General features: G+C 72.5%; 33 protein-coding genes, 2 tRNA genes, 1 pseudogene and 2 riboswitches. Of the genes and pseudogenes, 19 read left to right on the top strand and 17 right to left on the bottom strand.

Annotated elements, in window-relative coordinates:
• The 3 genes and pseudogenes from ACFVXE_RS05065 to ACFVXE_RS05055 form a co-directional block, all read left to right on the top strand.
• Positions 1-356 (top strand): annotated as a pseudogene (locus ACFVXE_RS05065) (RNA helicase); the annotation flags it as partial.
• A gap of 255 nt (positions 357-611) precedes the next feature.
• Positions 612-2132, top strand: a complete 1521-nt coding sequence (locus ACFVXE_RS05060) for an amino acid permease (protein ID WP_389669300.1) — start codon at positions 612-614, stop codon at positions 2130-2132.
• 91 nt (positions 2133-2223) lie between these two features.
• Positions 2224-2296: transfer RNA gene (locus tag ACFVXE_RS05055), tRNA-Lys, on the top strand.
• Between the two features lie 55 nt (positions 2297-2351).
• On the opposite strand, the gene ACFVXE_RS05050 is transcribed toward ACFVXE_RS05055, so the two are convergent.
• The 3 genes from ACFVXE_RS05050 to cobN form a co-directional block, all read right to left on the bottom strand.
• Positions 2352-2555 (bottom strand): hypothetical protein, encoded by a 204-nt coding sequence (locus tag ACFVXE_RS05050; RefSeq protein ID WP_389669298.1) that lies wholly within the window; start codon positions 2553-2555, stop codon positions 2352-2354.
• Between the two features lie 88 nt (positions 2556-2643).
• Positions 2644-4272, bottom strand: coding sequence for an adenosine deaminase (locus ACFVXE_RS05045; protein ID WP_389669297.1), 1629 nt, complete (start codon positions 4270-4272; stop codon positions 2644-2646).
• 166 nt (positions 4273-4438) lie between these two features.
• Complete coding sequence (gene cobN, locus ACFVXE_RS05040; RefSeq protein ID WP_389669296.1) at positions 4439-8038, bottom strand: cobaltochelatase subunit CobN; 3600 nt, start codon at positions 8036-8038, stop codon at positions 4439-4441.
• 92 nt (positions 8039-8130) lie between these two features.
• A riboswitch (cobalamin riboswitch) is annotated at positions 8131-8206 on the bottom strand.
• Between the two features lie 126 nt (positions 8207-8332).
• On the opposite strand from cobN, the gene ACFVXE_RS05035 reads away from it, so the two are divergent.
• Genes ACFVXE_RS05035 through ACFVXE_RS05025 form a run of 3 tightly spaced genes read left to right on the top strand, consistent with a single transcriptional unit; the run spans position 8333 to position 11849 of the window.
• Positions 8333-9649 (top strand): cobalamin biosynthesis protein CobG, encoded by a 1317-nt coding sequence (locus tag ACFVXE_RS05035; protein ID WP_389669294.1) that lies wholly within the window; start codon positions 8333-8335, stop codon positions 9647-9649.
• A 56-nt stretch (positions 9650-9705) separates the two neighbouring features.
• Entirely contained in the window at positions 9706-10332 is a 627-nt protein-coding gene (locus tag ACFVXE_RS05030) for a precorrin-8X methylmutase (protein WP_389669293.1), read from the top strand.
• Positions 10329-11849 (top strand): precorrin-2 C(20)-methyltransferase, encoded by a 1521-nt coding sequence (locus ACFVXE_RS05025; RefSeq protein ID WP_389669291.1) that lies wholly within the window; start codon positions 10329-10331, stop codon positions 11847-11849. Before ACFVXE_RS05030 ends, ACFVXE_RS05025 begins: the two co-directional genes overlap by 4 nt.
• Positions 11850-11916: 67 nt before the next feature.
• Here ACFVXE_RS05025 and ACFVXE_RS05020 read toward each other — a convergent pair whose 3' ends face one another.
• Positions 11917-12660: a cobalt-precorrin-6A reductase gene (locus tag ACFVXE_RS05020; RefSeq protein ID WP_389669289.1), complete on the bottom strand. Its 744-nt coding sequence runs from the start codon at positions 12658-12660 to the stop codon at positions 11917-11919.
• A 15-nt stretch (positions 12661-12675) separates the two neighbouring features.
• Between ACFVXE_RS05020 and ACFVXE_RS05015 the strand changes: the two genes are divergently transcribed.
• Positions 12676-13791 carry a cobalt-precorrin-5B (C(1))-methyltransferase gene (locus ACFVXE_RS05015; protein ID WP_389669287.1) on the top strand — a complete coding sequence of 372 codons (1116 nt, stop codon included), beginning with the start codon at positions 12676-12678 and terminating at the stop codon, positions 13789-13791.
• A gap of 18 nt (positions 13792-13809) precedes the next feature.
• On the opposite strand, the gene cobM is transcribed toward ACFVXE_RS05015, so the two are convergent.
• From cobM to ACFVXE_RS05000, 3 genes are all read right to left on the bottom strand, one after another.
• A complete protein-coding gene (cobM, locus tag ACFVXE_RS05010) occupies positions 13810-14559 on the bottom strand; it encodes a precorrin-4 C(11)-methyltransferase (protein WP_389669286.1) in 750 nt (249 codons plus the stop codon).
• Entirely contained in the window at positions 14556-15836 is a 1281-nt protein-coding gene (gene cbiE, locus ACFVXE_RS05005; RefSeq protein ID WP_389669284.1) for a precorrin-6y C5,15-methyltransferase (decarboxylating) subunit CbiE, read from the bottom strand. The genes cobM and cbiE overlap by 4 nt, the downstream gene beginning before the upstream one ends.
• Before the next feature lie 166 nt (positions 15837-16002).
• A complete protein-coding gene (locus tag ACFVXE_RS05000; protein WP_389669283.1) occupies positions 16003-16410 on the bottom strand; it encodes an SSI family serine proteinase inhibitor in 408 nt (135 codons plus the stop codon).
• 222 nt (positions 16411-16632) lie between these two features.
• On the opposite strand from ACFVXE_RS05000, the gene ACFVXE_RS04995 reads away from it, so the two are divergent.
• Complete coding sequence (locus tag ACFVXE_RS04995; protein ID WP_389669281.1) at positions 16633-17229, top strand: DUF5994 family protein; 597 nt, start codon at positions 16633-16635, stop codon at positions 17227-17229.
• 48 nt (positions 17230-17277) lie between these two features.
• A complete protein-coding gene (locus ACFVXE_RS04990) occupies positions 17278-17781 on the top strand; it encodes a DUF5994 family protein (RefSeq protein ID WP_389669279.1) in 504 nt (167 codons plus the stop codon).
• 125 nt (positions 17782-17906) lie between these two features.
• On the opposite strand, the gene ACFVXE_RS04985 is transcribed toward ACFVXE_RS04990, so the two are convergent.
• The 3 genes from ACFVXE_RS04985 to ACFVXE_RS04975 form a co-directional block, all read right to left on the bottom strand.
• A complete protein-coding gene (locus ACFVXE_RS04985; protein WP_389669277.1) occupies positions 17907-18155 on the bottom strand; it encodes a hypothetical protein in 249 nt (82 codons plus the stop codon).
• A gap of 81 nt (positions 18156-18236) precedes the next feature.
• Positions 18237-19622, bottom strand: coding sequence for an FAD-binding oxidoreductase (locus tag ACFVXE_RS04980; protein WP_389669275.1), 1386 nt, complete (start codon positions 19620-19622; stop codon positions 18237-18239).
• A gap of 119 nt (positions 19623-19741) precedes the next feature.
• The gene (locus tag ACFVXE_RS04975) at positions 19742-20152 is read right to left on the bottom strand and encodes an SHOCT domain-containing protein (protein WP_389669273.1); all 411 of its coding nucleotides are present in this window, start codon (positions 20150-20152) and stop codon (positions 19742-19744) included.
• A gap of 213 nt (positions 20153-20365) precedes the next feature.
• Between ACFVXE_RS04975 and ACFVXE_RS04970 the strand changes: the two genes are divergently transcribed.
• The 6 genes from ACFVXE_RS04970 to ACFVXE_RS04945 all read left to right on the top strand — a co-directional run bounded on the left by ACFVXE_RS04970 (position 20366) and on the right by ACFVXE_RS04945 (position 26173).
• A complete protein-coding gene (locus tag ACFVXE_RS04970; protein ID WP_389669271.1) occupies positions 20366-20587 on the top strand; it encodes a hypothetical protein in 222 nt (73 codons plus the stop codon).
• Positions 20588-20666: 79 nt separating this feature from the next.
• Positions 20667-21863, top strand: coding sequence for an SPFH domain-containing protein (locus ACFVXE_RS04965; RefSeq protein WP_389669270.1), 1197 nt, complete (start codon positions 20667-20669; stop codon positions 21861-21863).
• Between the two features lie 228 nt (positions 21864-22091).
• A tRNA-Met gene (locus tag ACFVXE_RS04960) sits at positions 22092-22165 on the top strand.
• Positions 22166-22336: 171 nt separating this feature from the next.
• Positions 22337-23485, top strand: coding sequence for a PP2C family protein-serine/threonine phosphatase (locus ACFVXE_RS04955; RefSeq protein WP_389669530.1), 1149 nt, complete (start codon positions 22337-22339; stop codon positions 23483-23485).
• A 266-nt stretch (positions 23486-23751) separates the two neighbouring features.
• Positions 23752-23904, top strand: a riboswitch (cyclic di-AMP (ydaO/yuaA leader).
• Positions 23905-23915: 11 nt separating this feature from the next.
• Positions 23916-25007, top strand: a complete 1092-nt coding sequence (locus ACFVXE_RS04950; RefSeq protein WP_389669268.1) for a M23 family metallopeptidase — start codon at positions 23916-23918, stop codon at positions 25005-25007.
• Between the two features lie 221 nt (positions 25008-25228).
• The gene (locus tag ACFVXE_RS04945) at positions 25229-26173 is read left to right on the top strand and encodes an aldo/keto reductase (RefSeq protein WP_389669267.1); all 945 of its coding nucleotides are present in this window, start codon (positions 25229-25231) and stop codon (positions 26171-26173) included.
• A gap of 163 nt (positions 26174-26336) precedes the next feature.
• On the opposite strand, the gene ACFVXE_RS04940 is transcribed toward ACFVXE_RS04945, so the two are convergent.
• The 4 genes from ACFVXE_RS04940 to ACFVXE_RS04925 all read right to left on the bottom strand — a co-directional run bounded on the left by ACFVXE_RS04940 (position 26337) and on the right by ACFVXE_RS04925 (position 31844).
• Entirely contained in the window at positions 26337-27878 is a 1542-nt protein-coding gene (locus ACFVXE_RS04940) for a PrsW family intramembrane metalloprotease (RefSeq protein WP_389669265.1), read from the bottom strand.
• A 195-nt stretch (positions 27879-28073) separates the two neighbouring features.
• Positions 28074-28883 (bottom strand): tRNA (guanosine(46)-N7)-methyltransferase TrmB, encoded by an 810-nt coding sequence (gene trmB / locus ACFVXE_RS04935; RefSeq protein WP_389669263.1) that lies wholly within the window; start codon positions 28881-28883, stop codon positions 28074-28076.
• On the bottom strand, positions 28876-30132 hold the full coding sequence (lhgO, locus tag ACFVXE_RS04930) for an L-2-hydroxyglutarate oxidase (protein ID WP_389669261.1): 1257 nt from the start codon (positions 30130-30132) through the stop codon (positions 28876-28878). The genes trmB and lhgO overlap by 8 nt, the downstream gene beginning before the upstream one ends.
• Before the next feature lie 188 nt (positions 30133-30320).
• On the bottom strand, positions 30321-31844 hold the full coding sequence (locus tag ACFVXE_RS04925; protein WP_389669259.1) for a sporulation protein: 1524 nt from the start codon (positions 31842-31844) through the stop codon (positions 30321-30323).
• A 1114-nt stretch (positions 31845-32958) separates the two neighbouring features.
• Here ACFVXE_RS04925 and ACFVXE_RS04920 point away from each other — a divergent pair.
• Positions 32959-35076 (top strand): asparagine synthase-related protein, encoded by a 2118-nt coding sequence (locus tag ACFVXE_RS04920; protein WP_389669257.1) that lies wholly within the window; start codon positions 32959-32961, stop codon positions 35074-35076.
• Between the two features lie 183 nt (positions 35077-35259).
• Here ACFVXE_RS04920 and ACFVXE_RS04915 read toward each other — a convergent pair whose 3' ends face one another.
• Both ACFVXE_RS04915 and ACFVXE_RS04910 read right to left on the bottom strand, forming a co-directional pair.
• On the bottom strand, positions 35260-37236 hold the full coding sequence (locus ACFVXE_RS04915) for a sigma-70 family RNA polymerase sigma factor (RefSeq protein ID WP_389669255.1): 1977 nt from the start codon (positions 37234-37236) through the stop codon (positions 35260-35262).
• A gap of 353 nt (positions 37237-37589) precedes the next feature.
• Complete coding sequence (locus ACFVXE_RS04910; protein ID WP_389669253.1) at positions 37590-38471, bottom strand: TetR/AcrR family transcriptional regulator; 882 nt, start codon at positions 38469-38471, stop codon at positions 37590-37592.
• A 340-nt stretch (positions 38472-38811) separates the two neighbouring features.
• Here ACFVXE_RS04910 and ACFVXE_RS04905 point away from each other — a divergent pair, with 340 nt between their 5' ends.
• On the top strand, positions 38812-40218 hold the full coding sequence (locus ACFVXE_RS04905) for an NAD(P)/FAD-dependent oxidoreductase (protein WP_389669251.1): 1407 nt from the start codon (positions 38812-38814) through the stop codon (positions 40216-40218).
• A 245-nt stretch (positions 40219-40463) separates the two neighbouring features.
• Positions 40464-42179: a SpoIIE family protein phosphatase gene (locus ACFVXE_RS04900; RefSeq protein WP_389669249.1), complete on the top strand. Its 1716-nt coding sequence runs from the start codon at positions 40464-40466 to the stop codon at positions 42177-42179.
• Here ACFVXE_RS04900 and ACFVXE_RS04895 read toward each other — a convergent pair.
• The gene (locus ACFVXE_RS04895; protein WP_389669528.1) at positions 42173-43465 is read right to left on the bottom strand and encodes an MFS transporter; all 1293 of its coding nucleotides are present in this window, start codon (positions 43463-43465) and stop codon (positions 42173-42175) included. The two genes, ACFVXE_RS04900 and ACFVXE_RS04895, sit on opposite strands and share 7 nt — an antisense overlap.
• Before the next feature lie 133 nt (positions 43466-43598).
• Here ACFVXE_RS04895 and ACFVXE_RS04890 point away from each other — a divergent pair, with 133 nt between their 5' ends.
• Complete coding sequence (locus tag ACFVXE_RS04890) at positions 43599-44156, top strand: MarR family winged helix-turn-helix transcriptional regulator (RefSeq protein ID WP_389669247.1); 558 nt, start codon at positions 43599-43601, stop codon at positions 44154-44156.
• Positions 44157-44541 lie beyond the last annotated feature (385 nt).

Here is a 44541-nt window from a genome sequence, read left to right as displayed (position 1 = left end):
GCCGTCGTGACGACCGCGGTGGTGACCGTGGTGGTTTCCAGCGTCGTGACGACCGTCCGTCGGGTGGCTTCCGCCGTGACAACGACCGTCCGTCGTTCAACCGCGACAACGACCGTCCGTCGTTCAACCGCGACCGTCGTGACGACCGCCCGTCCGGTGGCTTCCGCTCCGGCGGCAGCGACCGTCCGTTCAACCGCGACCGTCGTGACGACCGTCCGTCGGGCGGCTTCCGCTCCGGTGGCAGCGACCGTCCGACCGGCCGCCGCGACGACCACCGTGGTGGCACGGGCACCGGCACCAACACCGGTTCCTTCGGCCGTCGCGACGACAAGCCGCGCTGGAAGCGCAACGGCTGACACACGCACCGGCCGACGCCACGCGTAGGCCGCTGAACGGCAAGAGCGGGCCCACTCCTCACGAGTGGGCCCGCTTTTCCTTTCCCGGCCGCCCATGGACAACCGCTGCCGATGTCCGTCGACTTGGCACAGTGCGCGGCCGGAGGGTTGCCCGACCCGGGTGAGGACGGAAGTCCCCTGCGTCGTACGCCATGTTCTCCAGTCGTGACCGCGGCGGCGGCATGCGGGCCCCGGGGCCAGGGCATCGCTGGGGTCATGACAACAGGCATCAGTGAGGACAAACCGCCGCCGGGCACCTCCGACGAGGAGCGCCTGGCACAGCTCGGTTACACACAGACGCTCGCCCGGCGGATGTCCGCCTTCTCCAACTACGCCGTCTCGTTCACGATCATCTCGGTGCTCTCCGGCTGCCTGACGCTGTATCTGTTCGGCATGAACACCGGTGGCCCCGCCGTCATCACCTGGGGCTGGGTCGGCGTCGGTCTGATGACGCTGTTCGTGGGCCTGGCGATGGCCGAGATCTGTTCGGCCTACCCGACCTCCGCGGGCCTCTACTTCTGGGCGCACCGGCTTGCCCCGCCTCGCTCGGCTGCGGCCTGGGCATGGTTCACCGGGTGGTTCAACGTCCTCGGTCAGGTCGCGGTGACCGCCGGGATCGATTTCGGTGCGGCGTCCTTCCTGGGTGCCTACCTGAACCTTCAGTTCGACTTCGCGGTCACGCCCGGCCGCACGATCCTTCTGTTCGCCACGATCCTGCTGCTGCACGGACTCCTGAACACGTTCGGGGTCGGCATCGTCGCGATCCTGAACAGCGTGAGCGTGTGGTGGCACGTTCTCGGGGTGGCCGTCATCGTCGGCGCCCTCACCTTCGTACCGGACTCGCATCAGTCGGCGTCGTTCGTCCTCACCGAGTTCGTGAACAACACCGGCTGGGGCAGCGGCTTCTACGTCGTGATGATCGGCCTGCTGATGGCCCAGTACACCTTCACCGGATACGACGCCTCCGCCCACATGACGGAGGAGACCCACGACGCGGAGACGGCGGGTCCGCGCGGCATCGTCCGGTCGATCTGGACCTCCTGGATCGCCGGCTTCGTCCTTCTCCTCGGCTTCACCTTCGCCATCCAGTCGTACGACGGAGCCCTGGACTCCCCGACCGGCGCGCCGCCCGCCCAGATCCTCCTGGACGCTCTCGGTGCCACCACCGGCAAGCTCCTGCTGCTGGTCGTGATCGGCGCGCAGCTGTTCTGCGGGATGGCGTCGGTGACCGCCAACAGCCGCATGATCTACGCGTTCTCCAGGGACGGCGCCCTGCCGTTCTCCCGCGTCTGGCACACGGTCAGTCCCCGCACCCGTACACCCGTCGCCGCGGTCTGGCTCGCCGCCCTCGGCGCTCTGGCTCTCGGTCTCCCGTACCTGATCAACGTCACCGCGTACGCCGCGGTGACCTCGATCGCGGTGATCGGCCTCTACATCGCGTACGTCATCCCCACCCTGCTCCGTCTCCTGCGCGGCGACGACTTCGATCCTGGCCCCTGGCACCTGGGCCGCTGGTCCCGGCCCGTCGGGATCGTCGCCGTGGTGTGGGTGGCGGTCATCACGGTCCTCTTCATGCTTCCGCAACTGGCCCCGGTCACCTGGGAGACGTTCAACTACGCCCCGATCGCCGTCCTGGCGGTCCTGGGGTTCGCGGCGAGCTGGTGGATCGTCTCGGCCCGCCACTGGTTCCTCAAACCGGATCACAAGCGCACGGGCGTGGATATCTCGACCCGATGACCGGCGCTCGTCGGCGGCTCGACCGGCCCGGCAGCCGATACCCGATCGGCGGCCGGGCCTCGGCGGGCTATGCTCAGTGGTGATCCGCCGAGGGCCGTTAGCTCAATTGGCAGAGCAGCGGACTTTTAATCCGTTGGTTGTGGGTTCGAGTCCCACACGGCCTACGACTCAGCCCCGGCTCAGAGTGCATCCGAGCCGGGGCTGACGGCGTTTCCGGGGTCACCGGTCCCAGTGCCGGTCGTCCGCCTCGGACGGCAGCGCGGCGTGTCCTTCGGACCAGTGGTTCACCCAGCCGCACAATGGGCACGCATAGCGTCCGTCGATGCCGTGGACCTCGGTGCCGCACTGTCGGCAGTCCGTGCGCGTGATGTCGGTGCGCGTCACGGCGGCGGTCGTGGACTCAGGTGCGGGGCGCTGGGTCATGCTGCGACTGTACCGCCGTGGGCGCAGCCCCTGACCCGCGTCTCCGTGGCCTCCGGTCGACGGATTGAGAGGTGGCGGGCCGCGTCGGTCAGCGGGCCGCGCCGGCGGCGATCCGCCGTTCGAACGCGGCGAACGCGGCTTCCTGACGCCACTGGACCCGGGCCCTGGGGCTGGTGTCCAGAAGACGGCGGCACTGCGGCCGGGGGTTGCCGGTGCCGGGGGTCCCGGCGCGGCAGGGGCCGGCCAGCCGGTAGCCGTTCCGGGTCGGGTTGCCCTGCCAGAGACTGGTTCCCGGCAGGAAGGCGTACTGCAGGGAGGCGCGCGCGAGGTCCTTCAGGTCGCGGTAGCCGAGGTCGTACGTCCTGGCGGCGTACCGGTACTCGTGGCTGATGTCGATCCTGGAGACACCGGGGTCGTCGGTGGCCAGCACGACGGGCACGCCGTAGGCGCGATAGGTGGAGAAGGGGTGTTCGGCGCCCTTGACCCCGAGAATCTGCGCGTTGCTGCTGAACGGGACCTCGACGGCGATCTGCCGGGCGGCCATGGTGCGGGCGAGCTGCCGCCAGTCGTCCTCGTGGACCAGGTCGACGCCGTGGCCGATGCGCTCGGCGCGGGCGACGTTCACGGCCTCACCGATATGGAAGGCCAGATCCTCGGGCTTGACCAGTCCGGGCCACAACTCGCCCGCGTGCAGCGTGATGTGAGCCTTGGGGTACACGCCGTGCAGATAGTTCAGCATCCGCATCTGGAGGCTGTAGTTCCGCAGCGCACTCTCCCCGTCCTCCGGCTGCACCAGATTGACGGCGACGAACCGTCCGTCCCGTTCGGCGAGGCGCAGCCCCAGGGCCAGCTGGGTGAAGACCCGTTCGGGCGAACTGCCGCGCGACACCTGGGAGATCCAGCGCACCGCGAGCCGGCAGCCGGCCTTCGCACGGGAGGTCCCGCACCGTTCCGTCCTACGGAACTCCGCGTCGGACTCGTCCGTCTCCCGGCGGCCTTCGGCCACCAGCTCGTCGAGCCCGCCGCCGGCCAGCAGCCTGCGGTGCATCCGGGCCGGGTCCGCGTCCCAGCCGACCTTGTCGGCCAGCTTCTTCGCGCCGTCGGACGCGGGGGTGACCATCGTCTCCAGGTAGAACTGGTTCTGCTTCGCGACGGTGTCGGCGACGTCGGCCAGCAGCTTGCCCCGGTGCCGCGTGACCGCGCCGAACTTCCCGAAGGTGTCGAAGAAGTGGTCATGTCCGGACCGGTCCGGCGGGAAGTCCTGCATGGACCAGGCCCGCAGCAGCGCGCGGCGGAAGGCGGCGTCGGTCAGGGCGTCGGACGCCGGCCGCAGGCCGGGACCGCAGGGCGGCGGCACCGCGGTCATCGTCTTCTCGTCGATGCACAGACCGTCTTCCGCGGCGAGCGAGATCAGGTACTCGGTCGAGACGGCGCCGGACAGGTGGTTGTGCAGGTCCCCGCCCTTCGGCAGCGCCGTGAAGAAGGCTCGCAGCGCGGCCGGATCGTTCCGGATCGCGGCGAGCCGCCCGGAGGCCAGGCGCTCTCCGCGGGTGGGCGGGGGCATGGGCGCGGCAGCGGAGGGTCGAGGGGCGGTCACCGGCTGCGCGGCGGCGGGCAGCGAGCCCGGCAGCAGGGACAGGGCGGCGAGGGCTCCGATACAGATCGGGGCCAGGAGGTCACGCGGGCGCCGCGCGGCGCGGCGGTTCACGAAGATCACTTCGGCATGATCCCGACTCGCCCGGGCACCGGACGTGCGACGGGACGAGCACCGCCCCGTGATCACTCGGCCGAGTGATCACGTCCGGAGCGGGCGGGGCGCACCCGCCACATGACACGCGGGCGGATCCGGTGGCGCAGGCCCGTCCGCGTACCACCGCGGCCGCTCAGTCCTCGCCCTCCAGGTCCCCCTCCGTCTCCAGGAACACCTCCCGCAGCGCCTCCAGCACCGCCGGATCGGGCTTGGCCCACATGCCGCGGGACTCCGCCTCCAGGAGGCGTTCCGCGATGCCGTGCAGGGCCCAGGGGTTGGCCTGCTGGAGGAATTCGCGGTTCGTCGGGTCCAGGACGTACGTCTCGGTGAGCTTGTCGTACATCCAGTCGGCGACCACGCCCGTCGTCGCGTCGTAGCCGAAGAGGTAGTCGACCGTCGCGGCCAGTTCGAACGCGCCCTTGTAGCCGTGGCGGCGCATCGCCTCGATCCACTTCGGGTTGACCACCCGGGCCCGGAAGACGCGGGAGGTCTCCTCGACCAGGGTGCGGGTGCGGACCGTCTCCGGGCGGGTGGAGTCGCCGATGTACGCCTCGGGGGCCGTGCCGCGCAGCGCGCGGACGGTGGCCACCATGCCGCCGTGGTACTGGAAGTAGTCGTCCGAGTCCGCGATGTCGTGCTCGCGGGTGTCCGTGTTCTTGGCGGCCACGGCGATGCGCTTGTACGCCGTCTCCATCTCGTCGCGGGCCGGACGGCCGTCGAGTTCGCGGCCGTAGGCGTAGCCGCCCCAGACCGTGTAGACCTCGGCGAGGTCCGCGTCGGTGCGCCAGTCCCGGCTGTCGATGAGCTGGAGGAGGCCCGCTCCGTACGTGCCGGGGCGGGAGCCGAAGATACGGGTGGTGGCGCGGCGTTCGTCGCCGTGCTCGGCGAGGTCCGCCTGGGCGTGGGCGCGGATGTGGTTCTGCTCGGCCGGTTCGTCGAGGGACGCGGCGAGGCGTACCGCGTCGTCGAGCAGCCCGACGGTGTGCGGGAACGCGTCCCGGAAGAAGCCGGAGATGCGCAGGGTCACATCGATGCGCGGGCGGCCCAGCTCGGCGAGCGCGACCGGTTCCAGGCCGGTGACGCGGCGCGAGGCGTCGTCCCAGACCGGGCGGATGCCGAGCAGCGCCAGCGCTTCGGCGATGTCGTCGCCGGAGGTGCGCATCGCGCTGGTGCCCCAGAGGGAGAGACCGACCGAGGTGGGCCATGTGCCGTTGTCGGCGCGGTAGCGCTCCAGGAGCGAGTCGGCCAGGGCCTGGCCGGTCTCCCAGGCGAGGCGGGACGGGACCGCCTTCGGGTCGACGGAGTAGAAGTTGCGGCCGGTCGGCAGCACGTTGACCAGGCCGCGCAGCGGGGAGCCGGACGGGCCCGCCGGGACGAAGCCGCCGTTCAGGGCGTGGACGGTGTGGTCCAGTTCCGCCGTGGTGGCCGCCAGCCGGGGAACCACCTCGCGGGCCGCGAAGTCGAGGATGTCCATGACCGGTTGAGGGTGGGCCGCCGCCACGGTCGCGACCGCCGACGGGTCCCAGCCCGCGTCCTCCATCGCCTGGACCAGGGCGCGCGCCTGCTCCTCGGCCTCGTCCGCCGTGGTGCGGGTGGCGGCGGACTCGTCGAGGCCCAGTGCCTCGCGCAGCCCCGGCAGCGACGCCGTACCGCCCCAGATCTGGCGGGCGCGCAGGATCGCCAGGACCAGGTTGACCCGGTCCGGTCCGGCCGGGGCGCCGCCCAGGACGTGCAGGCCGTCGCGGATCTGGGCGTCCTTGATCTCGCAGAGCCAGCCGTCGAGATGCATGATGAATTCGTCGAAGCCCTCGTCGTCCGGGCGGTCGTCGAGGCCCAGGTCGTGGTCGAGCCTGGCGGCCTGGATCAGGGTCCAGATCTGGGCGCGGACGGCGGGCAGTTTCGCCGGGTCCATCGCGGCGATCTGGGCGTGCTCGTCGAGGAGTTGTTCCAGGCGCGCGATGTCGCCGTAGCTGTCGGCGCGGGCCATCGGTGGTACGAGGTGGTCGATCAGGGTCGCGTGGACGCGGCGCTTGGCCTGCGTGCCCTCGCCCGGGTCGTTCACCAGGAACGGGTAGACGAGCGGGAGATCGCCCAGGGCGGCGTCCGGACCGCAGGCGGCGGAGAGGCCCGCGTTCTTGCCGGGCAGCCACTCCAGATTGCCGTGCTTGCCGAGGTGGATCATCGCGTCGGCGCCGAAGCCGCCGTCGTCCTGCGCGGCCGCGATCCAGCGGTAGGCCGCCAAGTAGTGGTGCGAGGGCGGCAGATCGGGGTCGTGGTAGATCGCGATCGGGTTCTCGCCGAAGCCGCGCGGCGGCTGGATGAGGATCAGCAGATTGCCCCGGCGCAGGGCGGCGAGCACGATGTCACCCTCCGGGTTGCGGGACCGGTCCACGAACATCTCGCCGGGGGGCGGGCCCCAGTGCTGCTCGACGGCGTCGCGGAGTTCTTTCGGCAGTGTGGCGTACCAGCGCCGGTAGTCGGCGGCCGGGATCCGGACCGGGTTGCGGGCCAGTTGTTCCTCGGTCAGCCACTCCCGGTCGTGGCCGCCGGCCTCGATCAGGGCGTAGATCAGCTCGTCGCCCTCGCCGGAGACCAGCCCGGGGAGTTCTTCCGCCGGACCGAAGTCGTAGCCCTCGGCGCGCAGCCGGCGCAGCAGGGCGACGGCGCTGGCGGGGGTGTCGAGCCCGACGGCGTTGCCGATACGGGAGTGCTTGGTCGGGTACGCGGACAGCACCAGCGCCAGCCGCTTCCGGGCCGCCGGGATGTGGCGCAGCCGTGCGTGGCGGACGGCGATTCCGGCGACCCGGCCGGCGCGTTCGGGGTCGGCGACGTACGCGGGCAGACCGTCCTCGTCGATCTCCTTGAACGAGAACGGGACGGTGATCAGCCGGCCGTCGAACTCGGGGACCGCGATCTGGGTGGCGGCGTCGAGCGGCGACACGCCCTCGTCGTTCTCCTCCCAGGCGGCGCGCGGGCTGGTCAGGCAGAGCGCCTGCAGGACCGGTACGTCGAGGCCGGTGAGCGCGCCCGCGTCCCAGGACTCGTCGTCGCCGCCGGCCGATGCCTCGGCGGGCCGGGTGCCGCCCGCGGCGAGGACGGTGGTGACGATGGCGTCGGCGGCGCGCAGTTCGTCGATGAGCGCGGGTTCCGGGGTGCGCAGCGAGGCGACGTACAGGGGGAGGGCGCGGCCGCCCGCGTCCTCGACCGCCCGGCAGAGCGTGTCGACGAACGCGGTGTTCCCGCTCATGTGGTGGGCCCGGTAGTACAGCACCGCGATGGTCGGGCCGTCGGTGGCGCGGGCGGTGCGTTCCAGCGGACCCCAGGACGGTGCGGGGGCCGGGGGTTCGAAGCCGTGGCCGGTGAGCAGGACCGTGTCGGAGAGGAACCGGGCCAGCTGGTCGAGGTTGTCCGGTCCGCCGTGCGCCAGGTAGGCGTGCGCCTCGGCGGCGATTCCGATCGGGACGGTGGAGGCGGCCATCAGCTGGGCGTCGGGCGCCTGTTCGCCGGTGAGGACGACGACCGGCCTGCCGGTGGCGAGGACCTGGTCGAGCCCCTCCTGCCAGGCACGGACACCGCCGAGGAGGCGTACGACGACCAGTTCGGCGCCGTCGAGGAGACCGGGGAGGTCATCGAGCGGCAGGCGCGAGGGGTTGGCGTAGCGGTAGGTCACCGGACCGTCCGCGGCGCGGGCGCTCAGCAGGTCGGTGTCGGACGTCGACAGGAGCAGAATCATGCGGCGTCGGGCCTTCCTCGGGGTGTCCACGCCCCGGGCGGTGTCGGAATCTGGTCTCCCCGGCCCGAACGGTGTCGAGGGGCCGGGGAAGGGAGTTCCTGACTCGTCCGGCCGCGTGGGCCGGACTCACAGTGGCGGGACCGCGCCGGAATCGCACCGGGCTTCCTCCCCATTCGCCGTCGCCGGCGATGCCGGGCCGGGTGGCCCGCTGCTAGGAGACTACTGAAGTTCCTGGCCGGGGACAGTGGGGGCCGTACATCACATCGGTTCGTCCGGCTCCGGACGAGGGTCGGTATGCTCGCCGCCATGTCCGTTCCCGACACCCCGCCGTCGGCCTCGGGGGCGCCGCCCTCCCGGGACCGTGGCGATGCCTGCCCGGGGTCGCTGCGGCTGCACCGGGCGGACGACGGCGCGCTGGCGCGGGTCCGGATACCCGGCGGTGTGCTGAGCGACCGGCAGGCGGACGCTCTTCTGGAGGCCGCGCGGGAGTTGGGCGACGGTGAGCTGCATCTCACCTCGCGGGGCAATGTCCAGCTGCGCGGGCTCGGCGCGGAATGCGGCGGGGAGCTCGCGGAACTCCTGGGCGGGGCAGGGCTGCTGCCGTCCTGGAGCCATGAGCGGATACGCAACGTCGTGGCCTCCCCGCTCTCCGGGCTGGACGGACGGGGCCACCGCGATGTCCGGCCGTGGCTGACCGCGCTGGACGCGCTGTTGTGCGGAAGTGACAAAGCGGCCGGGTTGTCCGGCCGTTTTCTGTTCGCCCTCGACGACGGCCGCGGGGACGTGGACGCGCTGGGCGCGGACGTGTCGTTGCTGGCGGCGGCCGACGGCAGCGCGCTGCTGCGGATCGGGGCCGCGGAGACGGTGGTTCGGGTCGCCGGGGCGCAGGCGCCCCGTGCCGCGCTGATCGCCGCCGGGACGTTCCTGGACGCCGCTCGGCCGACGGGCGTCTGGCGGGTCGCCGAACTCCCCTTCCCCGCAGCCGAATTGCTGGAACGGGTACGGAAGGCCCTGGGCGCGGCAGGGGTCGAGGCGGCCGCCGGGGCGGAGCACGTACCCCTTGCGACCGCGGCGGAGGGACCCGGGTACGGACCCGTAGGCGTTCCCGGCGCAGCCTCGGTCTGCGTGGGCGTTCCGCTGGGACGGCTGACCGGTGCGCAGTGGGAGAGCCTGGCCCGCGCCGGCTCCGAACTGCGGCTGACCCCCTGGCGCAGCGTCGTCGTGACGGGCATGGCGCCCGGTGGAGCTGCGGCGCGGCTGCGCGAGTGGGGTGAGGCCGGGCTGGTCGCCGGGCCCGGCTCCGCGTGGACCGGGGTCGGCGCGTGCATCGGCCGGCCCGGCTGCGCGAAGTCCCTGGCGGATGTGCGGGGTGACGCCGAGGCCTTCGTACGGTCCGCCGGGGCGGTCGCCGGGCAGTTCCCCGTGTACTGGTCCGGCTGCGAACGCCGCTGCGGCCACCCCGGGGGCGACCGGGCCGACGTCGTCGCCGTGCCCGGCGGGTACCGAGTGACACAGGTCCGCGACGGTGTACGGGGCGCCCCCGTGACGGTCCAGGGCAGCCCGGCCGACCTCGCTGCCGCGGTGACCGCCGCCCGCCGTACCCGTAGCTGAACCACCGACCGAGGGCGCTGCCGCCCGACCACCGACCGCAGAGAGCGAAAACCACCGTGTTCCAGTACGAGAAGGACGGACCGGCGATCTACCGCCAGTCCTTCGCCACCATCCGCGCCGAGGCGGATCTCGCGGGGCTGCCCGCCGACGTCAGCCAGGTCGCGGTCCGCATGATCCACGCCTGCGGCATGGTCGACCTGGTACGCGACATCGGCTTCACCCCGGGTGTGGTGGCCGGCGCCCGCGCGGCACTGCGCTCCGGAGCGCCGATCCTGTGCGATGTCGCCATGGTCGCCAGCGGGGTCACCCGTAAGCGGCTGCCCGCCGGCAACGAGGTCGTCTGCACCCTGTCGGACCCCACGGTCCCCGATCTCGCCCGGAAGCTCGGTACGACCCGCAGCGCGGCCGCGATGGAGCTGTGGCGGGACCGCATGGAGGGAGCGGTGGTGGCCGTGGGCAACGCGCCCACCGCCCTGTTCCGGCTGCTGGAGATGATCGAGGAAGGCGCTCCGCGCCCGGCCGCCGTCATCGGAGTGCCGGTCGGCTTCGTCGGAGCGGCAGAGTCCAAGGACGCCCTGGCCGGCCATCCGTCCGGCCTGGAACACCTGGTCGTACGGGGCCGTCGCGGTGGCAGTGCCATAGCCGCGGCCGCGCTCAACGCGATCGCCAGCGAGGAAGAGTGAGCGTGAGCGAGCAGAACACGGGCCGGCTGTACGGGGTGGGGCTCGGACCCGGTGATCCGGCACTGATGACCGTACGTGCCGTGCAGACCATCGCCGAGGCCGATGTGATCGCGTATCACAGCGCCCGGCACGGACGGTCCATCGCGCGCTCCATCGCCGCCGCGCACATCCGGGCGGACCACATCGAGGAGAAGCTGGTCTACCCGGTCACGACGGAGACCACCGACCATCCCGGCGGCTACCGGGGGGCGATGGAGGAGTTCTACGGCGAGGCGGCGGCCCGGCTGGCGGAGCATCTGGACGCCGGGCGGACGGTGGCGGTGCTCGCCGAGGGCGACCCGATGTTCTACGGCTCGTACATGCACATGCACAAGCGGCTCGCCGACCGCTATCCCACCGAGGTGATCCCCGGGGTCACGTCGGTCAGCGCGGCCGCCGCCCGGCTCGGCACCCCGCTCGCCGAGGGCGAGGAGGTGCTGACGATCCTGCCCGGCACGCTGCCGGAGGAGGAACTGACGGCCCGTCTGGCCGCGACCGACGCCGCGGTGGTGATGAAGCTGGGCCGTACGTTCCCCGCCGTGCGCCGCGCCTTCGAGGCGTCCGGCCGGCTCGACGAGGCGCACTACGTGGAGCGCGCCACGATGGCCGGGGAACGGACCGGTGTTCTCGCGGACACCGACCCGGACTCCGTCCCGTACTTCGCCGTCGCGGTGCTGCCCAGCCGGATCGACGCGCCGCGCCCGGCACCGGGCGTGGACGCGGCCGGCACCGGGGAGGTCGTGGTCGTCGGGACCGGTCCCGCCGGGCCGCTCTGGCTGACCCCGGAGTCCCGCGGGGCGCTCGCGGCCGCCGACGACCTCGTCGGCTACACGACGTACCTGGACCGTGTCCCGGTCAGGCCCGGACAGGCCCGCCACGGCTCCGACAACAAGGTCGAGTCGGAGCGTGCCGAGTTCGCCCTCGACCTGGCCCGCCGCGGCCGCCGGGTGGCCGTGGTGTCGGGCGGCGACCCGGGGATCTTCGCCATGGCGACCGCCGTGCTGGAGGTCGCCTCGCAGGACGCGTACGCCAAGGTGCCCGTGCGGGTGCTGCCCGGGGTGACCGCCGCCAACGCCGCTGCCGCGCGCGCGGGCGCGCCGCTCGGCCACGACTACGCCACGATCTCCCTCTCCGACCGGCTCAAGCCCTGGGAGGTGATCGCCGCCCGGCTGCGCGCGGCCGCGTCGGCGGACCTGGTGCTCGCGCTGTACAACCCGGGCTCACGCACCCGTACCGAGCAGGTCGGCAAGGCCCGCGACCTGCTGCTGGAGCACCGCTCGCCGGACACGCCGGTGGTGCTGGGCCGGGACGTGGGCGGTCCGGCGGAGAGCGTACGCATCGTCACGCTGGCCGAGCTGGACCCGGCCGAGGTCGACATGCGGACGATCCTGCTGGTCGGCTCCTCGCAGACCAGGACCGTACGGCGGGGCGACGGCCGGCAGATCGTCTGGACACCGCGCCGTTACCCGGAGGCCTGACGGTCCTCCGCGCCGGGGCGCGGGCTCCCGGGGCACGGGTTCCCGGGGCACGGGGACGCCGCGGGCCTCAGCGCAGGCCGGCCAGCCAGTCCAGCGCGAGGTCCGGCGTACCGGCCACGGGTACGCCCTCCGGGACCGGCGGCCGGCGGACCACGACCACCGGGATGCCGGCCTCCCGGGCGGCGGTCAGCTTCGGGGCGGTGGCGTCTCCGCCGCTGTCCTTGGTGACGAGGACGTCGATGCGGTGGCGGCGGATCAGCTCGCGTTCGCCGTCGAGGGTGAACGGCCCCCGGTCCAGCAGGACCTCCATCCGTGCCGGGCACGGCCCGTCGGGGGCGTCCACCGACCGCATCAGGAACCACTGGGTGCCGAGGCCGGCGAAGGCGGCGAGCCCCATCCGGCCCGTGGTCAGGAAGACCCGCTGCCCGAGCCCGGGCAGCACGTCCGCCGCCTCCGCGAGCGAGCCGACCGGGTGCCAGCGGTCACCGTCGGAGGCCACCCAGCCGGGCCTGCGCAGGGCGAGCAGGGGAACATGGGCTGCGGCGGCGGCCGACGCCGCGTGGAAACTGATCGTTCCGGCGAAAGGATGGGTGGCATCGATGAGCGCGTCGACCCGGTGCGTACGCAGCCACTCGGCGAGCCCCTCGGCCCCGCCGAACCCGCCCACCCGCACCTCGCCGGGCGGCAGCCTCGGCGCGGCCACCCGGCCGGCCAGCGAGCTGGTGACCCGGGACCCGGCCGGGAGCGCCCCGTCCAGGCTCTCGGCGAGGCGGCGGGCCTCCGTCGTGCCGCCGAGGACGAGTACATGCATCGGATCGGTCCATCCATGAGTGAGGCGAAGGGCGGGCGCAGCGCCCAACTCAAACACACCGGCCTGCGCCCGGGCTGGACGACCGGTGCCTGCGCGACGGCGGCCACGACCGCCGCGTACGCGGCCCTGTTGACCGGCGAGTTCCCCGATCCGGTGACCATCACCCTGCCCAGGGGGCAGAGTCCGGCGTTCGCGTTGGCGGTGGAGGAGCTCGGTGCGGACCGGGCGACGGCGGGTGTGGTCAAGGACGCGGGCGACGACCCGGACGTGACGCACGGCGCGCTGGTGCGGGCCACCGTGCGCCGGCTGCCGCCGGGCTCCGGTGTCGTCTTCCGGGCCGGTGCCGGCGTGGGCACCGTGACCCTCCCCGGCCTGCCGCTGGACGTCGGCGAGCCCGCGATCAACCCGGTGCCCCGGCAGATGATCCGCGACCATGTCGCGCGGGTCGCGGCGGAGCACGGGGCCACCGGCGATGTCGAGGTCACCGTCTCGGTCGACGACGGCGAGGAGATCGCCCGCTCGACCTGGAACCCGCGCCTGGGCATCCTGGGCGGCCTGTCGATCCTCGGCACGACCGGGGTCGTCGTCCCGTACTCCTGCTCGGCGTGGATCGACTCGATCCGCCGCGGTGTCGACGTGGCCCGCGCGGCGGGGCACACCCATGTGGCGGGGTGCACGGGGTCGACGTCGGAGAAGACCGTGGTCGCCCAGTACGGGCTGCCGGAGATCGCCCTGCTCGACATGGGGGACTTCGCGGGCGCGGTGCTCAAGTACGTGCGCAGGCATCCGGTGGACCGGCTGACGGTCTGCGGCGGGTTCGCGAAACTGTCGAAACTCGCGGCGGGCCATCTGGACCTGCACTCGGCCCGTTCCCAGGTCGACAAGGGGTTCCTCGCCGGGCTCGCCCGGCGGGGCGGCGCGGATGCGGCCCTGGCCGCCGAGGTGGCGGTCGCCAACACGGGGCTGGCCGCCCTGCAGCTGTGCGCGGCGGCCGGGGTGCCGCTCGGCGACCTGGTCGCGGTGGCCGCCCGGGACCAGTCGCTGTCGGTGCTGCGCGGGGCGCCGGTGACCGTCGACGTCATCTGCATCGACCGTGCGGGCACGGTCGTGGGCCGCAGCGACCCGCGCTGACCCCGGCCGGACCGCGCGTCAGCAGACGTGCCGCTCGCGTTCCGCCGAGTACAGGTGACTGTCGCGGAACTGCTCGGCGCCCAGCGTCCGGCCGACCATGATGACCGCGGTACGGATCACGCCCGCGGCCTTCACCTGCCCGGCGATCCCGTCGAGCCGGCCGCGCAGGATCAGCTCGTCCGGGCGGGACGCCATCGCCACCACGGCGGCCGGGCAGTCGGCCCCGTAGTGCGGCAGCAGCTCCTCGACCACCCGGTCCACGTACCGGGCGGCCAGGTGCAGCACGATCAGCGCGCCGCTGCGGCCGAGCGTGGCCAGGTCCTCGCCGTCCGGCATGGCGGTGGCGCGGTGGGCGATACGGGTGAGGATGACGGTCTGGCCGACGGTCGGCACGGTCAGTTCCCGCTTCAGTGCCGCGGCGGCCGCCGCGAACGCCGGTACGCCGGGTACCACTTCGTACGGCACGCCCGCCGCGTCCAGCCGCCGCATCTGCTCGGCGACCGCGCTGAAGACGGACGGGTCACCGGAGTGCAGCCGGGCCACGTCGTGCCCGGCCTCGTGGGCGCGCACCGACTCGGCGGTGATCTCGTCGAGGTTGAGCTGCGCGGTGTCCACGAGCCTGGCGTCCGGCGGGCATTCGGCGAGCAGTTCGCGAGGGACCAGGCTGCCCGCGTACAGGCAGACCTGACAGGCCGCGAGCGTCCGGGCGCCGCGCACCGTGATCAGATCGGCGGCGCCGGGCCCGGCGCCGATGAAGTACACGGTCATCTGTTCTCTCCTGACGAGGGCGGAATCGAGGGGGTGCCGGCGGGCTTGCGCACGGACCACTGGGTGACCGGCATGGCCTGCCGCCAGCCGGTGAAGCCGCCGACCGGGACGGCGTGCGCCACCGCGAGCCGCACCAGTTCGCCGCCGTGGCGCCGGTACCGCTCGGCGAGCAGCGCCTCGGACTCCAGCGTGACGGTGTTGGCGACCAGCCGTCCGCCGGGGGGCAGCGCCTCCCAGCAGGCGTCCAGCAGTCCGGGCACGGTCAGACCGCCGCCGATGAACACGGCGTCCGGCACGGGCAGCGCGGCCAGTGCCTCCGGGGCCCGGCCGGTGACCACGCGCAGCGCCGGGACACCGAGCCGGTCCGCGTTACGGGTGATGCGCCCGGCCCGCACCGGGTCGCGTTCGACGGTGACGGCGCGACAGGAGGGGTGGGTACGCATCCACTCGACGGCGATCGAACCCGAACCGCCGCCGACGTCCCAGAGCAGCTCGCCGGGGGCCGGGGCCAGCGCCCCGAGCGTGGCGGCGCGTACATGCCGTTTGGTGAGCTGCCCGTCGTGCTCGTACGCGTCGTCCGGCAGCCCGGGTACGGCGCCGAGCCGCAGCGAGGCCGGATCCCGGCGGCATTCGACCGCGATGACGTTCAACGGGTCACCGGGCGGTCGCGCCCACCCCTCGGCCGTGCCCGTGACGCACTCCTCGGCGGCGCCGCCGAGCTGTTCCAGCACCCGCATCCCGCTGGGTCCGAAGCCGTGCTCGCGCAGCAGCGCCGCCACGTCGCCGGGGGTCCCGGCGCCCGCGCTCAGCACCAGCAGCCGCCGGCCGTCGTGCAGAGCGGCGGCGAGCCGGGCGGCGGGTCTGCCCACCAGCGTGACGACTTCGGTGTCCTCCAGCGGCCAGCCGAGCCGGGCGCAGGCGTAGGAGACGGAGGAGGGATGCGGCAGGACGCGGAGGTTCTCGGGACCCAGTTCCTCGCAGAGCGCTCGCCCGATGCCGTAGAACATGGGGTCGCCACTGGCCAGTACGGCGACACGGAGCCCCTGGTGCGCGGTCAGCAGACCGGCCACGGCGGGGCGCAGCGGCGAGGGCCAGGGCACCCGCCGTCCCGCGCACCGGTCGGGCAGCAGGGCCAACTGCCGTGCGCCACCGATCACCACGTCCGCCCGGAGCAGCGCCGCGCGCGAGCTCTCCGGCAGCCCGTCCCACCCGTCGGCGCCGATCCCGACGACGGTCGGCGACGGGGGCGCGGGTATGGGGGGCTCTGCGGGGATCACGGCCGGCACCTCGGTGTTCGGGGGGTTTGGCAGCCGAAACTCTACTGTTCGCGCCTGCCGACGGGCCGCCCCGGCCTGGTGAGCATCGCCATACGCACTCCGGAACACCCTTGCCCGGGCGGGTGGTCCGGCCGGCGGCCCGGTGGCGGCGCGGACCGCGAGCGGATCAGAACCGGAAGACGGGTCCGGTGTCCGCCTCCAGCACGCAGGAGTTGGGGTACGTCCGCCGCCACTCGACCGGGTGGCCGTCGTAGGAGCCCTCGGCGGTGACCGTGACGGGGTCGAGGATCAGCGGGCACGGGTGCCGGTCGCCCCGCAGCCCGTCCAGGTCGCCCCCGGCCTCCTCCAGCGCGGCGCAGGCCTCCGCCGCCCGGGGGTGGTGGCTCTCCGCGATGGGCGGGCACTGGAGGGCGAGCCCGCGGATCCAGGTGTTCCCGCTGCCGGAGACGGTCAGGAAGAGGCTGCCTCCCCGGGCGTCGGCATGCGCGGCGGGCGGGGAGAGCAGGGGCGTGGCCAGGGCGACGGCGGTCAGTGCGGCTGCCGCGAGAGCCCGGCCGGCGGAAGTGATGATCATGGTCTGGGTAACGAACCCCGGGTCGGGAGGGCACGAGCGTTCCGGGCGGGGCGGGGGCTTCCGGCGTGCGGTGCCGCAGGGCTGCCGCACCCCGCCGAGTGCCCCACCGGCGTATTCTGGACCTACCGAGGACATTCCGTACATGAGCTTCAGAGCCCGTGTCGTGCTCGGCGATTCACAACGCCGGGCCGGTGTGCACCGGCCCGGGGCAGGGTCCGCGTCATGACTGCGACCAATGTGTACCCACCTGCGGCGGAAGACCGGACCTTCTCCTCCTCCTTCCCGCGCCTCTCGCTGGCCCCGGCCGGCACCGATCCCGCTCTCCTGGACGGCGCCTGGTGGCCGCGTTCTCGCGATCTGGCGGCTGAACTTCCCGAGCTGACAGCGGCGCTGGACCCGCTGTGGGGGCGGATCACCCGCGTGACGGTGAATCCCACCTTCTGGCCCGTGATCCCGCGGAAGGTGCCCGTCCAGGGCCATGTGATCCACGTCGGCTGGTTCGAGCCCGAACAGGACCCGCACAAGCTCCTGCTCTTCTCCTACACCACCGGCCGCTGGGACCTGCTGGTGATCCCGCCGCAGACGGACCCGTCCACCGCCGCCTGGCTGATGGCCGAGGCCGCCGACCCGGCGCGGAGCCTCACCGCGAGCGGGCTGATGCAGGGGGCCGAGCTCTTCCGGGCCGCGGCCGAGGCCGACTGGGACCTGGTCCGGGAGACGGTCTGGGACTCCGAAGGCGGCCACAGCGCCCGTCCGCGGCCGCCCCGCCGCGTCGGATCACTCGTCACGCAGACGCAGCGCCCGACCGAAGGGATGTGAGGGCATGGCGGAATTCGTCGGCGTGCGGGTGCGCAGGAGTGGCTCGCCATGACGTCCGGTGTGCCCGCCCGTGACCGCGGCGACGACCGGGCGCCGCTTCTGCTGCTCTCCGATACGAGCAGTCGACCGATCACTCCGGGCGTTGCGGTGCTGCGGATGGAGACCACCTCCAGCCGCGAGGGGACCTTCGACGGGGCGTGGTGGCCGCGTTCCCGTGACGTCGCGTCCCAACTGCCGCTGCTGATCGATGCCTTGGTCGATCGCCTCGGACCCGTGGCGCGGGTCGGCCTGGACGCGAGCGCCTGGGACGACGCGCCGCGGCACCTCATTGTCGGCGGCCGGACCGTCCGGATCGACTGGTCCGCCGTCGGTGACGGCACAATGATCGTCACGCGTGGACATCACGACCACTTCTCGTTCCTGGTGATCCCGACACTGGCCACGCCTGCCGCCGCGCATGCCGCCATGACCATGGCCGTCCAGGACGGCAACTACGCATCCGCGGAGCAGATCCTCAGGGACACCGGCATCGCCCCCGCTCCGCCTGTGTGACGCGGGCATGGAAGCGGCCCCGGTGGTCTCGCCACCGAAGCCGGCCCTTCCAGGGCGCAACACGTGAGAGTGTGCGACCTTGTCCTATATTGTACACCTGCATATGGGGATAAGGGCAATACGGACTATTCCGCATTGCCGTGCCACTGGCCCTCTACGCGGAACCACAGGCCCGGCGCATAGACCGCGTGAACGACGGGGGCGTCCCCCTTCGCCGTCTGCAGGACCATCAACGCGCCGCTGGGAAGAAGATCGTACTCGTAGAGCACCTCGGAATCGCCCTCCGTGGCGTCCTCGTAGGCGATGTCCGACACGCCCCGCTCCGCGTATTCCTTGGGGGGACGGTTCTCCACCAACTTGATGAAAACACCCATGCTTCGACGGTAGGGTCACCCCGGCTGCCCCGCACGTCGGCCGAGACCCGGTGACCGCGGAACCGGAAGCCTGAAGGCGGGTCAGGCCAGGGCGACCGGCTCGATGTTCTGGTTGGTGTGGAAGAGGTTGGCCGGGTCGTACGCCCGTTTCACGGCCGCGAGCCGGTCGTAGTGGTCGCGGTAGGTGGCCCGCACCCGGTCCTGGGGCTCGTCCGCGCCGATGAAGTTCACGTACGTCCCGCCCATCGAGTGCGGGTGCAGTTCCTCCCAGTAGTCCACGCACCACTCCCTGATCGCCCCCGCCCTGTCCGGGTCCGGGTCGATGCCCGCGATCACGCCGGACCAGACGGCGTCCCGGTACGCCCACGCCGTGTCGTCCGGGCCGGCCCGGTGGGCGGCCCCGTCGACCGGGTAGAGGTGCATCGTCGAAAGATCGGTCGGCAGGCTCTCGGTGTACTTGGCGTGCACGCCGATGGCGTCGTCCGTGATCCGGTCGAAGAAGTTGCCGCGCCAGTACCACTGCAGCCCGGCCGGGAGCAGGGCGTCGAACATGGTCTGCAGCGCCGGGTAGGGCATCGGTGTGGCGAAGCGGAAGGCGGGCGGGCCCGGTTCGGCCGCGGCCGCGACGGCGGATTCCAGCGCGTCGGGAGCGCCGGTCCAGCACCAGATGACTCCGCACATCTTGTGACCGTGGATCTCCTCGGGGAACGGCGGCCCCGGCGGCACGGTGAGCGCCGCGAAGAAACCGTTCAGGTCCTCGGGTGCCTGCGGAAGGAAGTCCCGGTACCACGTCAGGACTTCGGGGACCCGGTCGACCGGCCAGAGGGTGATCGCGACCCCCACGGTGTCCACCGGGTGCATCCGAAAACTGAACGAGGTGACGATGCCGAAGTTGCCGCCACCGCCGCGCAGCGCCCAGAACAGATCGGCGTTCTCGGTCTCGTCGGCGGTGACGGAGCTGCCGTCGGCCAGCACGACGTCCGCTGCGATGAGGTTGTCCACCGTGAGGCCGTACCTGCGGGTGAGATGGCCGTGTCCGCCGCCGAGGGTGAGGCCGCCGACGCCCGTCGTCGACAGGATCCCGGACGGCGTGGCCAGCCCGAACGGGTGGGCGGCGTGATCGAGATCGCCGAGCGTGGTGCCGCCGCCGACCCGGGCCGTCCTTGCGGCGGGGTCGACGTGGACCCAGCGCATCGGGGACAGGTCGAGAGTGACGCCGTCGTCCACCAGACACAGCCCGGCGGCGCTGTGCCCACCGCCCCGGACTGCGAGTTCGAGCCCCTCGCCGCGGACGAAGTCGACCGCGGCCATGACGTCCGCCGCGTCCGAGCAGCGCACCACGGCGGCCGGCCACCTGTCGATCATGGCGTTGTAGACCGTGCGGGCCTTCCGGTACTCCGGGTCCTGCGGGCTGATGACGGGACCGCGCAACGAGGCCCGCATCGCTTCGAGCGTGGTGGAGTCCATGACCGTCTCCTTGGAGCGGGTGCACACCGCTGCTCCCTCCACGCTCCCGCCGCTCGGGGGGCCGTGCAACGGCCCAGCCTGCCGCGGAGAGCGACATGCGGTGCGGGCGGCGGGGCGCTTCAGACGAGGAGCTTCGTCTTCGCCCGCTGGTACTCCTCCTCCGTGAGCGCGCCCCGCTCCTTCAGATCGGCGAGTTTCGCCAGCTCGTCGATGCTTCCGCCGCTCTTCGCGGCTCCGGCCGTGTCACCGGCGGCGGCTTCCCGTACGTACGCCTTGAAGGCGGCCTCCCGCTCCTTGGCCTCCTTGGCGTCGCGCTTCCCCATGGATTTGCCGCGCGCGATCACGTAGATGAGTACGCCGAGGTACGGCAGCACCAGGACCAGGATCAGCCAGCCCGCCTTGGCCCAGCCGCCGAGGTCGTCGCTGCGGAAGATGTCCACGATGACCTTGAAGAGGAGGAACAGCCACATGATCCAGAGGAAGAACCAGAGCATGGTCCAGAAGAGGTTGAGCAGGGGGTAGTCGTCCACGTTCCGCTCCCAGGTCGTCGGGTTCCTCACGCCGTACGGACCGTCGCTCCGTGGCGTCGGCACAGCCCCCGAACGGCTGAATGGTAAATCAGTCATACCACCAGATTTCGGCCCCTGCCCGTCGTCGTCGGGAGCCGCGCACCGGCCGTCGGGCGCCGTGCGCGGGGGAGGGCGCGGAAGTACCGTGGAAGCAGCGAGAGGGGCGTGTGGCGTATGGGCGCCGCGGATGGGTCCGCCCGCAGCCCGATCGGGGCGATCGGCCGCGTCACGGTGCCGATTCCGCCGAACGGCCCGGGCGAAGTACTGGTGGCCGTACGGGGTGGGTCGGAGGCCTACACCGCATGGTCGGTGACGTCGATCGACAGGGACGTACGTGTCGTTGTCGTCGACTCGGTCTCGGCACGCGGCGTGATCGTCGAGCGCCTGCCGTCCTGAACCGGGGGGCACGCGGGGGGACGGCGCCGGGACGGCGCCGGGACGTCACGTCGGGTAATGGCGCACGGCAGGAGTCCTCATGTTGTTCTGGCACGTTCCCGCCCCCAACGAGGCGATGCTCATCTCCGGATCGAAGCGGCAGACGCAGGACACCCAGTTCCGGATCGTCACCGGGCACGGCAGCTTCGTCGTGCCGGTGAAACAGAAGGCGCGCATGCTCTCCCTGGCACTGCGGGAGGCGGAGATCACCGAGGACTGCGTCACGCAGCAGGGCATTCGGCTCAACGTCCGCGCCGTCGCCGTCTTCAAGGTCGGTGACGACGCCGTCTCCATCGCCAACGCCGCCCGCCGTTTCCTGTCCGAACAGGACCAGATGGAGGAACTCGCCGGCCGCATCTTCGCCGGACACCTGCGTTCCATCATCGGCGGACTGACCGTCGAGCAGATCATCCGCGAGCGCAACCGCGTCTCCCAGGAGGTCATCGCCGGCAGCCACGGGGAGATGGAGAAGCTCGGCATCGTCGTGGACGCCCTCCAGATCCAGGAGATCGAGGACGCCACCGGCTACATCGACAACCTCGCCGCCCCGCACGCGGCCGCCGTCGCCAGCCAGGCCCGGATCGCCCAGGCCAGGGCCGACCAGGAAGCGGCCGAGCGCGAGCAGCAGGCCGCGGCGCTCAAGGCCGAGTACGAGCGGGACACCGCGATCAAGCGGGCCGGCTTCCTCGCCGAGACCGAGCAGTACAACGCCCGCGCCGCGCAGGCCGGGCCGCTCGCCCAGGCCAAGGCCTCGCACCAGGTCATCGAGGAGCAGACCGCGCTGGCCGAGCGGCAGGCGGCGCTGGCCGCGCAACGGCTCGAAGCGGAGGTCGGGCGCCCGGCGGACGCCGAGGCGTACCGGCAGCGCACGCTCGCCGAGGCCGCCCGCGACCAGGCGAAGTTCCAGGCCGACGGCAGCGCGTACGCCGAACGGGCCCTTGCCCAGGCGCAGGCGGACGCCAACACGGCCCGGGCCGCCTCGCTGCGGGACGGCAACCAGGAGCTGATCGCGGCCAACCGCATCGTGGAGAACCTGCCGGCCCTGGCCGACGCCGCCGCCCGTGGGATGTCCGGCGCCGACCTCACCGTGCTCAACGGCACCAACGGGGTCAACGAGATGGCGGCGGGCGTGGTCAGCCAGGGGCTGGCCATCCTCCACTCGCTCCAGCGCGGCGCGACGACGGCGCCGCCGTCGGTGGACGGCAAGCCGACGCCGCGCATCACCGACTCGAACTGAGACCGGCCGGGTCACTTCTCCGCCGCGGCCCCCTGCGGGGCTGCGGCTTCCGGCGCGGGTGCCTCCGTCGCCGGGGCGGTGCCCGCAGATGCCTTGCGGCAGACCGTTCTCCGCCGGTAAGTGGCTCTCGAATTGCGCGACTTGCGGGGCGGCGGGCATGGCCGGCCACCGGGCGTTCCCTGATTGGTAAACGGTCCGTCCCGGATGGCGTAGAGTTGTGTTTACCGACGCGGGGTGGAGCAGCTCGGTAGCTCGCTGGGCTCATAACCCAGAGGTCGCAGGTTCAAATCCTGTCCCCGCTACTGAAGAATCAGGCCCGGCATGCATTGAGCGTGCCGGGCCTGATTCGTGTTTTCCGTCCCTCCTTCGGCCGATGCGGAGTCGCCGTGGTGCGCCGATCCGGCAAGCCTGGGAGGTGGGACGCGGCGCCGTCCGCAGCCAGGCGCGTACCGGGCAGGAGACCACAGGTGGGGATGGCGGAGAAGCTGCGCGGAGGCTGGGGATGGGGCGGCTCCCGTTCCCGGTGGCTGGTCCGTGCGCTGCCCACGACGATGCTCGTCGTCGGATTCGTGTTCGACTTCTTCACTCCGGCGCCGTTCACCGCCGTGCCGCTGTTCGTGGCGGCCCCGCTGATCGCGGCACCGTTCTTCACGCTGAAGAGCACCATCCGTATCGGCGCCGCCTCGCTGATCGCGATCCTCGCCCTGCGACTGCACAACGGCACGCTGCCGCATGTCGTGCCGTCCATCGAGGTCGTCACCGTGCTCACCGTCGCGGTCCTCGCCGTCTTCATCAACGGAGTCGTACGGCGCAGCAACGAGCAGCTGGCTTCGGCGCGGGTCATCGCGGAGACCGCCATGCGGGCCGTGCTGCCCGCGCCGGCCGCCCGGATCGGTGGACTACAGGTCGCGGCGCGGTACGAGGCGGCGCAGGCGGACGAATTCGTCGGCGGCGACCTGTTCGCCGTCACGGACACCCCGCACGGGGTGCGGCTGGTGGTCGGGGACGTCCGGGGCAAGGGTCTCGAAGCGGTCGCGGCGGTCGCAGTCATCATCGGCGCGTTCCGGGAGGCCGCCGAGCAGGAGGGAACGCTGGAGTGCGTGGCGCAGCGGCTGGAGCGGGCGCTGGCGCGGGAGGCGGAGCGGCGTGGCGGGATGGACCCCGTCGAGGGGTTCGTCACCGCCGTGCTGGCCGAGATCGCGACCGATGCGAAGCAGGTGCGGATCGTCAACCGCGGGCACCCCGAGCCGCTGCTGCTCCATGCCGACGGGCAGCTGGAGGTGCTGGCGCCGAGCGTGCCCGCGCTGCCGCTCGGCATGGGCCTGGGCACCTGGCCGGACGTGACCGACGTCTGGACTCTGACCGACGGGACGACGCTGCTCCTGTACACCGACGGCCTCTCCGAGGCGCGGAACGCGCAGGGGGTCTTCTACGATCCGGCCGCCCGGCTGCGCGGCCGGCTCTTCCCCGGGCCCGAGGAGCTGCTGTCCGCGATCTCCGACGACGTACGGCTGCACACCGGCGGCCGTTCCACCGATGACGTGGCGCTGCTCGCGGTCGTCCGGCCCGTGCAGGGCCAGCCGGAACGGCGCAGGACCGTGAAGATCGTGGGTCGTGGATAGGCGTCGCACGCGCCGGTGGTGAGGGCGTGGGGGTGATGCCACCGTGCGTAGTCGAAGGGCGCCGCTCCGCATAACATTTGACGCAACGTCAGGAAACCGGTATTGGCCGAGGCTCGATCAACTCGCCCGATTCCGCCCGGTTGTGCCCCGTAAAGTCCAGGCCAAGGTTGTGAACGATCAGTGGGAACGGCTTGGAATCCAGCCCCTGTGTCTATTAACGTTCGATAACGCAGTGCGGTTGTCCCAGCCGTCGTCAGTGGCGGCGCCGCGTGCGAGCGCCGAATTCCGCAAGGGAACCGGGGAACCACCTACATGGGGTGAATCGGACACCTGTGTCTCGTGAGAGGCGGAGGTATCCGTAGGAGACCTTCCTGCTCCGAACCCGTCAGCTAACCCGGTAGGCGAGAAGGAAGGAAAGGAGTGCGCCCCCGTGGCGTCCAACAAGCCTGCCCCCGAAGCCCCCTCCCGGTTCGGCTCCGACTTCACCACCGAGTACAGAACCGAGACGGTCGCCGACTTCGGCACCGAAGGTTTCGGCGAGACCGACCGGGCCTGGGAGGAATGGAATCCCACCGAGGACTCCGTCCGCCCCGTACGCGGCAGGCACCGCGTCGCCAAGCAGCGCAACGGGCTCGCCCGCAGCTCCACGGTGCTCGGAGTCGGCGTCATCGCGGCCGTCGGCGCAGGTGGCATGGCCACCGCGCAGAGCAAGCCGCCGGTCTCCATATCTCTGCCCGATTCCATCGCGGACAACCTTCCCGACGCCAAGTCCCTGCCCGGAGTGAGCGCGTTCTTCTCCGAGGAGTCCGCCGACCAGGCCGATGCCAGGGCGGCAGTCGCCCCGCTCACCAGCGCCGGCATCACCACCGCCGAGGCCGAGCAGGGCGCCACCGACGCCGGCGAGGCGCTCCGCGCCCGCATCCTGCAGCAGGCCGAACAGCAGCAGAACGCCGCCGACTCGGAGGCCAAGGAGGCCGAGGAGAAGGCCGCCGCGGAGCAGGCCGCCGCCGAGGCGAAGAAGAAGCAGGACGCCGCCGAGGCCAAGGTCGCCGCCGAGAAGAAGAAGGCTGAGGAAGAGGCCAAGGCGAAGGCGGAGGCGGCGCGGCTCGCCAAGCTCGCCGCGAGCTACGCCATTCCCACCTCCTCGTACACGATCACCTCGACCTTCGGCGAAGCCGGTTCGATGTGGTCCTCCGGCTACCACACCGGCCTCGACTTCGCGGCGCCGACCGGCACCCCGATCAAGGCGATCCACACCGGCACCATCAAGTCGGCGGGCTGGTCCGGCTCGTACGGCTACCGGACGGTCCTGGAGCTCGAAGACGGTACGGAGCTGTGGTTCTGCCACCAGTCGTCGATCGACGTCACCGTCGGCCAGAAGGTCACCACCGGCGAGACCATCGGACGTGTCGGCGCCACCGGCAATGTGACGGGCCCTCACCTCCATCTGGAGGTCCACACCCCGGACGGCACGGGCATCGACCCGATGACCTGGCTGCGCGACAAGGGCCTCACGGTCTGACCCCGACGGGTCCGGCCTGCCGCCCGCACCAGGCCGGTCCCTCCGCCGGCCCCGCGCGAGCCGGTTCCTCCGGCCGCCCCCGAACCCCGGCAGCCCTGACGCTCCCCCCCGACGTCAGGGCTGCCGGCCTGCTTCACGGGTGAGGCGCAAAGTGCCCGCACCGGGCTTGCGCGTGTGTCATGCACGGAATACCGGACCGGGCGGAATGCGTTCTTCCACACATGACTTCTCTTCGTAAGCTCGGCTCTTCCGACCTTCAGGTCTTCCCGCTCGCTCTCGGGGGCAATGTCTTCGGCTGGACTGCCGACGAGGCGCAGTCGTTCGCCGTCCTCGACGCGTATTCAGCTGCGGGCGGCAACTTCGTCGACACCGCCGACGCGTACTCCGCCTGGGTCCCGGGCAACGAGGGCGGCGAGTCGGAGACCGTCATCGGCAAGTGGCTCGCCGCGCGCTCCAACCGCTCCGACATCGTCGTGGCCACCAAGGTCGGCGCCCACCCCGCGTACAAGGGTCTCTCCGCCGCCACCATCAAGTCGGCCGCCGAGGAGTCGCTGCGCCGCCTGGGCACCGACCACATCGACCTCTACTACACGCACTTCGACGACGAGACCGTCCCGGTCGAGGAGATCATCACCGCCCTGGACCAGCTGGTGAAGGAGGGCAAGGTCCGCGAGATCGCCGCCTCCAACATCAGCCCGGAGCGGCTCCAGGCCTCCCTGGACTTCTCCGAGCGCGAGGGACTGGCCCGGTACGTCGCCCTGCAGCCGCACTACAACCTCGTCTCGCGTGACACCTACGAGGGCGCGCTCCAGGAGACCGCCGCCCGCGCCGGACTCGCCGCCGTCCCGTACTTCGCCCTGGCCTCGGGGTTCCTCACCGGTAAGTACCGTCCGGGCACGTCGGTGGAGAGCGCCCGCGCCGAGAAGGCGGGCGGACACCTGGAGACGGAGCGTGGACAGAAGGTGCTGGCCGCGCTCGACAAGGTCGCCCGGGAGCGCGACGCCGAAGTAGCGACCGTCGCTCTCGCCTGGCTCGCCGCCCGCCCGACCGTCGCCGCCCCGATCGCCTCGGCCCGTACGGTCGAGCAGGTGCCCGCGCTGGTGGCCGTGGCCGGTCTCCAGCTGACCGAGCAGGAGCTGGCGGAACTCACCGAGGCCTCCGCCTGACCGAGCAGGCGCCGCCCACGGGCCGTGCCTGAGCCGCCCGAACGCCCCGGAGCGAGGTGCTCCCGGGGCGTTCGCGCGCTCCGGGGGCCGGGAGACACTCCACGGCTTCGCGGATGCGGTGCGCCGCGGCCCCACGGTGGCGGACCGGTCTGTCCGGATCCGGCTACCGGGGCGGCAGCAGGTACGGGTTGTGGCCCCCGACGTACGGCGGGTACGGCGCCGGAACCGGCCATGGCGGCGGGTAGGGGAGCCTCAGGCGGCCCGTCGCCCGCGCGGCGTGCGTCAGGGCGGGGGCGGCGACGTCCCGGCGCTGCCATAGGTGGTGCAGCAGTTCGAGCTCGCGTGCGGTGAAGTCGGGGTCCGCCACCCCGCGGCCGGCCCGGCGGCGCAGGGACGCCAGGGAGGTGGCGAACGACTCGTACTCGGCGACAGCCCGGGCAGCCGCCTTGCCACGCGCCTCGGCCTGCGCCCTGGCGTGGCTCCGGACCTGTGCCACGACCCGGCTGTCACCGTTGTGGACGAGGCCGTACGTGGGGCCGCCGTACGCGGGGGCGTACGGGACGCCGTGGACGGGGGCGTAGCCGTGGCCCGGGATTCCGTACCCCGCCGTCTGCGCGTGCTGCCGGCGCGCCAGGTCACGGGCCAGCCTGCGGGCCCGCATCGAGGAGAGGGCGAGCGGCTCGGCCGGGGTCAGCCAGCCGGCGGCCGCGTATGCGCCCAGTTCGGTCGCCAGGGTGCGCAGCTCCCGCTGGCGCGACCAGACCGCCAGCCATGTGACCAGGCCGAAGGCCGGGACCATGAAGACCCCGTACACGAGATAGAAGCCGTACGGGCCGAACGTCCCCGAGCCGTTCCACAGGGCGTGCATCCCCATGGCGAGGACCAGGCCCAGCAGCGGCAGCGCGACGTGGCGGAAGCGGGCGCGGCGTGCGCCGAGCGCCGCGAAGCCGAAGCCCAGGCCGGTCAGCACGGTGAAGAGCGGATGCGCGAACGGGGTCATCACCCCCCGTACGAAGAACGTCGCGGCCGTCACCGAGGCCAGGCCCGAGTTGCCGATCTGCTGGTCCTCGCCGAAGGCGTTGCCCAGATAGAGGATGTTCTCGGTGAAGGCGAATCCGGTCGCGGTGAAGCCGGCGACGACCACGCCGTCGACGACACCGCTGAAGTCCCGTCGCCGGAACAGGAAGATCAGCAGGACGGCCGTGGCCTTCGCGCTCTCCTCGACGATCGGTGCTATCACCGTGGCCCCGAGGGTGTCGGCACCCGACGGGTCCGCGGTGGCCGTCGCGATCCAGCGGGTCGCGAACGAGTTGGCGATGATCGCCACCAGGGCGGCGGCGCATGCGCCCCAGGCGAAGGCGAAAAGCAGATTCCGCCAGGGCGCGGGATCGACCCGGTCCAGCCAGCGGAACGCCGTCATCAGGAGCGGGACCGGCAGCACGGCCAGTCCCAGGCCGACCAGGAATCCCTCGGTGCCGGTCTGGGCGCGGACCAGGGCCAGGATCACCAGCCCGCACAGCGCGAGCACCGTGAAGACCGTGACGATACGGAACGTCTTGCTCCGCCAGACCATGCCGACGCGACGCGGCCGGTAACGCCACTGGCTCCGCTCCGGCACGGCCGCGAGGATCTCGCCGACCCGCTGCTCCTCGAGCATGGGGACGGCCGGCTGCGACTGTTGCTGCTGGACAGACCCGTCGGACACCCCATGACCCTAACGAGGTGGACTGACAACTGACCATGGGGCGGTGACACCCGAGCGGCCCGACGGACCGGCGGCTCGACCGCTCAGCGCCCCTCCGGGGGAGCGGCACGGGCGGCCGGCCCGCCAGCGGCGCAACAGCTCAGCGGTGCATCAGCTCAGCGGCGCAACGGCTCGGCGGCGCGGGGGCTCAGCGGCTCAGCGGCGGGCGAAGAGCAGGTCGTGCACGACATGGCCCTTGTCCAGGCCCTGCCCCTCGAACCGGGTCAGCGGTCGGAACGCCGGACGCGGTGCGTAGCCGCCGTCCGCCGCGGTGTTCTCGAACAGCGGGTGCGCGGTCAGCACCTCCAGCATCTGCTCGGCGTACGGCTCCCAGTCGGTCGCGCAGTGGAGCACGGCCCCCGGCCTCAGCCGCGTCGCCGCCAGATCGAGGAACTCCGGCTGGATCAGCCGCCGCTTGTGGTGGCGCTTCTTGGGCCACGGGTCGGGGAAGTACACCCGCAGTCCGTCCAGCGCGTCCGGTGCCAGCATCTCGCGCAGCAGGATGATCGCGTCACCGTTGGCGACCCGGATGTTGGACAGGCCGTTCCGGTCCGCGAGACCCAGCAGGTTGCCCTGGCCGGGGGTGTGCACGTCGACGGCGAGAATGCCGGTGCCCGGATCGTCCGCCGCCATCTGCGCGGTCGCCTCACCCATCCCGAAACCGATCTCCAGCACCACCGGGAGCCCGTCGAACAGCTCCGGCAGGCTGATCACCGACTGCCCGTCGATGTCCAGGCCCCACTTCGGCCAGAGCCGCTGGAGCGCGTCCTCCTGGCCGGGCGTGACCCGGCTGCGGCGCGGCTGGAAGCTGCGGATCCGGCGCTCGTGGTGCGAACCGGCCGGGTCAGCGGCGGGCCCGCCGGGGAAGCGTGGCTCCTGACGCAGCCTGCGCTGCCGTTCGAAGGCGGCGGCACGCAGATCGTCGGCCTCGGCGGTCTCGGGGGCGGGGTTCAAGGACTCAGACACAATGCCCCGATTCTACGGCGGGCGGCTTCCACCCCGTCCCCCGTGCCCGGAGCAGTGCCCTGCGTGCCACCTCCCGCCCGATGGGCAGCGAGGCCGTGGCCGCAGGTGACGGGGCGTTCAGCACGTGCACGGTGTGCGGTGCCTCACGGATCAGGAAGTCGTCGACCAGCGTGCCGTCGCGCAGCACCGCCTGGGCCCGGACGCCGGACGGGGCGGGGCGCAGATCGTCCTCCGTGACCTCGGGCAGTAGCTGCCGTACGGCCGCCGTGAACGCGCTCTTCGACAGCGAACGGCGCACCTCGCCCGCCCCGTACCGCCAGTGTCTGCGCGCGATCTGCCAGGAGCCCGGCCAGGCCAGCGTGTCCGCGAGCTCTCGTGGGCGTACGACCGGCCAGCCGTACCCCTCACGGGCCAGCGCGGGCACCGCGTTCGGCCCGACGTGCACGCCGCCGTCATGGCCGCGGGTCAGATGCACCCCGAGGAACGGGAACGCCGGGTCGGGCACCGGGTAGACCAGCCCGCGCACCAGCTCCGGCCTGGCCAGCTCGTAGTACTCCCCGCGGAACGGCACGATCCGCATGCCCGGGTCGTCGCCCGCCAGCAGCGCCACCCGGTCGCTCTGCAGCCCCGCGCAGTTGACCAGCACCCGGGCCCGTACGACGCGGCCGTCCGCCGTCCGTACCGCCACACCCCACGGGCGGCGGTCGATCGCCGTGACCTCCGCCCCGAATCGGATCAGCCCGCCCGCGCCGCGCACCTCGCCCGCGAACCGCTCGGCGACCGCCTTGAAGTCGCACACCCCGGTCGTCCCGACCCGGATCGCCGCGAGCCCGCGCACCCGCGGTTCGTACTCGGCGATTCCGGCGGGTCCCAGCTCACGCACCGGCAGCCCGTGCTCGCGGCCGCGCTGAACCAGCGCGTGGAGCCGGGGCAGCTCGGACCGCTCGGTCGCGACGATCAGCTTGCCGGTCACCGCGTGCGGGATTCCGTGCTCCGCGCAGAAGTCGACCATCTCGGCGGCGCCGCGCACCGCGTAGCGGGCCTTCAGCGAACCGGGGCGGTAGTAGATACCGCTGTGGATCACCCCGCTGTTGCGCCCCGTCTGGTGGCGCGCCGGACCCCACTCCTTCTCCAGCACGGTCACCCGCGCGCCCGGAGCGGTCCGCGTGATCGCATACGCCGTCGACAGGCCGACGATCCCGCCGCCGATCACCAGCACATCGCAGTCGTACGCCGCGTGCGTCATCATCACGCCACCTCCCACCCCGATAGTGCACTGACCCACTGACAACGCCCTCAAACCAGCGGAAGCCAGCGTGGCGCCGAAATTTCCGCTCCCGGCAGTACGCGCGCCGCCCGGAGGACCCCTGACGGGCACCCGAGGGGTCCGTGAGCGGACCGGCGGTGGTGTATGGGGCCCGGGCGGGCAGCAAGGTCCTACGCCGGCGCCACCAGCAGCGGTCGCGCCCGCTCGCGCAGCTCGGCGACGCGGGGCTCGTCCCCGTACGGTTCGAGACGGTGCAGCAGATCCCGTACGTACTCCGTGGTACGCGCCGACGAGATGCGTCCCGCGACCTCCACCGCCCGGGTGCCCGCCGCGCAGGCCGCGTCCAGGTTGCCGGACTCCAGTTCGGCGACCGCCGAGACCACGAGGCGCAGCCCGTGCGAGCGGACGAATTCCTCCGTCGGCCGGGACAGCGCCTGTTCGGTGAAGCGCCGCACCTGCCGGGGGGCCTTCAGGTCGCGGTAGCACTCCGCGGCGTCGGCGGCGAACCTGTCGTACGAGTAGAAGCCCAGCCACGACGGGTCCGCATCGCCGTCCCGGGAACGCTCCAGCCAGCTCTCGGCGGCCTTCAGCGCCGCCCCCGCGGCCGGCGCGTCACCCGCCTTCGCGTGGGCCCGCGCCTCCACCAGCCGGAAGAAACTCATGGTGCGGGCGGTGGCGAGCCCGCGATTGCGTTCCACGGCGGCCTGCGCGAGGTCCACGCCGTCGTCGGCGAAGCCGCGGTAGGTCGCCTGCAACGACATCGAGGCGAGGACGTAGCCGCCGAGCGGCACGTCGGCTGCGGCCCGCGCGAGCCGCAGCGCCTGGATGTAGTACCGCTGCGCGGCCTCCTGCTGCCCGGTGTCGAACGCCATCCACCCGGCGAGCCTGGTCAGTTCGGCGGCGGCGCCGAAGAGGGCCCGGCCCACCTCGTCGCTGTACGAACCGAGGAGCAGCGGCGCCGCGTCCACCCGTAAGCACTCCGGGACCATGGAGGAGCGCCAGTCGCCGCCGCCGTACTTGGAGTCCCAGCGGCGTGCGTCCTGGGCCGCCTCGCGGAGCTTGGTCACATCGCTGTGGCCGACCCGGAGCGGCGATATGTCGTTGAGGGAGTCCGGCCCCGGCTGCACGGGAACGGCGGGCGCACCCGCGCCCCCCTGTGAGCCCTGTGTGCCCCGCTTGCCCTGCGTGCCGAGAATGGCCGACTCCGCCGCCGACGAGTCACGTGCCACCGACGGGTCGGCGGGGGTTATCAGCCAACGGGACGCGGGTGTCGCATACGCGCTGACCGAGAACGACCCCGCCAGCGACTGCCAGATCCCGCCGCCGCCCGCCCGGCGCCCGGCCAGATCCAGCCGGTACAGCTCGGTCGCCGAACGCACCGCCTCGCCCACGTCGCGCGGGAAGGCCAGACCGACCTCCGGCGCCGGATCGGCGTCCGCCAGCCCGATCTCGTGCAGCGGGACCGGCCGGCCGAGTTTGGCGCCGATCGCCGCGGCGATGAGATGGGGCGCGGCGCCCTGCGGCACCATTCCCTTGGAGACCCATCTGGCCACCGAGGTCTTGTCGTAGCGAAGTGTCAGACCGCGCTGCGCCCCGAGGTCGTTGACCCGCCGGGCGAGCCCGGCGTTGCTGATTCCCGCGAGGGCGAGAACGGTTCCGAGCTTTTCGTTCGGCCCGCGTTGCTCCCTGGACATGCGCCACCCCTCGACACACAGACGGCAGCCGCGTCACCGTCGAGGCGCGCGGCATTCGTACCGTGTTCTCCCCAGGGACGGACCCCGGCACTCAGGCCGCACACGCGTGTGGCCGAGCCCCGAGGAATATGCCTCCTGCCGAGAACCTCAGTAAACCCAGCGTAGTTCGCCGCATCCCTACCGTTAAGGGGCAGACGTCCGTATGGCGGGATTGTTGTCCGTCCTTACGGGGGTGGACGGACGGCCCGCGGGCCGCGGACGCGACGGCAGGGGGCGGGGCGGCGGGAGGGGCGGGAGGGGAAGCGCGGGGCGTACCGGCGGCGGGCGGTGGCCGGTACGCGGCGATGGACCGGCCGACGTGCCGGACCTGCACGAATGCCGCTCCGGGCCCCGCCGGGTGAGCTCCCCGCGTGCTCCTGCCGTGTGGCTGTGCGCCCGGCCGTGCGCTCTGGCCCGGCCGGTGAGGGAGCGCTTCCATGGTGCTGCGTGGGTCGGCCCACTGCACTGGACTCAGTGGGCTGGGGGACGCCGCCGCCTCATTCCCCGCAGGCGGCGGACCGGTCCGGGAGGCGAACCGCGTCTCCCGGACCGTGCACCAGGATCCGCGCCCGGCCGGGGGTGTGGCGCCGGACGCGGGGTGGGGGAGCCGCCGTGGGGCGGGGCGCGGATGGCCGGTGAGCCGCGCACCAAAGGTGGACGTACCGGTTGATCCGGTACGCGGGTCATCGGGTCCGCCGCGGGCCTGCCGCTCCGAGAATGGCCGAATGACGTCGGTCGTTCGAGATTGGTTCGAGCGATTCGCGGACACCCGGCAGGTCATCGGCGGGCCGTTCGAGGGGTGGCCGGATTCCGGCCGGTACGGCCCGGGTGCGCCGGGGAACGCAACACGCGGAGCCCGTCAGTCCGTTGCGGCGGACCGCGCCGAGGGTGTTCGGCCGCAGGGCGCCCGCCCTCCGGCCTTTGCCAGGGGCGCATGCGCTTCCGACGTGCGCCCTCCGTAGTCACTCCTGCGCGCCGTTGTCGTGGCAGCATGTTCGCAACGGCGCTGCATGTTCCCGCAGTTCTCCCTATACGTCCCTGGCGCGCCGTTTTGTCCACAGCCTGTGGAGGCGGCGTGCGTTGGTTGGTGGGGTGGAGCAGTATCGCCGCGAGCTTCGGCACGGCCGGTGCGATCGGCGCGGCCGACGAGGGGCGCACCGTGCACCCCGTGGGCTCCCAACTCCTGTGGGGCGACCCGGATCCGCTCTGGGCGGTCGGCGACTGGCGCCCCGACGAGATCCGGATCAGCACCGTCGAGAACGCCGAGGGCGCACCGGCCGCCCGCCTCGCCGTCCTGGGCTGCTGCAGCGTCACCGACGAACAGCTCCGGCTCGGCCTGCTCGCCGCGCGGGGTGGTGCCCTGCGCCACCTCACCACCTGGCCGGGCAGCTACACGGCCGTCGTCCAGATCGGCCGGCGGATCACCGTCGTCGGGGACCTCGCCGGAGCCCGCCCGGTCTTCTACACGCCCTGGGCGAGCGGCACGGCGTACGCGACCGCCGCCCTCCCGCTCGCCGACCTCATCGAGGCACAGCTGGACATCGGCCACCTGGCCGCGCTGCTCGCCTGCCCCGAGACACCCGAAGCGCTCCGCGACGGCACTCCGTACGTCGGCGTGAAACGCATCCCGCCGGGGCACGCGCTGATCCTCCGCGAGGGCTCGCGCGAGATCACCGGGTACGAGCCGGTGGCCTCCCTCGCCGTCGCCGCCCCCCAACTCGACCCGGTGAGCGCCGTGGACGGGGTGCGCGACGCGCTGGTCGAGGCGGTACGCGCCAGGCTCACGGCCCCGCGCCACGCCCCTGAGACGCTCCCGCCCGACCCGGGCCCGGTCCCCGGCATGGGCCCCGCGGAACGCCGCGCCGCCCGTGGCGCGCCCATCCCCGGCATCGGCGCCGACCTCTCCGGGGGCAGCGCCTCCGCCACCCTCGCCCTGCTCGCCGCGGGACTGCCCGGTCTGCCCGGTACCCTCCTCGGCCACGGCACCGGCGCGGGCGAGCGGCTGCTCGCCGTCACCTTCAACGACCTCACCACCCACGACCACGCGGACGAGCTCGAACGCGCCGCGGTCATCGCCGCCAACCCGCGCCTGCACCATGTCGTCGTCGCCGCGGGCGAGGAGGCCCTGCCCTACGCGGGCCTGGACACCGGCCCGCTCACCGACGAACCGGGTCCGTCCCTGATCGTCTCCGAGCGCCACCGCCGCCGCCTCGCCGCCGGCAGCGCCGACCACTTCGTCGGCGACGGCGCCCGGCAGGTCCTCGACGCCCATCCGGCCCGGCTCGCCGATCTCCTGATGGACCGCCGCAGACGTCACCTGCTGCGCCCGGTCGTCGCTCTCGCCAGAGCCGAACGGGCGTCCGCGCACTCGCTGTTCGTCCCGCTGGCCGTCTACCGCGCGGCGCGCCGCCTGGCCCGTACGTCGTACCGCACCGGCCTCGAAGCGGCGGCCGTCCGGCTCCCGGACGCCAATCGCCACACCCCCGGCCCCGGCCCCGGCACCCCCGCCGACGCCTCGCTGGCCGCCCTCACCTGGTCACGGCCGGGCCCCGCCGCACGCTGGCTGACCGGGGAGGCACTCGCCGAAGTGGCGGTCCGTCTCCAGGAGGCGGCGATCCGCCCCACCTCGGTACAGCGCCCCGGTGAAGCCCGCGCCCGCGCCGCACTCGCCCGGCACGCCGCCGACCACCGGATCCTGGAACAGGCCGCCGAGATCCGCAGCCAGCGCCTGCACGCCCCGTTCCTCGACAACCAGGTGGTCCGCGCCGCCCGCGCCCTGCCCGAGTCGCTCCGCGTCCAGCCGGGCGCCCGCGCCGCGATCCTGCGCCGGGTCCTCGCCGGCACGGGTATCCACGAACTGCCGCCGGGCTGGGGCACCCCCTCCCCGGCCGGCTCGACCGCGGTCGGCCGCACCGGCCTGCGCGCCGCGCTCCCCGACCTGATCGCCCTCTTCGACGCCCCGCTGCTCGCCGACGCGGGCCTGATCGAGGCCCGCGTCGTACGGAAGGCCCTGCGCGCGGCCTCCGAGGGCGAACCGCTCCCCCTGGACGGCCTCGCCGACCTGGCCGCCACCGAACTCTGGCTCCGCCGCCTCGTCTCCCGCCGCGGCACCTGCTGGACGGGTACGGCAGCGCCCCGCCAGCGCGCCGTGGCGGGCGGAGTGGTCCCGGCCCGCCGCACCTTGCAGCGCTGAGCCCCGGAGCCGGTGGTGCGGCGGTACGAGACCGAGTGCGCCGCGGGCGCCCCGCTGACCGTCGACGACGTCGTCGAACTTCTGACCCCCGTCACCGCGGAGCTCCCGGCCCGGACCGAAGTGGCCCGGACCGAAGTGGCCCGGACCCGCGCGTCGAGGGGAGCGGCGGTCCCGGTCCCCGCGTCAGCGACAGCTGATCGTCGATTGCGCCCAGTCGGCGAGCGCCACCCCGCCGAACGCGGTCTGCGGTTCGACGACCAGGCGGATGCGCTGCTGGCCCTCGATACCGACCCCCACCGGTACGGCCGGATCGTCACCGCTCAGCACCGGTGACCGCCACAGCCGCACCCCGTCACCGCCGAACACGGAGAAGCGCACCGAGCCGATCCTCGACGTGAGGTCGTCGACCCCGGCCATCGCCTGGTACCGGGTGCACGGCCGGTTCAGCCGGACGGTCACCGACGAACTGCCGTGGACGGTCACCCCGTGCGCGTACCGCTGCCCGCCGACCGAGAGGCCCGAGCGTCGCCAGACCCAGCTGCTCCCGCCCAGCACCAACTCCGGCTCGGTGTGGTCACCGAGGAGGGAGTAGCGCATCTCGCTGACCCGGTAGACGGCCGGCGGCGCGGGGGGCGGTGGTGGAGGAGGCGTCGGGGACGGGGACGGCGCGGGTTCCGTCGGCACGGGCGTCGACGGCTCGGGCACCGGTGTGTGAGCGGTCGCGGGTACCGGCTTCGGTCGCGGCGTCGGGGCGGCGGCGGGTGGCGCGGCGGCGCTCGGAGGCTCGGGCGCTGAGGGAGGCGTCGCTTTCGGCGGCGTGGGCGACGGCACTGCGGGCGCCACCGCCGGGGGTCTGGTCGCGGGCCTGGCCTCCGGCTCGGGCCGGTTGTCACCGGTCAGTGCCCACACCAGACCGGCCGCGGCCGCGACAGCCACCGCGGCAGCGATCCCGGCCTTGACCGGAGCGCCCAGCCCTTCCGCGGCGGCTCCGCCACCTGCCGTGCCACCGGACGAACTTCCGCCCGCGGCCGCCGCCGCGCCCGCCGCACCTGCCGCGCCGCCCGCCACGACCCCCGCGGCCTTGAGCGCGTAACCGGCAGCGAACCAGCCGATGACCGCGACCGGGAGCAGCGCCGGAATCCCGGCGTTGACATGCGCCAGTTCGCCCGCGGCGACCCGGCACTTCGCGCACTCGTCCAGATGCTTGCGCAGCCCGCGTTCGGCCCGTGTCCGCAGCCCGCCGCGGGCGTACGCACCGAGCCGGTCGGCATGTCGGGCGCAGTCACCGCCCGAGGTGAGCGACCGGCTGACGTGCGCCTGCAGGTACGCCTGCTTGAGCCCTTCGCGAGCGCGGCTGGCCAGCACCGCCGTGGCATTGGCGGTCAGTCCGAACAGCGGCGCGATCTCGCTCGGCGACTCCTCCTCGACGGTGGTGTGCCACAGCACCGCCTGCCAGCGCTCCGGAAGGCTGCGGAACGCCTGCATGGCCATCGACTGCTCGGCCTCGTGCATCGCCATGACCTCGGCGCCGAGTTCCAGCGTGTCCACGTCCGACACCTCGGAGGAGCGGGACGCCTGCGCGGCGAACACCGCGAAGTCGGCGACCAGGTGTTCCCGCTTCGCGGTTCGTGTCCAGGCGGCGGCTACATGCCGGACGGCCGTCATGAGGTACGCCCGCACGGCTTCGTCGGGCCCCTTGCCGCCCCGTACCGCCTGCAGGGTGCGGGCGAAGACCTCGGCCGTCAGGTCGTCGGCGGTGTGGGCGTCCCGGCAGCAGGTCCGTGCGTAGCGGCGCACGCTGTCCGAGTGCCGCCGGAACAGCTCCTCGTACGCGAGGTCGTCGCCGCTCCGCATGCGCTGGATCAGCTGGGCGTCGGAGGGGGCGAGCCCGGTGACACCCGTGGTCCTGAGGCCGTCCCGCTGCATCGGTACGGCGATCCCGCCCTCGACCGCGGAGCCGGGCCGGGGGCCGGTGCCGTCGTCGACGGGCGCGGCCGGCCAGGGTCCGGGCAGGACGACGCCGGCCTCGGTATCACCGTCCGACCGGCCGGGGCCGGCCTGGCTCGGCACCTGCCGGGAGGACACCCCGCCGGTCTCCGCGCCGCCGTCCACGGCCGGGACGCTGTCGAGCGACTCTTCCTGTTGCCCGTCACCGCTCATCGCGGAAGCCCCCGTAATGCGCCTTCGGACCCGAACACCGGGCAAGAGTGCCACACGGCTCTCTCGAGGCGAAGGTTTCAGTCCCGGCAACCACTCATCCGGGGCGTCCTCCCGAATGTGAGCACTAGTAGCCACCCGAACGGGGAAGGCTCAACGAGCTTTTCACGCAATCGAGTTGGTGGGGGTTCCGCTCCCGTGCGGAGCGTGCGGAACCCTCACACCACCATCACGGATCCGATGCCCCCGCAGGCGGTGCCAGGACGGCCCGGCAGGTCCTCCGGCGGCCTGTGCCGTCCGCCCGGCAGGGCCGCCGGCGCAAGCCGCCGTTCACCTCGGCGCGGGACCGTGCACGCTCACTCGGGCCGCGAACGCAGCCCCTCCAGCAGGATGTCCAGCAGCCGGGCCGACGCCGCGGCCTGCTGAGCCGCATCCGGCAGCGCGGGGGCCGCCGTCGCGATGACCAGCAGCACGTCCGCCACCGTCACATCACGGCGCAGCTCACCCGCCGCCCGCGCCCGGTCGACCAGCCGGCCCACCACCTCGAGCAGCTCGGCCGAGCCCGGGTCGTCGTCCGCGAGCCCGTCCACCTCGGCGGCCGGTCGCCCGGCGAGCCGGAGGTCGGCCCGGCCGTCCTGCCGCTGATGGGGCACCCGCGCCTCGTCACGGACACCGCGGGCGTCCCGGACATCACCGGAGTCCGGACCCGAAGCCGCGCCGGCCTCCCGTACGACCCCGGTGTCCCCGACCACCGCCGAGTCGTCGGCATCCGCCCCGACCCGCAGCACCTGCGGCGGCAGCAGCCGTCCCGCACCCGAGGCCACCGACGTCCGCAGGAAGCGCGAGAGCGCCGACCACGGTTCCTCCTCCTGCCCCAGAGCGGTCCGCGCCTGGTCGGTCAGCCGGGAGGTCTCCTCCTCGGCTATCCGTCGCACCAGCACGTCCTTGCTCGGGAACCGCCGGTACACCGTGCCGACCCCGACCCGGGCGCGGCGCGCCACGTCCTCCATCGGAGCCCCGTAGCCCAGCTCGCCGAAGACCTCGCGGGCGGCCCTCAGCACATGCTCGAGATTGCGCTGCGCGTCCACACGCAGCGGTGCCGACCGGGCGACGGTGCTTCCGGAGCCGAGCGCAGTTCCCACCGCGGCGCCCGCGCTCACTGTGCCCACCGTGCCGATCCGTCCGTTTCCGTCGGACGAGACAGCAGCAGTCTGCCAATGCGAATCCTGAATGTGCATAACTATTCCCCCGGTTATGACGTCTCCCCCCGGAGACTTCCCGCCGTGTCAGCCGGGGTGTGGATCATCATCCCAACCCGACACCCCGACGACATATGAACATAGTTGAGCCCGGGTCAATTCAGAAGGGGGCGGCTCCGCACGGTGCGCCGCCCGATCGGAGCAAGAACCGGTCGGTTCCTGATTCCACCCCGGTCCACCGCCCCTACCGCAACGTCTGACCTGCGCAACTTCCGAATTGCCCCGGGGACCGGCCGTACCGGCCCGTTCAGAACATCCGGTCACACAATTTGTCGAGGCTGTGGACAAACACCTGAGCACGTTGCGTCATGGGTAGGTGATGGCTTCAGATTCCCCGGGGACGCTCCCCGGCCCGCCGCCGGGTGTGCGCATTCTTGTCATCGGCGGCGGCTACGTCGGGATGTACACGGCACTGCGTCTCCAGCGGAAGCTGAAGCAGAGACTCAAGGCCGGCGAGGCCGAGATCGTCGTCGTCACGCCCGAGCCCTACATGACCTACCAGCCCTTCCTGCCGGAGGCGGCCGCGGGCTCGATCTCGCCGCGCCATGTCGTCGTCCCGCTCCGCCGCGTCCTGGCACAGTGCACGATCGTCATCGGCGAGGCGCAGCGCATCGACCACGCCGAGCGCACCGCTACCGTCACCACACTCGCCTCCGGTGAGGACGGAACGGGCGCCGTCACGATCCCGTACGACGAGATCGTCATCGCACCCGGCTCCGTCTCACGCACCCTCCCGGTACCCGGCCTCGCCGACCACGGCATCGGTTTCAAGACCATCGAGGAGGCCATCGGCCTGCGCAACCACGTCATCGAACAGATGGACATCGCCTCCGCGACCCGCGACCCGGCGATCCGCGACGCCGCGCTCACCTTCGTCTTCGTCGGCGGCGGCTACGCGGGCGTGGAGGCCCTGGCCGAACTCGAGGACATGGCCCGCTACACCTCGCGGTACTACCACAACATCAAGGCCGAGGACCTGAGATGGATCCTCGTCGAGGCGTCCGACCGGATCCTGCCCGAGGTCGGTGACGCGATGGGCAAGTACGCCGTAGGGGAACTGCGCGGCCGCAATGTCGACGTGCGCCTCGACACCCGGCTGGAGTCGTGCGAGGACCGCGTCGCCGTCCTCAGCGACGGCTCCCGCTTCCCGACCCGGACGCTGGTGTGGACCGCGGGCGTCAAGCCCGCCCCGATCCTCGCCGCCACCGACCTGCCGCTGAACGAACGCGGCCGGCTCAGGTGCACGGCGCGGCTCACCGTCGAAGGCGCCGAACACGCCTGGGCAGCCGGGGACGCCGCGGCCGTACCCGACCTGACCGCCGACGACCCGGGCAGGGAGACCGCGCCCAACGCCCAGCACGCGGTCCGTCAGGCCAAGGTCCTCGCCGAGAACATCCTCGCGTCGATCAGCGGCCGGCCGCTCACGGAGTATCGGCACAGCTACGTCGGCTCCGTCGCCTCGCTCGGCCTCCACAAGGGCGTCGCCCATGTCTACGGGCGCAAACTCAAGGGCCGTACGGCCTGGCTGATGCACCGCGCGTACCACCTGAGCCGGGTCCCGACGTTCAACCGGAAGGCCCGTGTCCTTGCCGAGTGGACGCTCGCCGGACTCTTCAAACGCGAGATCGTCTCCCTCGGCTCACTGGAACACCCGCGGGCTGAATTCGAACTCGCGGCGGGGGGCGGACGCCCCGGGGACGACGGGCCGCCGAAGAAGCATGGCTGACTGTCAGTACGGTCCGTCACACTGGACGTGTGACCATAGGTGGGTCCACACCTGCACAGAGTGACCCGGTCGGCAGTGACCAACAGTGACCAGTACGACGAGGCCCGGCTGCGCCTCCCCGGGGTCCGGACGCCGGCGCCCCGACCCCGGCGGGAGAGAACCGGCAGCAGAACCGGAAGCAGAACCGGCAGAGGAAGAGCAGCCCGCCCGAGCGGACCAGACCGACACACGAGGCCAGAAATTCCGTGAACTTCACGCGTTGGAGCGCCCGCCTACCAGGAACGCAGCGCCGTGCCGCCGCCCGGGACGACCGCAGTTCCGTGCCCGCGGCCCGCGCCGAGTACGCCCGCCCCGGCACCGGGTCGGCCCCACCGGACGGCGGCACTCCCAAGGCCTCCGAAGAGAGCGGTGAACCGGCCCGGAGCACGGTCCTGGAGGACCTCTCGGCCCGCGAACTCCTCGGCCGGCTGCCCGCCCTGGTCGCCCTGGTGCACGGCCCCGAACACCGCATCGCGTACGTCAACGACGCCTACGCGGCGGCCTTCGGACCCCGTCCCACCGGCGCCACCGCCGCCGAGGCGATGCCGGAGCTCGACGAACTCAGCCTGCTGCCTCTCATGGACCAGGTGCTGCGCAGCGGCACCCCCAGGACCGTCAAGTCCCGCAAGGTCCGCAGCGGCAACTCGTACACCGTGACCTGCACCCCCGTCGCCACACCCGCCGCCGACGGCGACAGCGGCAAGCAGAAGGGGAGACGGCAGAAGGGGGACGAAGGCGGTGTCCTCGTGTACGCCGCAGACGTCACCGACCACGCGGAGGCGGCCGAACGCCTGCGCACCAGCGAGCGCCGTCACAGGGAAACGGCCGTCACTCTCCAGCGTTCCCTGCTCCCGCAGGAGCTGGAGCAGCCCGACGACCTGCGGATCGCCGCCACCTACCAGCCGGGAGGCACGGACGCGGCGGTCGGCGGCGACTGGTACGACGTCATCACGCTCGGAGCGGGCCGCACCGCCCTCGTCATCGGGGACGTGATGGGCCGCGGGGTGCGCGCCGCCGCCGTGATGGGGCAACTCCGCACGGCCGTGCGCGCCTACGCCCGCCTCGACCTCCCGCCGCACGAGGTGCTCCAGCTGCTGGACGGCCTCGCCGCCGAGATCGACGCCAGCCAGATCGCCACCTGCGTCTACGCGGTCCACGACCCGAACGAGGGCCGGCTCGTCTACTCCTCCGCGGGCCACCTCCCGATCCTCGTACGCGACGAGGACGGCACGGTCCACCGGGCCGAGGATCCGACCGGACCCCCGCTCGGCACCGGAGGCTGGATCCACACGTCGGGCACGATCGCGCTGCCGCCCGGTTCCACCGCCGTCCTCTACACCGACGGTCTCGTCGAACGCCGCAGCGAGGACATCGACGAGGGGGTCGCCGCACTGGAGCGCGCCCTCTCGGGCGCCAAGGGATCACCGCAGGTCGTCTGCGACCGCCTCATCCGCTCCCTCGGCGTCACCGCCGAGCACGACGACGACGTCGCGGTGCTGGTGGTTCAGCACCCCGCCCGCACCGGGACGAACGCCGAGCTGTTCCACAACGCCTCGCTCGACCTCCTCGGCGGCATCGAAGCGGCGCCGCGCGCCCGCGCCTTCGCCACCGGGGTCCTGACGTCGTGGCGGTTCCCGGTCGAACTGTGCGATCTGGGTGTCCTGGCAGCCAGCGAACTCGTGGCGAACTCGCTGCAGCACGGCTCGCCCCCGATGCGCCTCGGCCTGCGCCGCACCGACCGTCGCCTGATCATCGAGGTGACCGACGGCGACGACCACCTGCCACGCCGCCGCCGCGCCGAACCGGCGGACGAAGCGGGCCGCGGCATCTCCATCGTCGCGACGATCGCCTCGTCCTGGGGCAGCCGCCGCACACCGGGCGGCGGCAAAGCGGTCTGGTGCGAGTTCGCGCTGCCTCAGTGAGTGGCAGCGGGCGCTGCCGCCGGCTCCGGCACCGACACGGCCACCACCCGTGACGGCACGGCCGCCGACGACGGCTGATCCTGTGCGGGAGTGAGCCGGCGCCCCAGCCGCAGCGCGAGCGCGGTGATACCCAGCGAGAACAGCACGAACGTCACGATGTACGGACCGTGCAGCGAGGCCCCCATCGGACCGCCCACAGCCGGGCCGACCGCCAGCGCGAGCTGCTTGACCAGCGCGAAAGCCGAGTTGTACTGACCGACCATCGACTCCGGCGCCAGATCGGCGACCAGCGGTGCGACCGTCGGCGACAGCATCGACTCGCCGAGTCCGAACAGTGCGTACGTGGAGACCATCGCGGCCGTCGCCATGGTCTGGCTGCCGTGACCGAGCCCCGCGTATCCCGCGACGACCCAGGCGAACGCCCAGATCAGGCCGACCGCGGCGATCACCCGGCTGCGCCTGCGGCGCTCCACCAGACGCAGCACGACGAACTGCGCCACGACGATGACCGAGGTGTTGGCGGCCAGCGCGATGCCCAGTGTCGAGGGGTCGATCCCGGCGGCCTCGGTGCCGTACGCGGCGAGCCCGGACTCGAACTGCCCGTAACAGGCGAAGAACAGCACGAAGCCCAGCACGCACAGCTGCACCATGGCCCGGTGCGACAGCAGGACCCGCAGTCCGCCCTTCGCGGCGGACCCGTCGGTGGGCCTGGCATCCGGGAACGTGGGGGCATGAGGCATCCGCACCGTCGCCGCGACGACGCCGAGCACGAGGAACATCGCCGCCTCGATCAGGAACAGCAGCGTGAAGGACTCCGGCCGGCTCGTGTCGACGAGCTGCCCGCCGACCAGACCACCGATGCCGAGACCCAGGTTCTGCAGGAAGAACTGCATGGCGAAGGCACGCGTACGGGTGGCGGTGCTGGAGCACCAGACGAGCATGGTGGCGAGCGCCGGCGACATGACCGCCGTACCCGCGCCGAGGACGGCGGCCGACAGCACGGCGGTCGTCACGTTCGACGACACCCCGAGGGCCGCGGCACCCACGGCCGCCACCACGGCGGCGACGATCAGCACCGGCATCGGACCGCGCCGGTCGATGGCCCGCCCGGTGAACGGCAGGACGGCCAGCGCTGCCATCGCGAAGACCGCCAGCACGACTCCCGCCGTACCGGCACCCAGATCCCGTACCTGCGCCACGTAGACGTACAGATACGGAACGGTGAACCCCACACCGAACGCGCTCAGCGCGCTCCCCAGCTGGATCCGCCGCAGCGCTGCGCCCATTTCCCTGGTCACACTCACCTACCTCAAGCTCGTGAAGGACTCACGTCCGAAGACTTCAACAGTAAAGTTAGATCCTCAACAATACAGATCGAAGGACTTCGACGCCAATGAAAGGCGTGCCATACTGCCCGCCATGTCTGACACCACCGACCAGCCCGGTCTCCAGGAACCGAGCCTCGACGAGCAGATCGCCGCTTATCAGCGCGAGTTCCGCGACCTGGACCCCCAGGTCGAGCAGGTCGTCTCGGCTCTGGGGCGGCTTAACCGCCGGATGAACGTCGGGTACGGACGCCAGCTCGCCGATCTCGGCATCAGCAACGCCGAATGGGAGGTCCTCAAGACCCTCGTCGTGGCGGGCTCCCCCTACCGGTTGGGCCCGGGCGAGCTGGCCAAGCGCCTCGGTCTCACGCCGGCCGCGATGACGCACCGCATCGACCGCATGGCGGGCGAGGGTCTGGTCACCCGGGACAGGGACGAGACCAACCGGGTACGCGTCATCGTCGAGCTGACCGACGAGGGGCGGGCGAAGTGGCTGGAAGCGATGCGGATGGCATCAGCGTTCGAGGAGGACCTGCTCCAGGACCTCTCGGGCGACGAGCGCGGAGCCCTCGGGGAGATGCTGATCCGCCTGCTCCGCCGGGTGGAGCACGCCCAGCCGGACGCCGGCGGTCGCCTCACGGACCTGGACTGATCCGGGCCCGGCGGGCGACAAAAACGGCTTGACCTGGCGAGGTTGACACACCCCTCGCCGCTCCGTAATGTTCTCCGAGTTGTCACGGAGCCGGAACGGTTCTGCGACGACCGATCCCGCCGCGAATGCGGCAACCAAAACTCTGCACGATCTCCCACTCGGGATGATTTCGGCATGCCGGAATTCATTTCGAAGGCTCGGTTATCAGCCGCCGGGACGAATCCGCTAGAGTTCGGGTGTCGGAACGGCCCAACGGCCGGGATGACAAGCCCGCTGACTGGGAATCAGGCCCGAAAGGATCTGATAGAGTCGGACTCGCCGGAAAGGGAATCGCGAAAGCGAGGAGCTGGAAGGCGCAGTAAAAATTCTCCTGCTCCGCAGGGGG

It is taken from the genome of Streptomyces sp. NPDC058231 (assembly GCF_042882275.1).
Classification (GTDB): Bacteria; Actinomycetota; Actinomycetes; order Streptomycetales; family Streptomycetaceae; genus Streptomyces.
The sequence above is the reverse complement of the archived record's forward strand: the minus strand, read 5'-3'. Positions and strand labels throughout refer to the sequence as shown.

What these genes read in the sequence shown, in the direction of transcription:
- ACFVXE_RS05060 (WP_389669300.1), top strand. Translation starts at nt 612, where the DNA reads ATGACAACAGGCATCAGTGAGGACAAACCGCCGCCGGGCACCTCCGAC.
- ACFVXE_RS05050 (WP_389669298.1), bottom strand. Translation starts at nt 2,555, where the DNA reads ATGACCCAGCGCCCCGCACCTGAGTCCACGACCGCCGCCGTGACGCGC.
- cobN (WP_389669296.1), bottom strand. Translation starts at nt 8,038, where the DNA reads ATGATTCTGCTCCTGTCGACGTCCGACACCGACCTGCTGAGCGCCCGC.
- ACFVXE_RS05035 (WP_389669294.1), top strand. Translation starts at nt 8,333, where the DNA reads ATGCTCGCCGCCATGTCCGTTCCCGACACCCCGCCGTCGGCCTCGGGG.
- ACFVXE_RS05020 (WP_389669289.1), bottom strand. Translation starts at nt 12,660, where the DNA reads ATGCATGTACTCGTCCTCGGCGGCACGACGGAGGCCCGCCGCCTCGCC.
- ACFVXE_RS05015 (WP_389669287.1), top strand. Translation starts at nt 12,676, where the DNA reads ATGAGTGAGGCGAAGGGCGGGCGCAGCGCCCAACTCAAACACACCGGC.
- cobM (WP_389669286.1), bottom strand. Translation starts at nt 14,559, where the DNA reads ATGACCGTGTACTTCATCGGCGCCGGGCCCGGCGCCGCCGATCTGATC.
- ACFVXE_RS05000 (WP_389669283.1), bottom strand. Translation starts at nt 16,410, where the DNA reads ATGATCATCACTTCCGCCGGCCGGGCTCTCGCGGCAGCCGCACTGACC.
- ACFVXE_RS04995 (WP_389669281.1), top strand. Translation starts at nt 16,633, where the DNA reads ATGACTGCGACCAATGTGTACCCACCTGCGGCGGAAGACCGGACCTTC.
- ACFVXE_RS04990 (WP_389669279.1), top strand. Translation starts at nt 17,278, where the DNA reads ATGACGTCCGGTGTGCCCGCCCGTGACCGCGGCGACGACCGGGCGCCG.
- ACFVXE_RS04985 (WP_389669277.1), bottom strand. Translation starts at nt 18,155, where the DNA reads ATGGGTGTTTTCATCAAGTTGGTGGAGAACCGTCCCCCCAAGGAATAC.
- ACFVXE_RS04980 (WP_389669275.1), bottom strand. Translation starts at nt 19,622, where the DNA reads ATGGACTCCACCACGCTCGAAGCGATGCGGGCCTCGTTGCGCGGTCCC.
- ACFVXE_RS04970 (WP_389669271.1), top strand. Translation starts at nt 20,366, where the DNA reads ATGGGCGCCGCGGATGGGTCCGCCCGCAGCCCGATCGGGGCGATCGGC.
- ACFVXE_RS04965 (WP_389669270.1), top strand. Translation starts at nt 20,667, where the DNA reads ATGTTGTTCTGGCACGTTCCCGCCCCCAACGAGGCGATGCTCATCTCC.
- ACFVXE_RS04955 (WP_389669530.1), top strand. Translation starts at nt 22,337, where the DNA reads ATGGCGGAGAAGCTGCGCGGAGGCTGGGGATGGGGCGGCTCCCGTTCC.
- ACFVXE_RS04945 (WP_389669267.1), top strand. Translation starts at nt 25,229, where the DNA reads ATGACTTCTCTTCGTAAGCTCGGCTCTTCCGACCTTCAGGTCTTCCCG.
- lhgO (WP_389669261.1), bottom strand. Translation starts at nt 30,132, where the DNA reads ATGATGACGCACGCGGCGTACGACTGCGATGTGCTGGTGATCGGCGGC.
- ACFVXE_RS04925 (WP_389669259.1), bottom strand. Translation starts at nt 31,844, where the DNA reads ATGTCCAGGGAGCAACGCGGGCCGAACGAAAAGCTCGGAACCGTTCTC.
- ACFVXE_RS04915 (WP_389669255.1), bottom strand. Translation starts at nt 37,236, where the DNA reads ATGAGCGGTGACGGGCAACAGGAAGAGTCGCTCGACAGCGTCCCGGCC.
- ACFVXE_RS04910 (WP_389669253.1), bottom strand. Translation starts at nt 38,471, where the DNA reads ATGCACATTCAGGATTCGCATTGGCAGACTGCTGCTGTCTCGTCCGAC.
- ACFVXE_RS04905 (WP_389669251.1), top strand. Translation starts at nt 38,812, where the DNA reads ATGGCTTCAGATTCCCCGGGGACGCTCCCCGGCCCGCCGCCGGGTGTG.
- ACFVXE_RS04895 (WP_389669528.1), bottom strand. Translation starts at nt 43,465, where the DNA reads ATGGGCGCAGCGCTGCGGCGGATCCAGCTGGGGAGCGCGCTGAGCGCG.
- ACFVXE_RS04890 (WP_389669247.1), top strand. Translation starts at nt 43,599, where the DNA reads ATGTCTGACACCACCGACCAGCCCGGTCTCCAGGAACCGAGCCTCGAC.